Source organism: Nocardiopsis yanglingensis, from assembly GCF_045809185.1.
Classification (GTDB): Bacteria; Pseudomonadota; Gammaproteobacteria; order Xanthomonadales; family Xanthomonadaceae; genus Stenotrophomonas; species Stenotrophomonas yanglingensis.
Genome location: NZ_JBJNRH010000001.1, coordinates 544,747 through 597,799, shown reverse-complemented (window position 1 = coordinate 597,799; position 53,053 = coordinate 544,747). Strand labels below are relative to the sequence as shown.

57 protein-coding genes and 6 tRNA genes (1 of these 63 cut by a window edge) are annotated in these 53,053 nt (G+C 66.3%); 38 read left to right on the top strand and 25 right to left on the bottom strand.

All coding sequences use genetic code 11. The features are described 5' to 3' along the window. The 11 genes from nuoN to ACJ7C5_RS02790 all read left to right on the top strand — a co-directional run. Positions 1 to 1,328, top strand: partial view of an NADH-quinone oxidoreductase subunit NuoN gene (gene nuoN, locus ACJ7C5_RS02840; protein WP_032128648.1) — the 3' portion only. Its footprint begins 133 nt before the window's first position; the window shows 1,328 of its 1,461 coding nt (coding positions 134–1,461); its start codon lies off the left edge, out of view; the stop codon is at positions 1,326 to 1,328. A gap of 127 nt (positions 1,329 to 1,455) precedes the next feature. Beyond that, positions 1,456 to 1,532 (top strand) — tRNA-Met (locus ACJ7C5_RS02835). An 84-nt stretch (positions 1,533 to 1,616) separates the two neighbouring features. Then, a tRNA-Met gene (locus ACJ7C5_RS02830) sits at positions 1,617 to 1,693 on the top strand. A gap of 356 nt (positions 1,694 to 2,049) precedes the next feature. Further along, entirely contained in the window at positions 2,050 to 2,640 is a 591-nt protein-coding gene (rimP, locus tag ACJ7C5_RS02825; RefSeq protein WP_032128649.1) for a ribosome maturation factor RimP, read from the top strand. Between the two features lie 4 nt (positions 2,641 to 2,644). Further along, entirely contained in the window at positions 2,645 to 4,156 is a 1,512-nt protein-coding gene (gene nusA / locus ACJ7C5_RS02820; protein WP_005410449.1) for a transcription termination factor NusA, read from the top strand. 92 nt (positions 4,157 to 4,248) lie between these two features. Then, entirely contained in the window at positions 4,249 to 6,894 is a 2,646-nt protein-coding gene (infB, locus tag ACJ7C5_RS02815; RefSeq protein WP_093999839.1) for a translation initiation factor IF-2, read from the top strand. A gap of 132 nt (positions 6,895 to 7,026) precedes the next feature. Next, positions 7,027 to 7,410: a 30S ribosome-binding factor RbfA gene (gene rbfA, locus ACJ7C5_RS02810; RefSeq protein WP_005410447.1), complete on the top strand. Its 384-nt coding sequence runs from the start codon at positions 7,027 to 7,029 to the stop codon at positions 7,408 to 7,410. Between the two features lie 66 nt (positions 7,411 to 7,476). Continuing rightward, a complete protein-coding gene (truB, locus tag ACJ7C5_RS02805; protein WP_412702998.1) occupies positions 7,477 to 8,385 on the top strand; it encodes a tRNA pseudouridine(55) synthase TruB in 909 nt (302 codons plus the stop codon). A 173-nt stretch (positions 8,386 to 8,558) separates the two neighbouring features. Further along, positions 8,559 to 8,819 carry a 30S ribosomal protein S15 gene (rpsO, locus tag ACJ7C5_RS02800; protein WP_005410445.1) on the top strand — a complete coding sequence of 87 codons (261 nt, stop codon included), beginning with the start codon at positions 8,559 to 8,561 and terminating at the stop codon, positions 8,817 to 8,819. Between the two features lie 151 nt (positions 8,820 to 8,970). Further along, entirely contained in the window at positions 8,971 to 11,079 is a 2,109-nt protein-coding gene (gene pnp / locus ACJ7C5_RS02795; RefSeq protein WP_412702997.1) for a polyribonucleotide nucleotidyltransferase, read from the top strand. Positions 11,080 to 11,213: 134 nt separating this feature from the next. Then, positions 11,214 to 12,782, top strand: a complete 1,569-nt coding sequence (locus ACJ7C5_RS02790) for a winged helix-turn-helix domain-containing protein (RefSeq protein WP_412702996.1) — start codon at positions 11,214 to 11,216, stop codon at positions 12,780 to 12,782. Here the strand turns inward: ACJ7C5_RS02790 and ACJ7C5_RS02785 are convergent. Both ACJ7C5_RS02785 and ACJ7C5_RS02780 read right to left on the bottom strand, forming a co-directional pair. Next, a complete protein-coding gene (locus ACJ7C5_RS02785) occupies positions 12,751 to 13,815 on the bottom strand; it encodes a serine hydrolase domain-containing protein (protein WP_412702995.1) in 1,065 nt (354 codons plus the stop codon). The genes ACJ7C5_RS02790 and ACJ7C5_RS02785 overlap by 32 nt on opposite strands. A 176-nt stretch (positions 13,816 to 13,991) precedes the next feature. Continuing rightward, entirely contained in the window at positions 13,992 to 14,978 is a 987-nt protein-coding gene (locus tag ACJ7C5_RS02780; RefSeq protein WP_412702994.1) for a tetratricopeptide repeat protein, read from the bottom strand. A gap of 215 nt (positions 14,979 to 15,193) precedes the next feature. Here ACJ7C5_RS02780 and ACJ7C5_RS02775 point away from each other — a divergent pair, with 215 nt between their 5' ends. Both ACJ7C5_RS02775 and ACJ7C5_RS02770 read left to right on the top strand, forming a co-directional pair. Then, complete coding sequence (locus ACJ7C5_RS02775; protein ID WP_412702993.1) at positions 15,194 to 16,384, top strand: glycoside hydrolase family 18 protein; 1,191 nt, start codon at positions 15,194 to 15,196, stop codon at positions 16,382 to 16,384. Between the two features lie 90 nt (positions 16,385 to 16,474). After that, complete coding sequence (locus ACJ7C5_RS02770) at positions 16,475 to 16,876, top strand: VOC family protein (protein ID WP_097048976.1); 402 nt, start codon at positions 16,475 to 16,477, stop codon at positions 16,874 to 16,876. A gap of 24 nt (positions 16,877 to 16,900) precedes the next feature. Here the strand turns inward: ACJ7C5_RS02770 and ACJ7C5_RS02765 are convergent, their stop codons facing one another. The 3 genes from ACJ7C5_RS02765 to ACJ7C5_RS02755 are packed head-to-tail and all read right to left on the bottom strand — an operon-like array spanning position 16,901 to position 19,030. Beyond that, a complete protein-coding gene (locus ACJ7C5_RS02765) occupies positions 16,901 to 18,460 on the bottom strand; it encodes a PepSY-associated TM helix domain-containing protein (RefSeq protein ID WP_412702992.1) in 1,560 nt (519 codons plus the stop codon). Positions 18,461 to 18,470: 10 nt separating this feature from the next. Continuing rightward, entirely contained in the window at positions 18,471 to 18,734 is a 264-nt protein-coding gene (locus ACJ7C5_RS02760; RefSeq protein WP_046983965.1) for a hypothetical protein, read from the bottom strand. Continuing rightward, entirely contained in the window at positions 18,734 to 19,030 is a 297-nt protein-coding gene (locus tag ACJ7C5_RS02755; RefSeq protein WP_005410439.1) for a hypothetical protein, read from the bottom strand. The genes ACJ7C5_RS02760 and ACJ7C5_RS02755 overlap by 1 nt, the downstream gene beginning before the upstream one ends. 427 nt (positions 19,031 to 19,457) lie before the next feature. On the opposite strand from ACJ7C5_RS02755, the gene thrS reads away from it, so the two are divergent. The 11 genes from thrS (at position 19,458) to ACJ7C5_RS02700 (ending at position 27,904) form a co-directional block, all read left to right on the top strand. Then, positions 19,458 to 21,359 (top strand): threonine--tRNA ligase, encoded by a 1,902-nt coding sequence (thrS, locus tag ACJ7C5_RS02750; RefSeq protein ID WP_093999847.1) that lies wholly within the window; start codon positions 19,458 to 19,460, stop codon positions 21,357 to 21,359. Between the two features lie 48 nt (positions 21,360 to 21,407). Then, complete coding sequence (gene infC, locus ACJ7C5_RS02745) at positions 21,408 to 21,950, top strand: translation initiation factor IF-3 (RefSeq protein ID WP_005410437.1); 543 nt, start codon at positions 21,408 to 21,410, stop codon at positions 21,948 to 21,950. Positions 21,951 to 22,216: 266 nt separating this feature from the next. Next, on the top strand, positions 22,217 to 22,414 hold the full coding sequence (rpmI, locus tag ACJ7C5_RS02740) for a 50S ribosomal protein L35 (protein ID WP_005410436.1): 198 nt from the start codon (positions 22,217 to 22,219) through the stop codon (positions 22,412 to 22,414). An 11-nt stretch (positions 22,415 to 22,425) separates the two neighbouring features. Next, on the top strand, positions 22,426 to 22,785 hold the full coding sequence (gene rplT / locus ACJ7C5_RS02735) for a 50S ribosomal protein L20 (RefSeq protein ID WP_006380762.1): 360 nt from the start codon (positions 22,426 to 22,428) through the stop codon (positions 22,783 to 22,785). Between the two features lie 193 nt (positions 22,786 to 22,978). Then, the gene (locus tag ACJ7C5_RS02730) at positions 22,979 to 23,974 is read left to right on the top strand and encodes a phenylalanine--tRNA ligase subunit alpha (RefSeq protein WP_014037935.1); all 996 of its coding nucleotides are present in this window, start codon (positions 22,979 to 22,981) and stop codon (positions 23,972 to 23,974) included. An 83-nt stretch (positions 23,975 to 24,057) separates the two neighbouring features. After that, complete coding sequence (pheT, locus tag ACJ7C5_RS02725; protein WP_412702991.1) at positions 24,058 to 26,439, top strand: phenylalanine--tRNA ligase subunit beta; 2,382 nt, start codon at positions 24,058 to 24,060, stop codon at positions 26,437 to 26,439. 27 nt (positions 26,440 to 26,466) lie between these two features. Beyond that, a complete protein-coding gene (locus ACJ7C5_RS02720) occupies positions 26,467 to 26,766 on the top strand; it encodes an integration host factor subunit alpha (RefSeq protein WP_005410432.1) in 300 nt (99 codons plus the stop codon). Further along, a complete protein-coding gene (locus ACJ7C5_RS02715; protein WP_005410431.1) occupies positions 26,747 to 27,103 on the top strand; it encodes a MerR family transcriptional regulator in 357 nt (118 codons plus the stop codon). The genes ACJ7C5_RS02720 and ACJ7C5_RS02715 overlap by 20 nt, the downstream gene beginning before the upstream one ends. A gap of 68 nt (positions 27,104 to 27,171) precedes the next feature. Continuing rightward, positions 27,172 to 27,248: transfer RNA gene (locus ACJ7C5_RS02710), tRNA-Pro, on the top strand. A 117-nt stretch (positions 27,249 to 27,365) separates the two neighbouring features. Continuing rightward, positions 27,366 to 27,566 carry a hypothetical protein gene (locus tag ACJ7C5_RS02705; protein ID WP_093999848.1) on the top strand — a complete coding sequence of 67 codons (201 nt, stop codon included), beginning with the start codon at positions 27,366 to 27,368 and terminating at the stop codon, positions 27,564 to 27,566. Continuing rightward, positions 27,563 to 27,904: a low molecular weight protein tyrosine phosphatase family protein gene (locus ACJ7C5_RS02700; RefSeq protein ID WP_412702990.1), complete on the top strand. Its 342-nt coding sequence runs from the start codon at positions 27,563 to 27,565 to the stop codon at positions 27,902 to 27,904. The genes ACJ7C5_RS02705 and ACJ7C5_RS02700 overlap by 4 nt, the downstream gene beginning before the upstream one ends. On the opposite strand, the gene ACJ7C5_RS02695 is transcribed toward ACJ7C5_RS02700, so the two are convergent. Together ACJ7C5_RS02695 and ACJ7C5_RS02690 are read right to left on the bottom strand one after the other, a co-directional pair. Continuing rightward, a complete protein-coding gene (locus tag ACJ7C5_RS02695) occupies positions 27,883 to 28,320 on the bottom strand; it encodes a GNAT family N-acetyltransferase (protein WP_412702989.1) in 438 nt (145 codons plus the stop codon). The genes ACJ7C5_RS02700 and ACJ7C5_RS02695 overlap by 22 nt on opposite strands. A gap of 85 nt (positions 28,321 to 28,405) precedes the next feature. After that, entirely contained in the window at positions 28,406 to 28,948 is a 543-nt protein-coding gene (locus tag ACJ7C5_RS02690) for a DUF3011 domain-containing protein (RefSeq protein WP_412702988.1), read from the bottom strand. A 274-nt stretch (positions 28,949 to 29,222) separates the two neighbouring features. Here ACJ7C5_RS02690 and ACJ7C5_RS02685 point away from each other — a divergent pair, with 274 nt between their 5' ends. After that, positions 29,223 to 29,585, top strand: a complete 363-nt coding sequence (locus ACJ7C5_RS02685) for a hypothetical protein (protein ID WP_412702987.1) — start codon at positions 29,223 to 29,225, stop codon at positions 29,583 to 29,585. 24 nt (positions 29,586 to 29,609) lie between these two features. Here ACJ7C5_RS02685 and ACJ7C5_RS02680 read toward each other — a convergent pair whose 3' ends face one another. Next, the gene (locus ACJ7C5_RS02680; RefSeq protein WP_412702986.1) at positions 29,610 to 30,302 is read right to left on the bottom strand and encodes an aspartate/glutamate racemase family protein; all 693 of its coding nucleotides are present in this window, start codon (positions 30,300 to 30,302) and stop codon (positions 29,610 to 29,612) included. Between the two features lie 85 nt (positions 30,303 to 30,387). Here ACJ7C5_RS02680 and ACJ7C5_RS02675 point away from each other — a divergent pair, with 85 nt between their 5' ends. From ACJ7C5_RS02675 to ACJ7C5_RS02655, 5 genes are all read left to right on the top strand, one after another. After that, positions 30,388 to 30,699, top strand: a complete 312-nt coding sequence (locus tag ACJ7C5_RS02675; protein WP_412702985.1) for an ArsR/SmtB family transcription factor — start codon at positions 30,388 to 30,390, stop codon at positions 30,697 to 30,699. After that, positions 30,699 to 31,049: an SRPBCC family protein gene (locus ACJ7C5_RS02670; protein ID WP_014037927.1), complete on the top strand. Its 351-nt coding sequence runs from the start codon at positions 30,699 to 30,701 to the stop codon at positions 31,047 to 31,049. The genes ACJ7C5_RS02675 and ACJ7C5_RS02670 overlap by 1 nt, the downstream gene beginning before the upstream one ends. 37 nt (positions 31,050 to 31,086) lie before the next feature. Next, positions 31,087 to 31,695, top strand: coding sequence for an ATP-dependent Clp protease proteolytic subunit (locus ACJ7C5_RS02665; protein WP_097048983.1), 609 nt, complete (start codon positions 31,087 to 31,089; stop codon positions 31,693 to 31,695). A 98-nt stretch (positions 31,696 to 31,793) separates the two neighbouring features. After that, positions 31,794 to 32,435, top strand: coding sequence for a LysE family translocator (locus ACJ7C5_RS02660; protein ID WP_088480183.1), 642 nt, complete (start codon positions 31,794 to 31,796; stop codon positions 32,433 to 32,435). 94 nt (positions 32,436 to 32,529) lie between these two features. Beyond that, on the top strand, positions 32,530 to 32,703 hold the full coding sequence (locus tag ACJ7C5_RS02655) for a DUF1328 domain-containing protein (protein WP_006380555.1): 174 nt from the start codon (positions 32,530 to 32,532) through the stop codon (positions 32,701 to 32,703). A gap of 22 nt (positions 32,704 to 32,725) precedes the next feature. Here ACJ7C5_RS02655 and ACJ7C5_RS02650 read toward each other — a convergent pair whose 3' ends face one another. From ACJ7C5_RS02650 to ACJ7C5_RS02635, 4 genes are all read right to left on the bottom strand, one after another. Next, a complete protein-coding gene (locus tag ACJ7C5_RS02650) occupies positions 32,726 to 33,058 on the bottom strand; it encodes an SMR family transporter (RefSeq protein ID WP_088026627.1) in 333 nt (110 codons plus the stop codon). A 13-nt stretch (positions 33,059 to 33,071) separates the two neighbouring features. Further along, the gene (locus tag ACJ7C5_RS02645; RefSeq protein WP_412702984.1) at positions 33,072 to 33,644 is read right to left on the bottom strand and encodes a TetR/AcrR family transcriptional regulator; all 573 of its coding nucleotides are present in this window, start codon (positions 33,642 to 33,644) and stop codon (positions 33,072 to 33,074) included. Between the two features lie 86 nt (positions 33,645 to 33,730). Beyond that, a complete protein-coding gene (locus tag ACJ7C5_RS02640) occupies positions 33,731 to 33,964 on the bottom strand; it encodes a DUF1653 domain-containing protein (RefSeq protein WP_093999858.1) in 234 nt (77 codons plus the stop codon). Positions 33,965 to 33,976: 12 nt separating this feature from the next. Continuing rightward, positions 33,977 to 34,261 (bottom strand): hypothetical protein, encoded by a 285-nt coding sequence (locus ACJ7C5_RS02635; protein ID WP_412702983.1) that lies wholly within the window; start codon positions 34,259 to 34,261, stop codon positions 33,977 to 33,979. Between the two features lie 403 nt (positions 34,262 to 34,664). Here ACJ7C5_RS02635 and ACJ7C5_RS02630 point away from each other — a divergent pair, with 403 nt between their 5' ends. The 3 genes from ACJ7C5_RS02630 to ACJ7C5_RS02620 all read left to right on the top strand — a co-directional run bounded on the left by ACJ7C5_RS02630 (position 34,665) and on the right by ACJ7C5_RS02620 (position 35,939). Continuing rightward, complete coding sequence (locus ACJ7C5_RS02630) at positions 34,665 to 34,871, top strand: hypothetical protein (protein WP_057502001.1); 207 nt, start codon at positions 34,665 to 34,667, stop codon at positions 34,869 to 34,871. Positions 34,872 to 35,002: 131 nt separating this feature from the next. After that, entirely contained in the window at positions 35,003 to 35,566 is a 564-nt protein-coding gene (locus tag ACJ7C5_RS02625) for a DUF3011 domain-containing protein (protein WP_093999860.1), read from the top strand. Positions 35,567 to 35,735: 169 nt separating this feature from the next. Further along, complete coding sequence (locus tag ACJ7C5_RS02620; RefSeq protein ID WP_005417823.1) at positions 35,736 to 35,939, top strand: hypothetical protein; 204 nt, start codon at positions 35,736 to 35,738, stop codon at positions 35,937 to 35,939. Between the two features lie 153 nt (positions 35,940 to 36,092). Here the strand turns inward: ACJ7C5_RS02620 and dxs are convergent, their stop codons facing one another. From dxs to ACJ7C5_RS02585, 7 genes are all read right to left on the bottom strand, one after another. Continuing rightward, positions 36,093 to 38,003: a 1-deoxy-D-xylulose-5-phosphate synthase gene (gene dxs / locus ACJ7C5_RS02615; RefSeq protein WP_412702982.1), complete on the bottom strand. Its 1,911-nt coding sequence runs from the start codon at positions 38,001 to 38,003 to the stop codon at positions 36,093 to 36,095. Between the two features lie 102 nt (positions 38,004 to 38,105). After that, on the bottom strand, positions 38,106 to 38,771 hold the full coding sequence (locus tag ACJ7C5_RS02610; RefSeq protein WP_006457729.1) for an HNH endonuclease: 666 nt from the start codon (positions 38,769 to 38,771) through the stop codon (positions 38,106 to 38,108). A 419-nt stretch (positions 38,772 to 39,190) separates the two neighbouring features. Next, the gene (locus tag ACJ7C5_RS02605) at positions 39,191 to 40,981 is read right to left on the bottom strand and encodes an acyl-CoA dehydrogenase C-terminal domain-containing protein (protein ID WP_412702981.1); all 1,791 of its coding nucleotides are present in this window, start codon (positions 40,979 to 40,981) and stop codon (positions 39,191 to 39,193) included. Positions 40,982 to 41,046: 65 nt separating this feature from the next. Then, on the bottom strand, positions 41,047 to 41,523 hold the full coding sequence (locus ACJ7C5_RS02600) for an LEA/WHy family protein (RefSeq protein ID WP_412702980.1): 477 nt from the start codon (positions 41,521 to 41,523) through the stop codon (positions 41,047 to 41,049). 163 nt (positions 41,524 to 41,686) lie between these two features. Next, positions 41,687 to 42,238: a lipocalin family protein gene (locus ACJ7C5_RS02595; protein ID WP_412702979.1), complete on the bottom strand. Its 552-nt coding sequence runs from the start codon at positions 42,236 to 42,238 to the stop codon at positions 41,687 to 41,689. Between the two features lie 140 nt (positions 42,239 to 42,378). Further along, positions 42,379 to 42,454, bottom strand: a tRNA-Phe gene (locus ACJ7C5_RS02590). Positions 42,455 to 42,527: 73 nt separating this feature from the next. After that, positions 42,528 to 42,603 (bottom strand) — tRNA-Phe (locus ACJ7C5_RS02585). Between the two features lie 334 nt (positions 42,604 to 42,937). Here ACJ7C5_RS02585 and ACJ7C5_RS02580 point away from each other — a divergent pair. Then, on the top strand, positions 42,938 to 43,963 hold the full coding sequence (locus ACJ7C5_RS02580; protein WP_412702978.1) for an NADP-dependent oxidoreductase: 1,026 nt from the start codon (positions 42,938 to 42,940) through the stop codon (positions 43,961 to 43,963). A 73-nt stretch (positions 43,964 to 44,036) separates the two neighbouring features. Here the strand turns inward: ACJ7C5_RS02580 and ACJ7C5_RS02575 are convergent, their stop codons facing one another. Next, the gene (locus tag ACJ7C5_RS02575) at positions 44,037 to 44,879 is read right to left on the bottom strand and encodes a bifunctional transcriptional activator/DNA repair enzyme AdaA (protein WP_412702977.1); all 843 of its coding nucleotides are present in this window, start codon (positions 44,877 to 44,879) and stop codon (positions 44,037 to 44,039) included. 132 nt (positions 44,880 to 45,011) lie between these two features. On the opposite strand from ACJ7C5_RS02575, the gene ACJ7C5_RS02570 reads away from it, so the two are divergent. Then, positions 45,012 to 45,773 carry an SDR family oxidoreductase gene (locus tag ACJ7C5_RS02570; protein WP_412702976.1) on the top strand — a complete coding sequence of 254 codons (762 nt, stop codon included), beginning with the start codon at positions 45,012 to 45,014 and terminating at the stop codon, positions 45,771 to 45,773. A 6-nt stretch (positions 45,774 to 45,779) separates the two neighbouring features. Here ACJ7C5_RS02570 and ACJ7C5_RS02565 read toward each other — a convergent pair whose 3' ends face one another. Then, on the bottom strand, positions 45,780 to 46,265 hold the full coding sequence (locus ACJ7C5_RS02565; RefSeq protein ID WP_412702975.1) for a hypothetical protein: 486 nt from the start codon (positions 46,263 to 46,265) through the stop codon (positions 45,780 to 45,782). Between the two features lie 160 nt (positions 46,266 to 46,425). Between ACJ7C5_RS02565 and ACJ7C5_RS02560 the strand changes: the two genes are divergently transcribed. Further along, positions 46,426 to 46,596 carry a hypothetical protein gene (locus ACJ7C5_RS02560; RefSeq protein ID WP_176510669.1) on the top strand — a complete coding sequence of 57 codons (171 nt, stop codon included), beginning with the start codon at positions 46,426 to 46,428 and terminating at the stop codon, positions 46,594 to 46,596. A gap of 61 nt (positions 46,597 to 46,657) precedes the next feature. On the opposite strand, the gene ACJ7C5_RS02555 is transcribed toward ACJ7C5_RS02560, so the two are convergent. From ACJ7C5_RS02555 to ACJ7C5_RS02540, 4 genes are all read right to left on the bottom strand, one after another. Then, positions 46,658 to 46,733 (bottom strand) — tRNA-Ala (locus ACJ7C5_RS02555). A 94-nt stretch (positions 46,734 to 46,827) separates the two neighbouring features. Continuing rightward, a complete protein-coding gene (locus ACJ7C5_RS02550; RefSeq protein ID WP_093999866.1) occupies positions 46,828 to 47,754 on the bottom strand; it encodes an alpha/beta hydrolase in 927 nt (308 codons plus the stop codon). Then, complete coding sequence (locus ACJ7C5_RS02545) at positions 47,744 to 48,637, bottom strand: alpha/beta fold hydrolase (RefSeq protein WP_412702974.1); 894 nt, start codon at positions 48,635 to 48,637, stop codon at positions 47,744 to 47,746. The genes ACJ7C5_RS02550 and ACJ7C5_RS02545 overlap by 11 nt, the downstream gene beginning before the upstream one ends. Positions 48,638 to 48,658: 21 nt before the next feature. Beyond that, positions 48,659 to 49,714, bottom strand: a complete 1,056-nt coding sequence (locus tag ACJ7C5_RS02540; RefSeq protein WP_412702973.1) for a sugar phosphate isomerase/epimerase family protein — start codon at positions 49,712 to 49,714, stop codon at positions 48,659 to 48,661. A 101-nt stretch (positions 49,715 to 49,815) separates the two neighbouring features. Between ACJ7C5_RS02540 and ACJ7C5_RS02535 the strand changes: the two genes are divergently transcribed. After that, the gene (locus ACJ7C5_RS02535) at positions 49,816 to 50,418 is read left to right on the top strand and encodes a TetR/AcrR family transcriptional regulator (protein ID WP_412702972.1); all 603 of its coding nucleotides are present in this window, start codon (positions 49,816 to 49,818) and stop codon (positions 50,416 to 50,418) included. A gap of 235 nt (positions 50,419 to 50,653) precedes the next feature. Beyond that, positions 50,654 to 52,948, top strand: a complete 2,295-nt coding sequence (locus tag ACJ7C5_RS02530; protein ID WP_412702971.1) for a TonB-dependent receptor — start codon at positions 50,654 to 50,656, stop codon at positions 52,946 to 52,948. Positions 52,949 to 53,053 lie beyond the last annotated feature (105 nt).

Sequence of the window (53,053 nt, the reverse complement as noted above, 5' to 3'; positions counted from 1 at the left end):
CCCACCTGTTCTCGCTCGCTGCGCTGGCCGTGGTGCTGTTCATGCTGGCCACCGGCGTGGGCGGGCAGGGGGAGGTCTTCCATGGCATGTTCGTGCGCGATACCGCCGCGGACGTGATGAAGACCGGGATCGTGCTGCTCAGCGGCCTGACCCTGGTCTACGGCTGGCGTTACCTGCGTGACCGCAACCTGTTCCAGGGCGAGATCCCGGTGCTGATCCTGTTCGGCACCGCCGGCATGATGATCCTGGTCTCGGCCGGCAGCCTGCTGATGGTCTACCTGGGCCTGGAACTGCTGGCGCTGTGCTCCTACGCGCTGGTTGCCAGCAACCGTGAGAACGGCCTGGCCTCCGAAGCGGCGATGAAGTACATCGTGCTGGGTTCGCTGGCCTCGGGCCTGCTGCTGTACGGCATGTCGCTGATCTACGGCGCCACCGGCAGCCTGCACCTGGACGTGATCCGTGAAGCCATCCCGCACTCGGAAGAGCGCGTGCTGCTGATCACCGGTGCGGTGTTCATGATCGCCGGCGTCGCCTTCAAGCTGGGTGCCGCGCCGTTCCACATGTGGCTGCCGGACGTGTACCAGGGTGCCCCGGCACCGATCGCACTGTTCATCAGCTCGGCGCCGAAGCTGGCCGCGTTCGGCATGGCCTACCGCCTGCTGGAAATGGGCGTGGGCCCGCTGTCGACCGAACTGCAGCTGCTGATTGCCGGCCTGGCCGCGGTCTCGCTGGTCATCGGCAACCTGATGGCCATCGCGCAGAGCAACCTCAAGCGCATGCTGGCGTTCTCCACCGTCTCGCACATCGGCTTCCTGCTGATGGGTATTGCCGGTGGCGGTTCGCAGGGCTATGCCGCCGCGCTGTTCTACGCACTGGCCTACGCCATCATGTCCACCGCCGCCTTCGGCGCGATCATCGCGCTGTCGCGTGCCGGTTTCGAAGCCGAGAACATCGAAGACTTCAAGGGCCTGAATGCCCGCAACCCGTGGATGGCCGGCCTGGTGCTGTGCATCATGGCGTCGCTGGCCGGCATCCCGCCGTTCCTGGGCTTCTGGACCAAGCTGGCGGTGCTGGGCGCGGCCGTCAACGGTGGCCTGCTGTGGCTGGCCATCCTCGGCGTGCTGTGTGCCGTGGTCGGCTGCTTCTACTACCTGCGCGTCATCAAGGTCATGTACTTCGATGAGCCGGTGGGCGAGGCCATGCCGCGCAGCAACGACCGCGTGCTGGGCCTGGTGCTGGGCGTGAACGCGCTGGCACTGCTGGCGCTGGGCCTGGCCTGGAACCCGATCATGGTCTGGTGCCAGCAGGCATTTGCGCATCTTGCATAAAAGTTGACACAAAGCTGCGTGATTCGTGTAATATGCGCAGCCTGAGTTGTCACTGCAGCGGTTCAGCCAGAACATCGTTGCGGTAGCCCTCCTCGAAAGAGCAGGGCAGCAGTTCAAACACTTCCGGTGCGGGGTGGAGCAGTCTGGCAGCTCGTCGGGCTCATAACCCGAAGGTCGCAGGTTCAAATCCTGCCCCCGCTACCAACACATCGAATCGGCGCCAACCAGTTCGATGAATGAGGAAAAGCTTGCAGGTTTTGAAGTTATGCCTCAGAATTCCGCTTCTGATGCGGGGTGGAGCAGTCTGGCAGCTCGTCGGGCTCATAACCCGAAGGTCGCAGGTTCAAATCCTGCCCCCGCTACCAAGTAAAGAGATCGCCTTCGAAGTCCTGCTTCGAGGGCGTTTTTCTTTGGGGCTCTGGTTGATCCGCCGGGCATGGCGCGGCGAGCGAGGCGGCCGGTTTCAGGCGGGTCCAAGCCTTGCACCAGCGCGGTGCAGTCGCTATCATCAGCGGCCTAGCAATACCCCTGAAGGCGGCCTCCCAGCGGGAGTCCGGACCCGGAAGGAGGGCCGCAACCGGCAGACACTGCAGGTTGCAACCGGAATCCAGTCACCGGAGTCTTTCCGGAAAAGGGGCCCAGCGGGCCCTTTGTCGTTTCCGGGGCGTCATGTTTCCATGCCGGCCAAGGCCGGCACCCAACCAAGAGATCAAGGCAGGCTGTGAGCGACAAGGCAACCGACATCGCGAATCTGCTCGCCCCGACCGTTGTGTCGCTGGGCCTGGAGCTGCTGGGCGTTGAGTATCTGCCGGCCCCCGGCGGTGCGACCCTGCGCCTTTACATCGACGTGCCGCTGGCTGAACAGCCCGAGCGCATCATCAATGTCGACGACTGCGAGCGGGTCAGCCGCGAAGTGTCGGCACAGATGGACGTCGAAGACCCGATCAGCGGCAACTACACGCTGGAAGTGTCTTCGCCGGGCGTCGATCGCCCGCTGTTCAACCTGGAGCAGTTCGGCCGTCACCTCGGCGAAATGGCCAAGGTCACGCTGAAGCTGCCGCAGGACAACCGTCGCCGCCTGCAGGGCCGCATCGAAGCCATCGACGAGACCGCAGGTGCCATCACCTTCATCGTCGACAAGGCTGAAGTGGTCGTGTCGGCCGACAACATCGACAAGGCACGGATCATGCCCGACTGGGTGGCGCTGGGGCTGGCCCCGAGCAAGCCGACCGGTCCGGCACCGAAGCGTCCGAAGCCGAACACGAATTCTTCTTCCAACGAGCCGGCGGCAAAAAAGCCGCGCGCGGAGTGAGCCAATGAGCAAGGAACTGTTGCTGGTAGTCGACGCGGTCGCCAACGAGAAGGGCGTGCCGCGTGAAGTGATCTTCGATGCCATCGAGGCCGCCCTGGCCTCGGCAGCGAAGAAGCGCTATCCCGACGAGGAAGTGCTGACCCGCGTGGTCATCGACCACAAGGATGGCAGCTACGAAACCTTCCGCCGCTGGGAAGTGGTGGCCGATGACGTGGTCATGGAATCGCCGGATCGCCAGATCCGCCTGATGGATGCCGTCGATGAAGCCGAAGGCGTGGACGTCGGCGACTACATCGAAGAGCAGATCGAAAACCCGGATTTCGGCCGTATTGCCGCCCAGGCTGCCAAGCAGGTCATCGTCCAGCGCGTGCGCGAAGCCGAGCGCCAGCAGGTCGTGGATGCGTGGAAGGATCGCGTCGGCGAGCTGATCACCGGTGTGGTCAAGCGCGCCGAGCGCGGCAACATCTATGTCGACCTCGGTGGCAACGCCGAAGGCTTCATTCCGAAGGACAAGGGCATTCCGCGCGACGTGCTGCGCGCCGGTGACCGCGTGCGCGGCTACCTGGCCGAAGTCCGTTCGGAACCGCGTGGCCCGCAGCTGTTCATCAGCCGCGCCGCCCCGGAATTCATGATCGAGCTGTTCAAGCTGGAAGTGCCGGAAGTCGGCCAGGGCCTGGTGGAAATCAAGGCCTGTGCCCGCGATCCGGGCGACCGCGCCAAGATCGCCGTGCTGGCCCACGACCAGCGCACCGATCCGATCGGTGCCTGCATCGGCATGCGCGGTTCGCGCGTGCAGGCCGTTTCCAATGAGCTCAATGGCGAGCGCGTGGACATCGTGCTGTGGAACGACAACCCGGCCAACTTCGTCATCAACGCGATGGCGCCGGCCGAAGTGCAGTCGATCATCGTCGATGAAGACAAGCACTCGATGGACCTGGCCGTTGCAGAAGACCGCCTGGCCCAGGCGATTGGCAAGGGCGGCCAGAACGTGCGCCTGGCCAGCCGCCTGACCGGCTGGCAGCTCAACGTGATGACCCAGGACCAGGTCACCGCCAAGTCGGAGGCCGAGCAGGCTTCGGCCCGCCAGCTGTTCATGGACAAGCTGGAAGTGGACGAGGAAATCGCCGGCATCCTGGTCAGCGAAGGCTTCGGCACCGTCGAGGAAATCGCATATGTCCCGGTCGGCGAACTGCTGGCCGTGGAAGGTTTCGACGAAGACATCGTCGAAGAGCTGCGCGCTCGTGCCCGCGATGCGCTGCTCAATGAGGCCCTGGCAGTCGAGGAAGGCCTTGAAGACGGCCAGCCGGCGCAGGACCTGCTGTCCCTGAAGGGCATGGACGAAGCCACCGCATATGCGCTGGCCGGCCACGGCGTGCGCACCAGTGAGGACCTGTCCGATCTGGCCGCCGACGAGGTCATGGACTTCGGCATCGAAGGGCTGGATCAGGCGCGCGCCGCTGCGCTGATCCTGGCCGCACGTGCCGAAGAGATCGCCCGACTGGAACGCGGCGAATGAGCCGGCAATGAACAGGGCCCTGAGCCGCTCAGGGCGTAGAATCCGCGCCACCTCCAGATGCGGGGGGGCGCCCACAAGATCATAGGATCCGAATGTCGCAGCAAACCACCATCCGCAAGCTTGCCGAACTGGTCAACACACCGGTCGAAAAACTGCTGGAACAGCTGGCCGGTGCCGGCATGAAGTTCAGCGGTCCCGACCAGGTCGTGACCAGCACCGAGAAGGTGAAGCTCCTGGGCTTCCTTCGTCGTTCGCACGGCAAGCCCGAGCAGGCCCCGGAAGAAACTGATCAGTCTGCAAAGAAGATCACGCTCAACCGGCGGAAACAGCAGGAAGTGACGGTCAGTTCCGGTCGCAGCAAGACGACCGTGAATGTCGAGGTGCGCCAGAAGCGTACCTACGTCAAGGATGGTGCTCGCGCCATGACCCCGGACGAAGAACGCGCCGACATCCTGCGCAAGCTGGAAGAGTCGCGCGCGCGCAACCTCGCCGAACAGCAGGCACTGGCCGAGAAGGATCGTCTGCGCGACGAAGCCATCGTCCGTGCCCGTGAGGAAGAGGTTGCCGCCAAGGAGCGTGCCGAAGCCGAGAAGAAGGCGGCCGAGGAAGCTGCGGCTGCCGCCAAGGCGGCCGAGGCGCTGGCTGCCAGCAAGCCCAAGCGTGCTCCGATCGACGAAACCGCGCCGCGCCCGCCGCGCGCCCCGGCCGCAGCCCCGGCTGCGCCGCGTGGTGCACCGCCGCCGCCGCGCAGCGATGACCGCAACAACCGCAGCGCGCCGCGCAACGAGCGTGGCCCGGGTGATCGCTTTGCCGGCCAGATGCATCTGTCGGCGGCTGATCGTGCGCGTCGTGGCAACAGCAACAACAGCAACACCCGGGGTCGTCCGGGTGGCCGCAACCAGAGCGGTGGTCGTCGCGACATGTCGCGCGGTGGCAACAACGCCGGTCCGCACGCCTTCGAGCGTCCGACCGCGCCGGTGGTGCGTGAAGTGGCGATCGGCGACACCATCACCGTGGCCGACCTGGCGCAGAAGCTCGCGCTGAAGGGCGGCGAGGTGGTGAAGGCGCTGTTCAAGATGGGCGTGATGGCCACCATCACCCAGTCCATCGACCATGACACTGCCGCGCTGGTGACCGAGGAACTCGGCCACAAGGCGATCCGTGCCAACGACAACGACGCCGAAGACGCACTGCTGGCCTCGACCGGTGAAAACCAGGGCGAAGCCACCCAGCGTCCGCCGGTGGTCACCATCATGGGTCACGTCGACCACGGCAAGACCTCGCTGCTGGATTACATCCGCCGCACCAAGGTCGCCACCGGTGAAGCCGGCGGCATCACCCAGCACATCGGTGCCTACCACGTGGATACGCCGAAGGGCGTGATCAGCTTCCTGGATACCCCGGGCCACGCGGCATTCACCTCGATGCGTGCGCGCGGCGCCAAGCTGACCGACATCGTGGTGCTGGTCGTGGCCGCCGATGACGGCGTCATGCCGCAGACCAAGGAAGCGATCCAGCACGCGCGTTCGGCGGGTGTGCCGCTGATCGTGGCGATCAACAAGATCGACAAGTCCGATGCCGACCCGATGCGGGTCAAGAACGAACTGCTGTCCGAGCAGGTCGTGGCCGAAGACTTCGGTGGTGACACCCAGATGGTGGAGATCTCGGCCAAGACCGGCCTGGGCATCGACGACCTGCTGGACGCCATCTCGATCCAGGCCGAACTGCTGGAACTGAAGGCGGTCGACGAAGGCCGCGCCGCGGGCGTGGTGATCGAATCGTCGCTGGACAAGGGCCGTGGCCCGGTCGCCACCGTGCTGGTGCAGCAGGGCCGCCTGAAGAAGGGCGACTACCTGGTGTGCGGCATCCAGTACGGCCGCGTGCGTGCGCTGTTCGACGAAACCGGCAAGCAGCCGGAGTTCGCCGGCCCGTCCATCCCGGTGCAGGTCCTGGGCCTGTCCGGCGTGCCGGAAGCCGGTGACGACTTCGTGGTGGTCGAGGACGAGCGTCTGGCCAAGGACGTTGCCCAGCAGCGTGAGACCAAGCGCCGTGAATCGCGCCTGGTCGCCACCGCCGGCAGCCGCATGGAAGACATCATGGCGACCCTGGGCAAGGGCGAGGGCCAGCAGGTCCTCAACCTGGTCATCAAGGCCGACGTGCAGGGTTCGGTGCAGGCCCTGAGCCAGGCGCTGGTCGCGCTGTCCAACGAAGACATCCGCATCAACGTGATCCACTCCGGCGTGGGCGGCATCACCGAATCGGACGCCAACTCGGCGGCCGCTTCGAAGGCCACCGTCATCGGCTTCAACGTGCGTGCGGATGCTTCGGCCCGTCGCATCATTGAATCCAACGGCGTGGACCTGCGTTACTTCTCGATCATCTATGACGTGATCGATCAGGTGAAGCAGGTGGCTTCCGGTCTGCTGGGCGTGGAGATCCGCGAAGAGATCATCGGTATCGCCGAGGTCCGCGACGTCTTCCGCAGCTCCAAGCTGGGCGCCGTGGCCGGCTCGATGGTCATCGAGGGCGTGGTCAAGCGCAACAAGCCGATCCGCGTGCTGCGCGACAGCGTGGTGATCTTCGAGGGCGAGCTGGAATCGCTGCGTCGCTTCAAGGAGAACGTCGAGGAAGTCCGCAACGGTACCGAATGCGGTATCGCGGTGAAGGCCTACAACGACGTCAAGCCGGGTGACCAGATCGAGTGCTTCGAGCGTATCGAAGTGCCGCGCACCCTGTAATGCTGCAAGGTGGCCCGACCAACGGTCGGGCCCCACCACGCACATGTAGCGCCCGACCGTTGGTCGGGCGACAATCGAATCAAAGGTAGCGCCCGACCGTTGGTCGGGCGACAACTGAACCAAGAGCTCCTCGTGCCCAAGACTTTCCATCGAACCGACCGTGTCTCCGCCCAGCTGCGCCGTGAACTCGGCACCCTGGTGCACAACGCCGTGCGCGAGCACGGGTTGCCCTCGGTGAGCGTGTCCGACGTGGAAATCACCCGCGACATGGCCCATGCCAAGGTGTTCGTCACTGCGCTGATGCCGGAACGTTCGGCTGAAGCCGTGGCCGGCCTGAAGGAACTGGGCTATCGCCTGCGCATGGACCTGGCCCGCGCGATGAAGCTGCGCCACGTGCCGGAGCTGCACTTCCACTACGACGACTCGGTCGACCGTGGTGAGCACATCGACAACATCCTGCGCGACCTGCCCGATACGCTGGCCGCGGAGAAGCGTCGCGAGAGCGACGAAGAATAAACCGCGCATTGCGCGCACGCCGGGCATGGCCCGGCGCTACCGGCGGCATCCGCCGACATCAACGTCATGACCCGAATTCAGTTCCGCCGCCTGGATGGCATCCTGCTGCTCGACAAGTCGACCGGCATGAGCTCCAACGCCGCCCTGCAGGTGGCCCGTCGCCTGTTCCGTGCCGAAAAGGGCGGCCATACCGGCAGCCTCGACCCGCTCGCCACCGGCCTGTTGCCGCTGTGCTTCGGCGAGGCGACCAAGATTGCCGGTCTGCTGCTCGGCTCGGCCAAGGCGTACGACGCCGAGATCATGCTGGGCCAGACCACCGACACCGACGATTCCGAAGGCCAGGTGCTGCTGCAGCGCCCGGTGCCTTCGATCAGTGCCGAGGCCCTGCAGGCGGCGCTGGTGCCGCTGACCGGCAGCATCCGCCAGCGCGCCCCGATCTATTCGGCGCTGAAGCAGGGTGGGGAGCCGCTGTATGTGAAGGCCCGCCGTGGTGACGTCATCGAAGCGCCGGAGCGCGAGGTGCAGGTTCACGCCATCGAGGTACTGGAGCAGCAGCCGGAACGGCTGCGGCTGCGCGTGACCTGTGGCTCCGGCACCTACATCCGCAGCCTGGCCCGCGACCTCGGCGAAAGCCTGGGTTGTGGCGCCCACATCAGCGCGCTGCGCCGGCTGTGGGTCGAGCCGTTCCGCGAGCCTGCCATGGTCACGCTGGATCAACTGCGGGCGATGGTCGAGGCGGGCGACGAGGCGGGCATGGACGCACTGCTGCTGCCGCTGGCGGCCGGCCTGGCTGAATACCCGCGGGTCGACCTCGATGCCGACCAGACCCACCGCTTCTGCGTTGGCCAGCGCCAGCGCGATCTGTCCTGGCCCCGTGGTCTGGTGGCCGTGTTTGGCCCGGACGATGCTGTCCAGGGGTTGGGCCAGGTCGATGACAGTGGCCTGCTGGCGCCGCAGCGTCGTTTCAACCTCTGACCGGGGCCGGGCGGTTCAGCCCCGGTCCTTGTCCCGGAAGCCCCCGACCGTTACAATTTCGCGGCCGTTTTCCGGCAGCCTGCCTCGCGCAGGTTTCATCCTCGTAGTCCACGGCGAGCCTGGCGGTGCGCGAAGCGCGTTCCTGCCGGCCACGCATCACAGAGAAAAAAGAAATGTCGATCGACACCCAGAAGGTCATTGAAGACAACAAGCGCAGCTCGGCTGACACCGGCTCCCCGGAAGTCCAGGTTGCACTGCTGACCGCCCGCATCGAACTGCTGACCGGCCACTTCAAGACCCACAAGAAGGACCACCACAGCCGCCGCGGCCTGCTGCAGATGGTCAACCGCCGTCGCAGCCTGCTCGACTACCTGAAGAAGAAGGACGTCGAGCGTTACAAGGCCCTGATCGAGAAGCTTGGCCTGCGTCGCTAAGCAACGAATCCCCCGCGGCGCAGCGATGCGCCGCGGTTTTGTTTTGTAGCACCGCAATCCCCGATTCAGGCCGGAACGATCCGGCCACCCGCTGGCGGCAAGGGTCGCCGACGGTCCAAATTCGCAGACAGCATCCCCAAGGACACCCTCCGTGGCAAAAATCACCAAAACCTTCCAGTACGGCAAGCACACCGTCACGCTCGAGACCGGCGAAGTCGCCCGTCAGGCCAGCGGTGCCGTCATCGTCAAGATGGACGACACCGTACTGCTGGTCACCGCCGTCGCCGCCAAGAGCGCGCGCGAAGGCCAGGACTTCTTCCCGCTGACCGTCGATTATCAGGAAAAGTTCTACGCCGGCGGCCGTATCCCGGGTGGTTTCTTCAAGCGTGAAGGCCGTGCGACCGAGAAGGAAACCCTGATCTCGCGTCTGATCGACCGTCCGATCCGTCCGCTGTTCCCGGAAGACTACAAGAACGAAGTGCAGATCATCGCCACGGTCATGTCGCTGAACCCGGACGTGGACGGCGACATTGCTGCCCTGATCGGCGCCTCGGCGGCCCTGTCCCTGGCCGGCACCCCGTTCATGGGCCCGATCGGCGCTGCCAAGGTCGGTTACAAGAACGGCGAGTACATCCTGAACCCGACCGTCAGCGAACTGGCTGACTCGCAGCTGGAACTGGTTGTCGCCGGTACCTCCAACGCCGTGCTGATGGTCGAATCCGAAGCCGCGCTGCTGTCCGAAGAAGTGATGCTGGGCGCCGTGACCTTCGGTCACCGCGAAATGCAGAAGGTCATCAACGCGATCAACGAGCTGACCGTCGAAGCCGGCACCAAGCCGTCGACCTGGGAAGCCCCGGCCAAGAACGACGTGCTGATCTCCGCTCTGAAGGAAGCCATCGGCCCGCGCCTGGGCGAAGCCTTCCAGGTGCGTGACAAGCTGCAGCGCCGTGACGCCATCTCGGCGATCAAGAAGGACGTGGTCGAAACCCTGGCTGGCCGCGTGGCCGCTGAAGGCTGGAACCCGGCCGAGCTGTCGAAGGAATTCGGCGAGCTGGAATACCGCACCATGCGTGACTCGGTGCTGGACACCAAGGTCCGTATCGACGGCCGTGCGCTGGACACCGTCCGCCCGATCGCCGTGAAGACCGGCGTGCTGCCGCGTACCCACGGTTCCTCGCTGTTCACCCGCGGCGAAACCCAGGCCATCGTGACCATCACCCTGGGCACCGCCCGTGATGGCCAGGTCATCGATGCCGTTGCCGGTGAGTACAAGGAAAACTTCCTGTTCCACTACAACTTCCCTCCGTTCTCGGTGGGTGAGTGCGGCCGCATGATGGGCCCGAAGCGCCGCGAAATCGGCCACGGCCGCCTGGCCAAGCGCGGTGTGCTGGCTGTCATGCCGTCGCTGGAATCCTTCCCGTACACCATCCGCGTCGTCTCGGAAATCACCGAGTCGAATGGTTCCTCGTCGATGGCCTCGGTCTGCGGCTCGTCGCTGGCCCTGATGGACGCCGGCGTGCCGGTGAAGGCGCCGGTGGCCGGTATCGCCATGGGCCTGGTCAAGGAAGGCGAGCGCTTCGTCGTCCTGTCCGACATCCTGGGTGACGAAGATCACCTGGGCGACATGGACTTCAAGGTGGCCGGTACCGCTGAGGGCATCTCCGCCCTGCAGATGGACATCAAGATCGAAGGCATCACCGAAGAGATCATGAAGCAGGCTCTGCAGCAGGCCAAGGCTGGCCGTCTGCACATCCTGGGCGAAATGGCCCACGGCCTGACCGCTCCGCGTGAAGAGCTGTCGGACTACGCGCCGCGCCTGCTGACCATCAAGATCCACCCGGACAAGATCCGCGAAGTGATCGGCAAGGGTGGTTCGACCATCCAGGCCATCACCAAGGAGACCGGCACCCAGATCGACATCCAGGACGACGGCACCATCGTCATCGCTTCGGTCAACGCCATCGCTGCCCAGGCCGCCAAGGCCCGCATCGAGCAGATCACCTCGGACGTCGAGCCGGGCCGCATCTACGAAGGCAAGGTCGCCAAGATCATGGACTTCGGTGCGTTCGTCACGATCCTGCCGGGCAAGGACGGTCTGGTCCACGTGTCGCAGATCTCCAGCGATCGCGTCGAGAAGGTCGGCGACGTGCTGAAGGAAGGCGATGTGGTCAAGGTCAAGGTGCTGGAAGTCGACAAGCAGGGCCGTATCCGCCTGTCGATGAAGGCCGTGGAAGAAGGCGACGCCGCCAGCGCCGAGTAATCGACCTCCGGTCGATTACGGTAGGTGTCACCCTTGGTTGACACGCTTCTGGAATCGCTGAAATGAGAAAGCGGGCTTCGGCCCGCTTTTTCTTTGCCTGTCATCCCGTGCGCTCCAGCCGCTATGCTTCGGCCATGGACACCCTGCGCCTGCTCGACCTGGACATCGATCGCCCGGCGCAGCGCGTCAGTCGCAACGGTGAGGCATTGCCGGTCAGCGGCCTCAGCTGGACCCTGCTGGATGTGCTTGTTGCGCACGGCACCGACGTTGTGGATTTCGACACGCTGGCCGCACGGGTCTGGGCCCCTGCGGTGGTCGGCGAAGATGCGGTCAGCCAGCGGGTGAAGCTGCTGCGCCAGGCCCTCGGCGATGACGGTCGGCGTCCGCGCTACATCCGCTCGGTACGTGGTCGCGGCTACCAGCTGTGCGCGCCGCCACAGCCGGCCAGCGCGTCGCCCACGCGATCATCGCGCGCCCGCAGGCTCGGTTGGGGTGTGGTGGCTGTCGCGGTGTTGGGCATGGCCGCCACACTGTTGCTGTTGCCGCGGTCGACGCCGCAGGTCGCAGAGCAGTCGCTGTTGCAGCGCGCCGATTACTACGCTGGCATCGGCCAGGCCAACAACAACAGCGTGGCCATCACCCTGTACCGGCAGGCCCTGCAGGCTGATCCGGAATCCGTGCCGGCCCGGCGTGGCCTGTCCCGAGCACTGGCTGCACAGGGCTGTCTGTTCAACGGCACGCCCGAGCAGTTGCGCGAAGCACTGGCATTGGCCGAGCAGGAGCGCCAGCGCGCGCCTCGTGATGCTGCTGCGCACGCCCTGTGGGGGTATGCGCAGGACTGCCTGGGCGAGATGCGGCAGGCGATCACCGGCTACAGCCGTGCCATCGAACTCGAGCCCGGCGACGAGCGCAGTCGCGCATCGCTGGCCTACCTGCAGCAGGAGCGCGGCCAGCTCGCCATCGCGCTGCAGGCCAACCTGTCCTTGAAGGCCCCCGAGCGCATCCGCTTCCGTGATGTGCAGGTCGCGCGCGAGCTGGAACTGCTGGGCTTCACCCAGGCCGCTGCGGTTCGCCACGCGCGCAATTTCCAGCTGTTCCCGGACAACGTCTTTTCCAACATCGCCTGGCCGCGCAGCCTGTACCTGGCCGGCGCGCCGCAGCAGGCCAGGCAGGCGCTGGACGAGGCGCTGGCGCGTGGCACGCCGCATCCGCAACTGCTGCGCCTGCAGGGCGAACTGGCGTTGCTGGCCGGCGACGCCGCAGGTGCCGCCGACGCGTTCGAGCGTGGTCGCCAGCTGCGGCCACAGCAGTCGCTGGGCCAGGCCCTGGCGATGTTGCACGGCGCGCGGGCGGCAGACGGCGCGTGGATCGACCAACGCCTGCAGCAGCTCGCTGCCAACGCGGGCGCCGACGACGGCTGGCCTGATGCGGCGCTGGAACGGGCGCTGCTGTTGCAGGCCCGGGGCCATGCAGGCGACGCTGTGGCTGCACTGCAGCAGGCGGTCGATGACGGGTTCCGCGACGTAGCGTGGCTGCGCACCACGCCTCTGTTCGTCTCCCTGCGCAGCGCGCCCGGCTGGCCGGCCCTGCTGCAGCGGCTGGACGCCGACATCGCCCGGCAACGTGCGCAGGTGCTGGCCGCCAGCTGGCGGCCGGACGAGCTGGCCGCGCTCAGTGCAGCGCCGGCAGCAGGAACTCGGTGAGGATCCGTCGCGACTGTGGATGGGCGAAGCTGCGGTTGAACGCCTGGCTGGTGACCACCACGACCACGCGTTGCTCCGGCACCACGAACACATAGTTGCCGCCATTGCCGGACATCGCCCACACCGTGCGCGGTGAACCCTTCACGCCCAGCTTCAGGCCCCACCACTGGTAGCCGTAGTCGCTGCCATCGGAAGTGGTTGCCTGCGCCCGCACCATCGCTTCGATGTAGTCCTTGGGGACCAGCTGGCGGCCCTGCCATCGGCCACCATCAAGCACGAGCTGGCCGAAGCGGGCCAGATCACGGGTGCGGTAGCGGGTGCCGCCGCCGCCCATGCCGATACCCTCCGGCGAACGGTTCCACTGGCTGTGGATGATGCCCAGCGGCCGCTCCAGCACCCGTGCAGCGTAATCGGCCAACGGTTGCCCACTGGCCTGCTCAAGCACCGCGCCCAGTACGAACGGGTTGGCGGTGCAGTAAGCGAACGCGCGCCCGTGCGGGCTGTCCTGCGGCTGTTGCATCCACGGCGCGAAACCCTTCACCGGCAAGCTCAGTGCAAAGTCCAGCCACTTCTCGGTCACGTACATGCGTTCCTCGTGGCCGGCCGAGAACGGGTTCTCGTCATCGCATTCCCACAGGCTGCTCATGGTCAGCAGGTCCTGCACGGTGGTGGCGCGCAGGCGGGGGTCGACCGCGTGCCGGGCGGTGAAGGTTGGAAAGTAGTCGTATACCCGGGCCTGCACGCCGGGCAGGGTGCCATCGCCAATGGCGGCACCGACCAGCAGCGCGGTCACGCCCTTGCTGGCCGATCGCACGTCGTGCAGGGTCTGCGCGTCGGCGCCGTTGAAGTAGCCCTCGTAGACCACCTTGCCATCGACCTGCAGCAGCACGCTGCGGATCTGTTTCAGTTCATCGCTGGCGATGGCCTGCTGCAGGGCCTGCAGACGGGCCGGATCGAGGGGTGTGGCGCGGGCCGCGAAGGGCAGGGTGCAGACCGCGCAGAGCAGGGTGAGGACAGACAGGATCGAACGCATCGTCGGACTCCATCGAAAGGGAACCCGATTGAGCCTGCGTTGCGTCTGAAGTGCTGGAAAGCCGCCTGAAGAATTCTGAAGGCCTTGTGCGGCAGCGCTCTGCGCTTTGCGCCGGTAGGTGTCAACCTTGGTTGACATGCTCTCGAAGGCATCGCTGCAGTCGAGCACGCTCGGCGCTACGAGGCTTCTTCGTCCTCCCCCAGCCACCAGACCTGGCCTGGCTCCGGGCCGCTCACAGGATGCTCGCGCTGTTCGATGGCCTCCAGCACCCGGCCGGGGGCTGCAGCGACCCACACCGCCATGAGCTTTTCCACCGCAGCCCGGCCTTGTGCGGCCACGCCGAGGTCACGTTCGCGTCTCCATTGGTCTTCATCTGGCGCCTCATCACCATGCTGGTGCGGCGTGCCGTAGCTGCAGCGGCGGCACAGCCGGCGCACCGTGGCCGTCCAGTCCTCGACCATGCCGATGCCGGGCAGGGTGATGGCCTCCAGGGCAGTAATGTCATCGGCCGAATCGCACTGCACGAACACGGTGAAGGTTGCCATGTCCGATGGCTGCAGGCGCTGCATTGCATTGAACACCGGCACCTCGTGTTCGCCGTACGTACGGCGGCCGGTCGATGCACCGTCATGCAGCACGATATCGCCGAAGCGGAAGCCGCTTTCGGGCAGCGGTACGTTGTCGATGCGTGCACGCACCGGATCAATGCGGCTCATGTACACCACCTCGGCGTCGGACCATGGCGCCAGGCGCACGCAGGCCACGCCGAAGTGGCCCTCGATCGGGCCCTCGCCTTCGGGCAGGGTGATGCCACAGCGGGTCCACTGGCGTCGTGCTTCGGCCCAGTCCGCCATGCCGGTGGCGGCGATGCCGGCATTCCAGGCAGTGGCGACATCGAATTCCCCACGCAGCTGTTCCGATCGCAGGTTGTCCTGCAGCGAGGCCGGCCAGTCACGCAGGTACTTGTGCGCCAGGCCGCGCATGTAGTGCAGGTAGGGCACCTCCGGAGCGAGTGCGATCAGTTCGCCGAACAGCGTCACCGCCTGCTGCAGGTCGCCCTCGCGGAAGAGGGCGTAGGCGCGTGCCTCCAGTGCCTGGCGTTCGTCGAGGATTTCGTTGTCCAGCAGGTCGCCGTCGTCGAGTGTGTCGTGGTCGGTGCTCATGTCCATGTGCGGTTGAAGATCCGCGGCTACCTTAGCCGATGCATGAGGGCCGGCGTCGGTGCGTGTCCTGCTGCCGTGCATGAGGGTCGTTGCATGACTGCCGTGTTGTCGTCACCCGGCAGGGTGTGCCTGTCCACAGGACGACATGCCGCGACAACCGTCCCACAGCCCCATCGGTTTGCTAACGTGGCTGCGCCTTCGAACCGGGAGTTCCCATGTTCCGCCAGACCCTGGCCGTTCTTGCCGTGCTGATTGCCGGTGCCTTGCCCATTGCCGCGCATGCGGCGCCCGCGCAGCCGCCGATCTTCGGTGCCTACTACCCCGGCGGTTCGGCCGAGCGCTACCCGGTGTCGAGCATTCCCGCCGAGCGCCTCACCCACCTGTTCTACGCGTTCTCCACCATCGAGGACGGCCGCTGCACGGTCGGTGCCGAAGCGCCGAAGAACTTCGCTGCACTGGCTGAACTCAAGAAGGCGCACCCGCACCTGCGCACGCTGATCTCAATTGGCGGGTGGGGCGCAGGTGGTTTCTCCGATGCAGCGCTGACCGAGGCCAGCCGCAAGCACCTGGTGGACTCGTGCATGGCGCTGTTCTTCGATCGTCATGCCGGCAGCTTCGATGGCGTGGATATCGACTGGGAATTCCCGGTCAGCGGTGGGCCGAAGGCGCTGGCGCACCGCCCGCAGGATCGCGCCAACCTGACCAAGCTCGCGCAGGCGTTCCGCGTGGCACTCGACGCGCGCGGCCGCAAGGCGGGGCAGCCGATGCTGCTGACCGCCGCGCTGGCCGCCGGTCGCCTGCAGACCGATGGCCCCTACGATCCAGCGGCGAGCTATGACCTGCCGGCGCTGGCCAAGGTGTTCGATTTCATCAACCTGATGAGCTACGACATGGGCACCGGCTTCTCGGCGGTGTCGACCTTCAACGCCCCGTTGCATGAAGTACCGGCCGATCCGCTGGCACCGGAACTGCGGCGCTGGAACAACGTGGCTGGCGCGGTGCAGTACTACCGCGAGCACGGTGTGCCGGCCGACAAGCTGGTGCTGGGCGTACCGTTCTACGGGCGCGGCTTCAAGGTCACCGGCGATGCACCGGACGGTCTGTATCAGGCCTACAGCGCACCGGCCGATGCCGGCGATTGGCGGGTGATCAAGGCGCGTTATCTCGACCAGCCGGGTTGGACGAAACACTGGCAGCCGCAAGCGCAGAGCCCGTGGCTGTACAACGCCGGGCAGAAGATCTTCATCAGCTATGAAGACCCGCGCTCGATCGGGCTGCGTGCGCAGTTCGCCCGTGAGCAGGGCCTGGCCGGGGTGTTCATGTGGGAGCTGACCGGCGACGACGAACAGGCCAGCCTGCTCAACGCCATGCTGGGCCCCTGGCAGAAGGCGCGCATCGGCGATTGAGCTGCATCAGGCAATGTCCGGCGCAATGCCGCAACGCCAGCGACCCAACCCCGCACAGCATGTCCATGCCCGCAGCGTTACGCTGCGGGCATGATCCATCTCGAACGCCTGGACCATCTGGTCCTCACCGTCGCCGACATCGACCGCAGCTGTGACTTCTACCAGCGCGTGCTCGGCATGCAGGTCGTGCGCTTCGGCGCCGGCCGTACCGCGCTGCAGTTCGGCCAGCAGAAGATCAATCTGCATCCGGCCAGTGCCCCGCTGCAGCCGCATGCGTTGCGACCCACGCCGGGCAGTGCCGATCTGTGTCTGGTCACGCGTACGGCGTCAGTCGATGTGCTGGCCCACCTGCAGGCGCAGTCCGTTTCGGTGGAGGAGGGGCCGGTTGCACGCACCGGAGCGCTGGGACCGATCGAATCGGTGTACTTCCGCGACCCGGATGGCAACCTGATCGAAGTGAGTCGGTACCCGGACCCGGCGGACTTTCGATAGCGCCGGGCCATGCCCGGCGTCGGCTCAATCGGCCCAGACGCTGTTGGGATCGCCGTTGCGGGCGCGGCGTTGGCTGGCCACGGCCAGGCGGGCGAAGCCGAAGGCCATGGCCAGCGCGATGGCATCGACCCAGAACAGCGGCCAGTGGCCACGCGCCGCAGCACGCCACAGCCAGTCGCCATTGAGTGCGCCGTGCAGGATCGGCACCAGCGCGGTGCTGATCGCCGCCGCCCACAGCAGTTCGCGTGCCGCCTGCGCCGGACGTCGCAGCGCGGCCCACAGCGCACAGGCCGCCCAGCTGCCGAAGCAGGCCCAGCGGATGCCGTGGTCGACTGCCGACGGTGCCAGCCGCTCCAGCACCAGCGCGGTGACGAAGGCGACCGAGATCGCCACGCACAGGCCGATGCACACGCCAACCGTGGCCCGCGCCATGTTCACCCCGGCACGCGGCTGCTGCGGCTGGCGGCGCTTGCGCCGCGACTCGATCCACAACAGGTTGCCGGAGTAGAACAGGAAGGCACCGCCGAGGCCGAGCAGGAAGTACAGCCAGACCACCACGCCGTTGCCGAACTCGCCGAAGTGCAGGGCATAGGCCGCGCTGAGCGTGGCGTGGTTGGCGTCGCGCTGGCCGGGCAGCTGCGAGGCCAGGACGTTGCCGGTGGCCACGTCCAGTGCCACCGCGCCGAGCGGGCCGAGCGTTCCGGTGGATTCGCCGGTGATCTCGATGGTGGCGTTGGCATCGCCGGCGTTGGCCAGCTTCAGGTAGGCCGGTTCGAAATTGGCCACGCCCTGTGCGCGGGCCACTTCAAGCGCGCGTGCATGCAGCACGCGCAGGCTGCCCGGCGGTGCCGGGATGCCGCTGGCGTCGCGCACAGGCGCGGTGTCCATTGCGGTCGGTACCGCCTGCAGGGCCTTGCCGTCGTAGATCAGCGGGTTGAGCAGGGCCATCTGCACGAACACCAGGCAGAGCAGGGCGCCAGTGACCGCGAACATCAGGTGGAAGGGCAGGCTGAGCACGCCGATCACGTTGTGCGCGTCCTGCCACAGTTGTTTCAGGTTGCGGCCCGGACGCAGTGCGAACAGATCACCGAACAGCTTCGGCAGGTGGATCACCAGCCCGCTCAGCAGCGCCATGCCATACAGCAGGCTGACGATGCCCATCACGTAGATGCCGGCCACCGGCAGGCCGAGGCTGTAGTGCAGTTCGTTGACCAGTTCAGCCAGCCCGGTCTGTGGCGGTGTGGGGCTGCCGTCGATCTGTCCCGGCCAGGCATAGCGCCAGCTGCCATCATCGGCCTGCCAGTACGCAAGTGGCTGCGGATGTTCGGCGCCGGGGAAGGTCATGCCGACGTGGCGGCGGGCTTCCGGGTGTGTCGCCAGTACGTCTTCCAGCAGGTACTGCGCGTCGTCCAGCCCGGCCGGCAGCGCGGTGGCCGCGCCCGGGGTCTGCCACAGCGGCAGGTCATGGTGGAACAGGGTCAGCGCACCTGCGTAGAAGGCCACGAACAGGCCGAAGCCGGCGACCAGGCCGACCCAGGTGTGCAGGGTGGTGAATGTGCGCAGCGTCTGTGAGCTGAACTTCATGGGGTGGGTCTCATTGCACCGCGCCGGTGAGGCGCAGCAGCCCGAGCGCGGCAAAGCCGACGGCGGCACTGCCGGCCAGCACCAGCCAGGCGCGCAGCGCGCTGCGGAAGCTGAATGCCCACAGGGCGGCCAGCATCCATAGCGGGATGAAAGCGATCAGGGTGGGGACCAGGGCACGCTGCCAGGGGCCGGGCGGCAGCCACGCCAGCAGGCCGGTTACAGCAGCTGCCAGGAAGAAGCCGGCAACAATGCCGGCGAAGGCGCGCGGCCACATCAGGGCGACTCCGTGCCGGGGCGGTGCCAGGCGGCCAGCGCCGGCAGCAGCATCGCCGCCAGCATCCAGGTGCACAGCATGGCCACCAGGCCGGCGGCAAAGCCGAGCTCGGCCATCCACAGCCACAGCGCGGCAGCCGCGGCGACCAGTCCAATCTGGCGACCGAGGCGGCCGGCGCGGCGCAGGCGTGGCCAGCGGCAGTGCGGCGAGGCGGCATAGAAGGCCAGCGCCGAGAACATCGCTGCCAGCATGCCCAGGCTGCAGAAGCCGAGCGTGGAAAGGCCGACGGTGATCATCGCGGGCGGCCAGCGTAGCAGCGGGCCGGCGAACGCGGGACACGGGCGGGGCCGGCGGGAGCCGGTCGGAGCGGGTGGCGCATCACGGGGTCCTGGGGGAAGCGGGCAGGCTGGCACGAGGCGCCTGCGCCGACATGGTAATCATTGCGATTTCACGCCGCCAGCGAGACCCATTCAGGGGACCGTACGGTGGGCCTTGGGCTTTCCCGTGCACTGGTTTAAGATCATCGCAGAACCCTGACTGGAACAAGGTGGCCCGCGCCCAGCGCCGGCCGAGCGTGCGACATGAGCACTACCACCGCCTACTGTTGACCTGCCCCCGAAGGCCCTGTGTTCCAGGCGCCCTCGCGGCGCTTTTTTATTGCCCGGGCGCCGCCCCGGGAACGCTTTCCAGCCCGCCCCGCGGGCCCCGCACGAAGCCACTGCGATGATCAACATTACTCTTCCCGACGGCAGCCGCCGCGAATTCGAAAACCCCGTCAGCGTCATGGACGTTGCCCAGTCGATCGGCGCCGGCCTGGCCAAGGCCACCATCGCCGGTTCGGTCGATGGCGTGCTGGTCGATGCCAGCGACGTCATCGACCACGATGCCAGCCTGCGCATCATCACCGCCAAGGACGAGGAGGGTGTGGAGATCATCCGCCACTCCTGCGCCCACCTGGTCGGCCACGCCGTCAAGCAGCTGTACCCGGACGTGAAGATGGTGATCGGCCCGGTGATCGCCGAGGGCTTCTATTACGACATCTACTCCGAGCGCCCGTTCACCCCGGACGACATGGCGGCGATCGAGAAGCGCATGGGTGAACTGATCGCCCAGGACTACGACGTCATCAAGAAGGTGACGCCGCGCGCTGAAGTGATCGAGATCTTCAAGGCCCGTGGCGAGGACTACAAGCTGCGCCTGATCGAGGACATGTCCGACGACATCCAGGCGATGGGCATGTATTACCACCAGGAATACGTGGACATGTGCCGCGGCCCGCACGTGCCGAACACGCGCTTCCTGAAGGCCTTCAAGCTGACCCGCATCTCCGGCGCCTACTGGCGCGGCGACGCGCAGAACGAGCAGCTGCAGCGCATCTACGGCACCGCCTGGGCCGACAAGAAGCAGCTCGAGGCGTACATCAAGCGCATCGAAGAAGCCGAGATGCGCGACCACCGCCGCATCGGCAAGCAGCAGGACCTGTTCCACCTGCAGGAAGAAGCGCCGGGCCTGGTGTTCTGGCACCCCAAGGGCTGGGCGCTGTGGCAGGTGGTCGAGCAGTACATGCGCAAGGTGTACCGCAAGACCGGCTACGGCGAAGTGCGCTGCCCGCAGATCCTGGACGTGAGCCTGTGGCAGAAATCCGGCCACTGGGACAACTACCAGGACGCGATGTTCTTCACCGAATCGGAGAAGCGCACCTACGCGCTCAAGCCGATGAACTGCCCGGGCCACGTGCAGGTGTTCAACCAGGGCCTGCACAGCTACCGCGACCTGCCGATCCGCTATGGTGAGTTCGGTGCCTGCCATCGCAACGAGCCGTCCGGCGCGCTGCACGGCATCCTGCGCGTGCGTGGTTTCACCCAGGACGACGGCCACGTGTTCTGCACGGAAAACCAGGTCGAGGCGGAAGTGACCGCGTTCCACCAGCAGGCGCTGGCGGTCTACCAGCACTTCGGCTTCGATGAGATCCAGGTCAAGATCGCCCTGCGTCCGGAATCGCGCCTGGGCGATGACGCCACCTGGGACAAGGCCGAGGGCGCGCTGCGCTCGGCACTGTCCAGCAATGGGGTGGAGTGGCAGGAGCTGCCGGGTGAGGGCGCCTTCTACGGCCCGAAGATCGAGTACCACCTGAAGGACGCGATCGGCCGTACCTGGCAGCTGGGCACCATGCAGGTCGACTTCATGATGCCGGGCCGTCTGGGCGCCGAGTACGTGGATGAGAACAGCCAGAAGAAGCACCCGGTCATGCTGCATCGCGCCATCGTGGGCTCGATGGAGCGCTTCCTGGGCATCCTGATCGAGCACCATGCCGGCCAGTTCCCGACCTGGCTGGCGCCGACCCAGGTGGTGGTGGCCAACATCACCGACGCCCAGGCCGAGTACGTCTCGGGCGTGACCAAAACCCTTGCGGAGCAAGGCTTCCGCGTCAGCTCGGATTTGCGTAACGAGAAGATCGGCTATAAAATCCGCGAGCATACGTTGCAGCGCGTGCCCTACCTGCTGGTCATTGGTGACCGCGAGAAGGAAAATGGGGCTGTGGCGGTGCGTACGCGTTCTGGCGAAGACCTGGGCAGCATGAGCCTGCAGGCCTTCATCGAGCGGCTCCAGGCCGAGGGCGCGTAAGCAAAGGTCCGGTCCGGGGGCACAGGCACCCGGACCGGTTCGATACCCTTGGGAGAACGTAATATCAGCACCCCTGACAACAAACAGAACCGCAAGAATCAGGAAATCCGTGTGCCGCGCGTCCGCGTGATCGGCAGTGACGGAGAAATGATCGGCGTGTTGTCGCGCGACGAAGCGCTGTCCATGGCCGAAGATGAAGGCCTGGACCTGGTCGAAATCCAGCCGCAGGCCGATCCGCCGGTCTGCAAGATCATGGACTTCGGCAAGTTCAAGTTCGAAGCGCAGAAGAAGGCCAGCGAGGCCAAGAAGAAGACCAAGCAGGTCGAGATCAAGGAAGTGAAGTTCCGTCCGGTCACGGACGAGGGCGACTACCAGATCAAGCTGCGCAAGATGCGCGGGTTCCTCGAGGATGGTGACAAGATCAAGGTCAACATCCGTTTCCGTGGCCGTGAAATGAGCCACCAGGAACTGGGCCGCGAAATGGCCAACCGGATCGAGACCGATCTGGGCGAGGACATCGTCATTGAATCCCGTCCGCGCCTGGAAGGGCGTCAGATGGTCATGATGATCGCGCCGAAGAAGAAGACCTGAGGCCTGACGGGCCGCCTTCCGGGGCGCCTGGCTGAATGGTTCAGGGTAGAGGGACGCCATTGGCGTCCCTTTGCTTTTTCAGGAAGCCGGTGAATTGCCGGCGAAAGGGTTGCAGGGGCTGGTGGCAGGGCGGTTTTGCCTGTATCATGCCCGGCTCGACCCACCCAGGACGGGTCGTACGCCGATCATGGCAGGACGGAAAGAGCGGCTCAGGCCGCCGCCAGATCAGTCAGAAACCAGGGTCATATCCCATCAAGGACATTGCAATGCCCAAGATCAAGACCAACCGGGCAGCGGCCAAGCGTTTCCGCAAGACCGCCTCGGGCAAGTACAAGTGCGGCCACGCCAACCGTAGCCACATCCTCACGAAGAAAGCGACCAAGCGTAAGCGTAATCTGCGTCAGACGGGCCATGTCCGTGCAGAAGACGCAGGCCGTCTGGACCGCATGCTCCCTTACCTCTGAGGAACTGAAAAATGGCACGAGTTAAGCGTGGCGTACAGGCGCGTCGCCGCCACAAGAAGATTCTGGATCTCGCCAAGGGCTATTACAACGCCCGTCGCAAGGTCTTCCGCGTCGCCAAGCAGGCGGTCATCAAGGCACAGCAGTACGCCTACATCGGCCGTAAGCAGAAGAAGCGCAACTTCCGTTCGCTGTGGATCACCCGTATCAATGCGGCTGCCCGCATCAACGGCCTGAGCTACAGCCGCTTCATGAACGGTCTGCTGAAGGCCGGCATCACCCTGGATCGCAAGGTCCTGGCTGACATCGCCGTGCACGACGCAGCCGGCTTTACCGCGCTGGCCGAAAAGGCCAAGGGCGCGCTGGCGGCATAAGTCCTTCCCGATGCCGTAACCGTTCACTCGGAACGGTGTCAGGTCAAGGCAATGCATGGGGAAGGGCGCAAGTCCTTCCCCATTCTTTTTTGGGTCCCGGCGAGGCCATGACGGCAGCGCGGGGACGGCGGTGGCGACAGGGGTCGGCCCTTCGCGCATCGCGATGGCAGATCGACTGGAGTTCCGGCCCCCCATGAGCGACATCCAATCCCTCACCACCCAGGCGCTGGCCGATGTGGCCGCCGCACAGAGCCCCGACGTGCTGGAACAGCTGCGCGTGGCCCTGCTTGGCAAGAGTGGCAGCATCACCTCGCAGCTCAAGCAGCTCGGCGCCCTGCCGGCCGACGAGCGCAAGGCCGCCGGTGAAGCGATCAACCAGGCCCGCGACGCGCTGACCCGCGCACTGGGCGAGCGCAAGGCGCTGCTGGAAGACGCGGCACTGGATGCGCGCCTGGCCGCCGAAACCATCGACATCACCCTGCCGGGCCGCAACGGCGATCGTGCCGGCCTGCATCCGATCACCCGCACCCTGGAGCGCATCACCGGCATCTTCGGCCGGCTGGGCTACGAGCTGTCGGAAGGTCCGGAGATCGAGGACGACTGGCACAACTTCGAGGCGCTGAACTTCCCGCCGCACCACCCGGCGCGCGCCATGCACGACACCTTCTACTTCGGCGACGGCCGCCTGCTGCGCACGCATACCTCGGGTGTGCAGGTGCGCTACATGGGCGACCACGCGCCGCCGCTGCGCATGATCGCCGCCGGCAAGGTGTACCGCAGCGACAGCGACCAGACCCATTCGCCGATGTTCCATCAGGTGGAAGGCCTGCTGGTGGACGAGCATTCGACCTTCGCCGACCTGAAGGGCACGCTGGCCGAGTTCGTGCGTGCGTTCTTCGAGCGCGACTTCGAGATGCGTTTCCGTCCCAGCTACTTCCCGTTCGTTGAACCGGGTGCGGAAGTGGACATCGCCTGGCAGCAGCCCGATGGCAGCACCCGCTGGCTGGAAGTGCTCGGCTGCGGCATGGTTCATCCGAACGTGCTGCGCAACGTCGGCATCGATCCGGAGCGCTACACCGGCTTTGCCTTCGGCATGGGCGTGGAGCGCTTCGCGATGCTGCGTTACGGCGTCAACGATCTGCGCGCGTTCTTCGAGAACGATGTGCGCTTCCTGAAGCAGTTCGCGTAACGCACTAGGTAGCGCCGGGCCATGCCCGGCGGACTCAACAACGCAGGCCCAGGCGCATGCGCCGGGCCCACCAGGGTGACACCATGAAATTCTCCGAAAACTGGCTGCGCAGCCACGTCCCGACCTCCGCCTCGCGCGATGAACTGAGCGCGGTGCTGACCGCCATCGGCCTGGAAGTGGAAGAAGTGACCGCGCTGGGCGAAGGCCTCGATCACGTGGTCGTGGCACGCATCGTCGACGCCGTACGCCATCCGGAAGCCGACCGCCTGCAGGTGTGCAAGGTCGATGCCGGGCAGGGCGAGCTGCTGCAGATCGTCTGTGGCGCGCCGAACGCGCGCCCAGGCCTGGTCGCGCCGCTGGCGATGGTCGGTGCGCAGATCGGCGAGCTGAAGATCAAGCCGGCCAAGCTGCGCGGCGTCGAGTCCAACGGCATGTTGTGCTCGGCCAAGGAGCTGGGCCTGGACAACGATGCTTCCGGCCTGCTGGAACTGCCGGACGACGCACCGGTCGGCCAGTCCCTGGTCGAGTATCTGGGGCTGCCGGACGCCAGCATCGAGATCAAGCTGACCCCGAACCGCGCCGACTGCTTCAGCCTGCGCGGCATCGCTTACGACGTCGCCGCCGCCACCCGCAGCGAAGTGCTGGACTTCGCCGCCGACGCCATTGTGGCGGTCGGCAGCCGTGAGCTGAGCATCCAGCTCGACGCCGGCGCCGAAGCGCCGCGTTACCTGGGCCGCGTCATCGAAGGCGTCAACGCCGCTGCCAAGACCCCGCTGTGGATGGCCGAGCGCCTGCGCCGCAGTGGCGTGCGCCCGGTCTCGCTGCTGGTCGACATCACCCAGTACGTGATGCTGGAACTGGGCCAGCCGATGCACGCCTACGACCTCGGCACCCTGCAGGGCAGCATCGCTGTGCGCCGTTCGCGCGCTGGCGAGAGCCTGAAGCTGCTGGACGGCCGCGATGCTGCGCTGGACGACAGCTTCCTGGTGGTCACCGACGCTGACCGTGCGGTCGGCCTGGCCGGCCTGATGGGCGGCTTCGATACCCGCGTCACCGACGCCACCACCGCCGTGTTCCTGGAAGCCGCGCACTTCGCGCCGGCCGCGATCATGGGCCGTGGCCGCAAGCTGGGCCTGCACACCGATGCCGGCCACCGCTTTGAGCGCGGCGTTGATCCGGCGCTGCCGCGTACCGCAATCGAGTACGCCACCCGCCTGGTGCTGGACCTGGCTGGGGGTACCCCGGCGCCGGTCACCGAGGCCGTGCGTGAAGCCGATCTGCCGCAGCCGGCAACCATCATGCTGCGCCGCGCCCGCATCACACGCGTGCTCGGCATCACCATCGAGGATGCAGAAGTCGAGCGCATCCTGCGCGCGCTGGGCATGGACGTGGTCGCCACCGCCGACGGCTGGCAGGTGGTCGCGCCGAGCCGCCGCTTCGACATCGCCATTGAAGAAGACCTGATCGAGGAGCTGGCCCGCATCCACGGTTACGAGCAGATCCCGACCACGCTGCCGGGTGGTGCCTCGCGAGTGGCGATGCCGAGCGAGACCCAGCTGGACGCGCTGAGCGTGCGCCGCCAGCTGATCGCCCGCGACCAGCAGGAAACCGTGAATTTCGCCTTCGTCGACGACGCGCTGCTGACCCAGTGGCAGCTGCGCGACGGCCTGGTGCCGCTGGCCAACCCGCTGTCGGCCGAACTGGCAGTGATGCGCCCGTCGCTGCTGCCGGGCCTGGTGGCCACGTTGGGCCGCAACGCTGCCCGCCAGATCAGCCGCGTGCGCCTGTTCGAGCTGGGCCGCGTGTTCGCCCAGCAGGCCGGAGACGGCCAACCGGCGCCGCTGGAGACCCCGCGCGTGGCCGCTGCGGTCTGTGGTGACGCGCAGGCGGTGCAGTGGGGCCTGCCGACCCGCAAGGTCGATTTCCATGACCTGAAGGGCGACTTGGAATCGCTGGCGGCCGCCAGTGGCGCGCAGCTGGAGTTCCGCCCGTCGGCCCGTGCCTACGGCCACCCGGCGCGCTCGGCCGAGGTGTTCCGCGATGGCGTGGCGATCGGCTGGATCGGCCAGATCCACCCGCGCCTGGCCAAGGCGATGGAGATCGAAGCCGACGTCTATGCCTTCGAGCTGGACCTGGAGCCGCTGACCGCCCGTCGCCTGCCGCGTGCCGGCGAGCTGTCGCGCTTCCCGGCGGTGCGTCGCGACCTGGCATTCCTGGTGCCTGAACAGGTGGCCTGGGCCGACCTCGCGGCCACCGTCCGCCAGGCCGCCGGCCCGCTGCTGCGCGACCTGAACCTGTTCGACCGTTACGTCGGCCAGGGCGTCGAGCCGGGATTCAAGAGTCTCGCTATGGGCTTGATTTTGCAGGACAAGTCGCGCACTCTGACGGACCGCGACGTGGATGCGGTGGTGGCTGAGGCGGTCACTGCCATCGAGCGTGAACATCACGCCCGGATCCGCGGCTGAGCGGGCAGCACTCGGGGGTAGCAGGCAATGGCATTGACCAAGGCGGAGATGGCGGAAAAGCTGTTCGACGAAGTCGGTCTGAACAAGCGGGAAGCCAAGGAATTCGTCGACGCGTTTTTCGATGTGCTGCGTGAAGCATTGGAACAGGGACGTCAGGTGAAGCTGTCGGGCTTCGGTAATTTCGATCTGCGGCGCAAGAACCAGCGCCCGGGTCGCAACCCCAAGACCGGCGAGGAAATTCCGATTTCCGCCCGTACGGTGGTCACCTTCCGTCCGGGCCAGAAGCTCAAGGAGAGGGTGGAAGCTTATGCTGGATCCGGGCAGTAACCGCGAACTACCGCCGATCCCGGCCAAGCGCTACTTCACCATTGGTGAGGTAAGCGAGCTGTGCGACGTCAAGCCGCACGTCCTGCGCTACTGGGAAACCGAGTTTCCCAGCCTTGAGCCGGCCAAGCGCCGAGGCAACCGCCGCTATTACCAGCGCCATGACGTGCTGATGGTGCGGCAGATCCGCAGCCTGCTGTACGAACAGGGCTACACCATCGGTGGTGCACGCCTGCGTCTGGACGGCCCCGATGCCCGCGAGGAATCGGCGCTGAGCAACCAGATCATCAAGCAGGTGCGCATGGAGCTGGAGGAAGTGCTGCAGTTGTTGCGCCGCTGATCCCATTTCCATCGTAATCCGCTATACTTCACGGCCCGCCGCACTGGCGGGCACATCGCAGCATCAGTCGGGGCGTAGCGCAGCCTGGTAGCGCATCTGCCTGGGGGGCAGAGGGTCGTCGGTTCGAATCCGGCCGTCCCGACCACTGTGATGAATCAAGAAGCCTGCGCAGCAATGCGTGGGCTTTTTTGTACGTGCGGTGTATGCTGCGCGCCACTCGTATTACCGCGGCTGCTGAACCCGGTACTCACGAGAACACATCATGGAATCTGCAAGAAACCGTGCCTGGCGTCGCAGCCAGGCACGCAACCGTGGTGGCGACCGCGCCACGACCGCCTACAGCTACAAGCCCGAGAAGAACTGGAAGCTGCTGTATACGCGCGATGCCAAGCTCGCGCGCGCACGCCAGCTGGGCTTCACCTATCCGGTCCTCAGCCCTCGCCAACTGCAGGAACAGGAATGATCAACCTGCTGTTCGTCTGCAGCCGCAACCAGCTGCGCAGCCCGACCGCCGAAGCCATGTGGCGGCGGCGGTCCGGCTTCAACGCGCTGTCGGCCGGCACCAGCCCGAATGCACGACGCCCCATCGGCCCGGCGGACATCCGCTGGGCCGATGCCATCTTCGTGATGGAGGCCAAGCACCAGCATCGCCTGCAGGCCGCGTACGCGCGCCTGCTGGAACACAAGCGCCTGCATTGCCTCGATATTCCCGACGACTATCGCTGCATGGATCCCGTGCTGATGGATCTGCTGGAAACCAAGGTGACAGCGTATCTCGATCAGCTGCCGGCAAAGCGGTAGATCAGCTCCGGGTCACCGTCATCCAGTCCATGCACGATGCCGCTGTCGATGAAGCCCGATGCAACGAGCAGGCGCTGCATGGCGATGTTGGAGACATTGGTCGAGGTGAACAGCTTGCGTTGTCCACGTTGTGCGATCGCGTGCCGCAGCAGTGCGGCGCCGACGCCCTTGCTGCGTTGCTCGCGCGCGACCATCAGCATTTCGACGAAGACTTCGCCGAAGAAGTGCTCATGGAGGGTCATGTAGCCGACGATCTCGCGCTCCTGTTCGGCAACATGCACGTTGCCCTGCGCCAACCACTCGCCGATCTGTTCCGCCCGTCGAGGGTCGCTTGCCGCCACGCTGTCGAGTGCGATCAGCGCAGAGGCATCGGTTGGCGTCGCGTCGCGGACGCGCAGCGCGGTCGCAGCGGGCATGATCGGGCTCCTGACAGTAGGGCCCAGTCTATCGGCTCTGCCGCAGGCGCAGTCGCACCCGCCGCAGCCAGCGCGTGCTCGGCAGTCAATACACCCGGAACTCGGCACGGCAGCCGTCGCTGACCCAGATCCCGCGTCGGTCCCAGCCCCAGTTCTGGTCCTCGATGCAGGCCGTCACCGATTTCTGCTTGACCAGGCGCACCTCGTGGCGCACACGGATACGGCATTCCTTGTCCCTCTTTTCGTAGGACTCGCAGACCAGGCGCTCGCCATCATCGTCACGGTCCCTGCCGCGGCCCGGCCAGCGTCCGCGCCCATAGCCGTCGGCGACGAACTCGGCGCGGCAGCCGTCGGTCACCCACAACGTGCGGCGGCTCTGGCCCCAGTTCTGGTTCTCCACGCAGCGGGTGACCGACAGTTGCCTGGCCAGGCGCATCGGGCCCTCGATGGGGCATTGCTCGGTCTTGTTGAACTGGGATTCGCAGCGCAGCGCTGGAATGTGATCAGTGTCGTAGTCCTGGGCGGCCACGGCGGTGGCGGCCAGCAGCAGGGCAAGGGCGGCAGCGGTGATCGGCAGCAGCAGGGCAAGGGCGGCAGCGGTGATCGGCAGCAGCGGGCGAAGGGTCATGGGGGCCTCGGGCGGGGATTCGGGCGGCAAGAATGACCCAGCACGGGGCCGTCGGAACGCATCGTTCCGGAAGTGGCTCAGTAGGGATTTAGTAGTGCGCACGGGCCCATGCAGAGGCTTACATCCCGTATCATCGCTGCACATCCGATCGCATCGGTTTACACCTTCTTACATGTCTTCCACGCCTGTCAGCGCAGCCTGTGGCTGCCGTCACTGGTGTGCGGGCGGCCTGTGGGGGAGGATGCGCGGACCACGACGACCACAGGGGGTTGCGTTGATCAGCAGTACCGTCATTCATCGCTCGGCCGACGCAGGCGGCGCCGAGGTGCGGGTCCTGGACACCACGTTCAAGGGCAAGCATGTGTTCATTGCCTGGGGCCTGCGCGGGCCGGAACTGACCCGTAGCGCGGACCCGGCTGCGACCGTGGCCGCCCGCAAGGCGCTGCACGCGGTTGCCGGCCACAGCGAAGGGCCGCGCAGCCCGGAAGTGTTCATCGCCAACCAGTCGGCGGTGGCGATCACGGTCTACCGGCTGCTTACCGAAGCGCGCTCCGGCGATGCCATCTTCTTCCTGTGTGATTCGCAGGCGGTGGTCGAGTGGCTGATCACCGCGCTGGAACTGCAGGGCGCGGACTGATTCCGCGCTGCATCGAAGGCAGGATCAGGCCAGTGCTGCGTCTACCGCAGCCTGCGCATGCAGGGCAGTGGTATCGAACAGCGGCACTGCACTGTCCTCCGGGCGTACCAGCAGCATGATCTCGGTGCAGCCAAGAATGATCGCTTCGGCACCGCGCGCCACCAGTCGCGCGATCACGCCGGCATAGACCTGCCGTGAGTGCTCGCTGACCACGCCGGCAATCAGCTCCTGGTAGATGATGTCGTGCACGCTGCGCTGGTCATCGGCATCGGGCACCAGCACCTCGAGGCCGAAGCGATCCTGAAGCCGGCCGCGGTAGAAGTCCTGCTCCATGGTGAAGGCGGTGCCGAGCAGGCCCACCTTGCGTGCGCCTGCCTGCACGATGGCCTGGGCGGTGGGGTCGGCGATATGCAGCAGCGGCAGTGGGCAGGCCGCCTCGATGCGGTCAGCCAGCTTGTGCATGGTGTTGGTGCAGACCAGCAGCAGATCGGCGCCACCGGCCTGCAGGCGCCGTGCGGCGTCAACCATGTGGTCGCCCAGCGCATCCCAGTCGCCGTCATGCTGCAGCTGCTTGATCGGGGCGAAGTCCACCGACCACAGCAGCAGCTGCGCCGAATGTGCACCACCGAGGCGCTGCCGCACGTCCTCGTTGATGAGCCGGTAGTACTGGGCCGAGCTTTCCCAGCTCATGCCGCCGATCAGGCCAAGGGTCTTCATGCACAGCTCCATGCCAGGAGCCCTCATTGCAGCACAGCCGATGCGGGAGTTGCACTACACATTAGTGATTGCTAATGTGTTGGTCATGATCGAGAACGCCCTCTTCAAAGCGCTGGCCGACCCTACCCGCCGCCACATCTTCGAAAAGCTGGCCGAGGGCGGGCAGCATGCCAGCGCGCTGCGCAAGGGCATGGCGATCAGCCAGTCTGCGATGTCCCAGCACCTGGCGGTGCTGCGCGATGCCGGGCTGGTGAGCGAACAGCGCCAAGGCCGTTTCGTCCACTACGAGGTCGATCCGCGCGGGCTGGCGCACATCGGCAACTGGCTGCAGCGCTACCGGGCCTACTGGCCCGCGCGGATGGATGCCTTGCAGGATCTGCTGAAGGAGATGGACTGATGGACGATGTTCTGAACGAAGCGGCTCCCGCGTTGGTGATGGAGCAGTTGCTGCCAGCGCCACCGGAACGGGTCTGGCGCGCACTGTTCGATCCGGCGCTGCGTGAGCGCTGGTTGCCTGCGGCCGATCTTGCCGATCCGCAGCCTTGCCTGTGCGAGGAGGGGCGGGAGCTGGAGTTCCGCCTGCGCGATGCGCAGCCCCCGCATCTGCACAGCCTGGTGTGTTTCCGACTGCGCGCGGATGACGGTGGGGGGACGGTGCTGACCATCGTGCATCGCCTCACCGACCTGCGCGCGCTGCGGCCGTTGGCCGCCAACGACGATCATCGCACCATGATGCGCGCGGCCTGAGGCGGCGCCTGGATCGAACGCTACAGGGAGCAGGCACATGCGTGACAGAATGCAGCTGGTACCGATGGTGGTGGAACGCAGCGAGCGCGGCGAGCGCTCCTATGACATCTACTCGCGGCTCCTGCGCGAGCGCATCATCTTTCTCAACGGTGAAGTCGATGACACTGTGTCGGCGCTGGTCTGCGCGCAACTGCTGTTCCTGGAATCGGAAAACCCGGAGAAGCCGATCCATCTGTACATCAACTCGCCGGGTGGGGTGATCTCCAGCGGCCTGGCGATGTACGACACGATGCAATACATCTCGGCCCCGGTGCATACGCTGTGCATGGGCACCGCGCGGTCGATGGGTTCGTTCCTACTAATGGCCGGCGAACCTGGTCACCGCGCGGCGCTGGCCAATGCCAGCCTGCACGTGCACCAGCCGCTGGGCGGGGTGCAGGGCCAGGCGTCGGACATCTTCATCCATGCCGAGGAAATGCAGCGCACCAAGCAGCGCATCACCCGGCTGTATGCGCAGCATTGCGGACGCAGTGTCGAGGAGGTCGAGCAGACCCTGGACCGCGATCGTTTCATGAGTGCCGAGCAGGCATGCCAATGGGGCCTGATCGACCGGGTACTGGTACGGCGCGACGCACTCGCGGCCTGAGCCTGCTTCTGTAACCACCGCATGCATGGTGCGCTGTGTGTGCCGCGCCAGGCCGGCGCACTCTATGCTGGTGGGATCTTCTGAAGTGGATGTCCGATATGGCCCTGCATACCTGGTGGTGGTTTCTCGCCACGGTGTTCGTTCTGTGTGGCACGCCGGGGCCGAACATGCTGCATATCCTCGGTCGCAGCGTCGGGCTCGGCTTCCGCGGTAGCGTGCCGGCGATGGCTGGCTGCCTGCTGGCGATGCTGCTGGTGCTGGCGGCCTCCGCGGCAGGACTGAGTGCGCTGCTGCATTCCTCGCCGATGCTCTTTGAGGTGCTGCGCTATCTGGGCGTGGCCTATCTGGCCTGGCTGGGCCTGAAGGCATGGCGTGACAGTTGCCGGCCGGCACCACCGGTGACAGTCGATGCCGCGCTGCCGGTTGCGGCGTCGCTGGGCGCGTGGAAGGTGTTCCGTGGTGGCCTTCTGGTGGGCCTGAGCAATCCCAAGCTGCTGCTGTTCGCGGCAGCGTTCCTGCCGCAGTTCGTCGATCCGTCACGTGGCCAGGCACTGCAGTACAGCGTGCTGGTGACCACCTTCGCCGCCTGCGAACTGTTCTGGTATGTGATGTATGCAGCCGGTGGCCATGGCCTGCGCCGCTGGCTGGCCAAGCCGTTTGCACGGCGTTGGTTCGAGCGGCTGGTGGGCAGCGTGTTCCTGGCGTTTGCAGTTGCCCTGCTGCGCTTTCGCCCACGCTGATTCACGCCGCGCACGCGGCCTGTTCACGACTGCCGCATCGGCTACGGCCTAGCCTGATCATCCAGTACGCAGTCCCCACGGGGAAAGGTTTGACATGATCAAGTGGGCCATCATCTTCGCCATCATCGGCGTCATTGCGGGCGTGCTCGGCTTCGGCGGCATTGCCGGTGCCGCGGTCGGCATCGCCAAGTTCCTGTTCTGGGCCGGCATCATCATCGCGGTGGTGCTGTTCCTGCTCGGCATGACCGTAGCGAAGAAGGTCAGCTAGCGTTGATCGCGCAGCAGCGTACTCAGTGTGCGCTGCTGCGCGAGAACAGATTGATCACCAGTACGCCGGCGCAGATCAGGCCGATGCCGATCAACGCCGGTGCATCCAGGCGCTGCTTGAACACCACCAGTCCGATCAGCGAGATCAGCACGATGCCGACGCCGGACCAGATCGCGTAGGCGATGCCGGTCGGGATTGACTTCATGGTTACCGACAGCAGGTAGAAGCACAGTCCGTAGCCGACCAGCGCGCCCAGTGTCGGCGCCAGTCGACTCATACCGTCGGAGGCCTTCAGCAGCGATGTGGCGATCACTTCCAGCACGATCGCGGCGGCGAGATAGACGTAGGGATTCATCGCGGGCTCCGGCTCACAGCGGGTCGCACAGTTTCAGGGCCTGTTCGGCCATGGCCAGTGCGTTGATGCGTTCTTCCTCGTCCAGCGGCCGGCCATAGGCCGTGGCCCAGTAGCCATCGGCAGCGCAGCGCGCCGCATACAGTCGCGGATCGTTGGCTTCGTCGGCGAATTCGGCCAGCATCGCACGCTTCCAGGTGCGCCAATGCGCGAGCAGGGCCGGTTCCATCAGGTTGCCCAGGGTCAGGCCGATGTCGTTGTCCTGTTCCTGCTGCAGCAGATGCTCGAAATTGGCCTGCACATAGGCGCGGCTGAAACGGCCATGGCCTTCGGGGTTTTCCTGCAGCAGGGCACGTACCCGCGCTTCGAACTCACCGATGAGCGCTCCGATGGCTTCATCCACCAGTGCCTGCTTGCTGCTGAAATGATGGAACAACGCCCCCTTGCTGACACCGGCGACCTGCGCGACGTCCTGCACGGTCAGCGCGGCCAGGCCATTACGACCGATCACTTCAATGGTGGCCTGCAGCAGTGACTGGCGCACGCTGTCGGGCGCCTTGCGGCGCGAACGGGAGGGGGATGCGGACATGGCGGGAAGAAACCGACTGGACGGTACGATTGTAGCGCAGGCCCGCTGCGTTACCGCGCTGCCGGCCAGGGCCGGCAGCGGAACCGTCATGCGTCGATGCGGGCGAAACGCGGTTGCGGCCCGTGCTCGCCGGGCACTTGCTCGACGAACATGGCGTACGGGCGTACCCACAGGCCACCTTCGCCATACAACGCGCGGTACAGCACCATTGGCTGCAGGGACTCGCTGCTGCGGACGATCTCGAGCACTTCGTACTCGCCGCCCTTGAAGTGGCGGTAGCGGCCCGGGGCCAGCGTTGGTAGCGGACTCAGCTCAGCCATGGCGCACGCGACTCACTTGCGCGCCGGGGTGGCCGGCTTTGCGCAGTAGGCGTCGATGGCTTCGGCGGTGTTCGCCAGGCCTTGCGCCTGCGCCAGTTCCCACGGGCGTTCGCAACGCTGGCTGTGTTCGCACCACTGGTAGCCGGCCGAACCGATGCAACCGTGGGCATCGCGATCACCTCCGACCTTCGGCGTGGCAGGCGACGTGGCCGCCGCGTCGGCAACTGCGGCGGCCTGATGCTGGTTGGCACAGGCGGACAGTACCAGCAGGGCTGGAATCAGAAGAAGCGCTTTCATTGAGCGGGCTCCGTGCCTAAAGCGACAGTGTCTGTCGCAAATAGCCCTGCAGCAAGCGCTCAGTGCATGGCGGCGCGGATCAGTTCCTCAATCAGCACGACGTAGCTGGCGACGAAGTAGAACTTCAGCAGCGTCCAACGCTGCTGGGAGAAGAAGGTGCGCATGTGGAAGGGGCCCCTGTTGGTGACGATAGTGTGAAGCCCTGCTGACTCCGTGACAAGGATCACGGAAAGAACAGGCTAAACGGGCTCAGGGATGTGAGGGCAGGCAAGGGCTGACCGGAGGGCACGGCATTTTCGTACAAATCTGATGGGCCATCCCTGAGGTGATCGCTAGCCTGATGGTGTACCGGCACGTGGCCCGTCCGCCTGCCGTCGCATCCTTCCAACCGCAGGAACTCTTCATGGTCATTACCGTTCAATGCAACGCCCGGCACTGGTCCGTGCTGGATCCGCAGGCGCATGACGCAACCCGTTATGCGCGGGGCGCCGAGGCTTTCGATGTCGCTGCGGCGCGGGCCCTCGAGCACCACCGTCGCACCGGCCAGCGCAGCACGGTGCGGGTCGAGGCGCTCGGCAGCACGGTGGATGCCCTGCACGTCGGAGACTGACGCCGACCGCGGTGGTGCAGTCAGCTACGCTTGCGTTGTTTGAATGGGGAAAAACCGCCGTCACGCGCCCCCCTGTGCGCCGTGCCGCGAATCCCGGATGCTTGCGCCATCGTATTCATCTGGAGATCTCGATGGGCAAGGCACTCACCTGGCGCACCCTGGCCTGCACCCTGCTGCCAATGCTGGCGGCGGCGGGTGGCGCCCAGGCGCAGAGCTATGGCTACGGCTATGACGATGACCGTTACGGCGGCCGCGAAGGCAGCGGCATCGTGCGCTGCGAATCGATCAAGAACCGCAGCAATGAGTGCCGTCTTGAAGGCCGGGCGCGGATGATCCGCCAGTTGTCCGGTTCACCCTGCGTGGAAGGTGAGACGTGGGGCCAGTCGCGCTACGGTGTCTGGGTGACCCAGGGCTGTCGTGCCGAGTTTGTTGGCGAGTACCGCCGCGGCGGTGGCTGGGGTGGTGGCCATGGCAACGGTTGGGGCAATGGTGGCAATGGCTGGGGTGGGGGTGAGGTGATCACCTGCCATTCCAACGGCCACCGCCAGGAGTACTGCGATGCGCGCATCCGCCGTGGCGTGCGCCTGGTCCGCCAGGATTCACGCAGCGCCTGCATCGAGGGCCAGACCTGGGGCTGGGACCGCCGTGGCATCTGGGTCAGCGACGGCTGCCGCGCCCAGTTCCAGGTGAATTGAGCTTGCCCCTCGAAAATCAGAATAATCTGATAGAGCTCACATTTTGAACGTCGTATCTTCTGCGATCAGGGGCACCTCTGTGTGCGCCTGACTCGTCGCGCCAATGCCTGCCGCAAACGGCGCATATGTACCGCCCACCGTCGATACGCTGCCTCAAGGAGTGAGCTGCATGTTGATCCGCCTGCAATGCGAGCAACGCCAATGGCGCGTGCTGCACCCGGACCGGCCGGAACCGATCGAGTTCCGCGATGGTGCCAGGGCCTACGATTTCGCTGAAACCCTTGCTCGCCTCCACTTCGTCGACACCGGGCAGCGTGCCGCGGTGCGGGTGGAAGCCAGCGGCGCGTTCGTGGAAGCGGTCAGCTACGGCTGAGGGTTGGGGCTCCCGGCCAGATCCTGTTTCCGGAGCCCGCTATCCACGCATGGCGTGGATCTACATTGCATCTGCTTCCGCGCATGGCGTGGATCGACCCCTGTTCCGCAGCGGATCCACGCCATGCGTGGATCCACTGGGTAGTGATCGGCCTCAGCCTGCCGCGCTGAGCGGCGGGGTCCCGGCAGCCAGCTGCGGCCAGCGCTTGAGTACCGCCGCGCGGATGCCTGCGGCGTCGATGCCGGCTTCGGCCAGCAGGTCCTCGCGGCTGGCGTGGTGCTGGTAGCTGTCGGGCAGGCCCAGATGCAGGATCGGGCGCAGCACGCCTTCGGCATTGAGCAGCTCACCGACGCCGGAGCCGGCGCCACCGGCCACCACGTTGTCTTCGATCGTCACCAGCCCCTCGTGCTGGGTGGCGACAGCCAGCACCAGCTCGCGGTCCAGCGGCTTGATGAAACGCATGTTGACCACGCTCAGGCCCAGTTCGCGTCCGACCTGTTCGGCGGCGGCCACAGTGCTGCCGAAGGCGAGCAGGGCGATACGACTGCCCTGCAGGCGCAACTCGCCCTTGCCGATCGGCAGGGTGGACAGGTCGGTGCCGGCTGCCACGCCGGTGCCGGTGCCGCGCGGATAGCGCACGGCGGCCGGGCCCGGGTGCTGCAGGCCGGTGCTGAGCATCTGCCGGCACTCGGCTTCATTGGATGGCGCCATCACCACCATGTTCGGCACGCAGCGCAGGAAGCTCAGGTCGAGGTTGCCGGCGTGGGTCGCACCGTCCGGGCCGACCACGCCGGCGCGGTCGATCGCGAACAGTACATCCAGGTCCTGGATGGCCACGTCGTGCACCAGTTGGTCGTACGCGCGCTGCAGGAAGGTCGAATAGATCGCCACCACCGGCTTGCCACCCTGGGTAGCCATGCCGGCGGCGAGGGTGACCGCGTGCTGCTCGGCGATCGCCACGTCGAAGTAGCGCTGCGGGTATTCCTTGCTGAAGCGCACCAGGCCGGAACCTTCGCGCATCGCCGGGGTGATGCCGTACAGGCGCGGCTCGGCGGCGGCGGCATCGCACAACCAGTCGCTGAACACATCGGTGTAGGTCGGCTTCTTGGCACCGGCCTTGGCCACCAGGCCCTTGTCCGGATCGAACGGACCCACCGCGTGGTAGCCGATCTGATCGCCTTCGGCCGGCTCGTAGCCCTTGCCCTTGGTGGTCATCACGTGCAGCAGCTTCGGGCCCTTGGAGGCGCGCAGCGTCTTCAGTGTGGACAGCAGGGCGGGCATGTCGTGGCCGTCGATCGGGCCGGTGTAGTGGAAGCCCATTTCCTCGAACATGGTGGAGGGCACGAACATGCCCTTCCAGTGTTCTTCCCAGCGCTTCACGAAGCGCGCGGGGTTGTTCTTCTTGTCGCCGAGGATCTTCTTGCCGCCTTCGCGCAGTGCATTGAGCGTGCGGCTGCCGGTGGCACGGCCGAGCATCTTGGTCAGGCCGCCGACCGCCTCGGAGATCGACATGTTGTTGTCGTTGAGGATCACCAGCAGGTTCGGCTCGGGCTCCATGCCGCCGGCGTGCATCAGCGCTTCGAAGGCCATGCCGGCGGTCATCGCACCATCACCGATCACCGCAACGACCTGACGGTTGTCGCCTTCGGACTGACGGGCGATGGCCATGCCGAGTGCGGCCGAGATCGAGGTCGACGAATGGCCGACGCCGAAGGTGTCGTACTCGCTCTCTTCGCGCTTCGGGAATGGCGCCACGCCGTCCTTCTGCTTGACGGTGTGGATCTCGTCGCGGCGGCCGGTCAGGATCTTGTGCGGGTAGGTCTGGTGACCGACGTCCCAGACCAGCTGGTCCTGCGGGGTCTGGTACAGGTAGTGCAGGGCCACGGTGAGTTCGATCACGCCCAGGCCGGCGGCGAAGTGGCCGCCGCTCTTGCCCACCGATTCGATGAGGTAGGCGCGCAGTTCGTCGGCGACCGCCCTCAATTCGGATTCGTCGAACGTGCGCAGGTCATCCGGTGTCTGGATGCGCGCGAGGCGGGGATAGCGGGCAGAGTCGATCATCATGTTCGCACTTGTTCTGAACGCCCATTTTCGCCCTCAAACGGGGGTGGGGCAAGCAAACGCCGTCGCCCGTGACAGGACGGTGAGGGTTGCATTTTCAGCGATTCAGGTGCTCAGTTTTGAACGCTTCGGCAATTGCGCCTTCAGGAAGGCCATCTGGTCGGCCAGGATGTTGCGGTTGGACAGGATCAGGTGTTCGATCCAGCTGGGCCGGTAAGGCACCGCCAGCAACGGCATTCCGGCCTGCTGCGGGGTGCGGTCGCTCTTGCGCGAGTTGCAGTGGAAGCAGGCGGTGACCACGTTTTCCCAGCAGTCCAGGCCGCCCTTGGACAGTGGCATGACATGGTCGCGGGTGAGCGTGGGGCGGTTGAACTGCTGGCCGCAGTACATGCACAGATGGGCGTCGCGGGCGAACAGGGCCGGGTTGGTCAGGTTCGGCGTCGGGTCGATCGCGCGGGAGCGGGCGTGGCCGCGGGCGGCGATGATCGGGTGCAGGTCCATGCCGCTCTGCAGGCCGCTGAAGCGGTTGGTGCCGCCGTGGATGTGCAGGCAGGGATCGCCGAGCGTCCAGGCCACCGCTTCACGCGCGTAAAGGCACGCCGCGTCCTGCCAGGTGATCCAGTCCAGTACGCGTCCGTGGGCATCCAGCGAGAGCAGCCGGACCGAACCGGGGCGATGCAGCGGGGTGACGTTGGGCGATGCCTCGGCGCCCGGAGCAGAAATCGGAGCTCCGGCTTCGATCAGACCCAAGCGTGTAGTGTCTGTCTCCATCGGGAGAACAGCTTATACCTGAATGTTGACGATTTGTGTATCGCCTGTCGGCGATACACAAATCGTCAACATTCAGGTCCACGCATTCCTCCTATCCCCCGCGCCGTTGGCGCGCCCCCCTTAACAAAGGGGGGCTCTTCTCCAGAGAGATCCCGGTGGTTTCCATCCACGCGTGGCGTGGATCTACCGTGTCGACCCAGGTCGACACCTGCCAACAGCCGAGTGAACCTGTCAGAGGCGGGGCGGTGTGGGTTGGCAGGACCGTTGGCGCCATGGATGGCGCCATCGAGCCCCCAAGGATGGGTTTACGGCGTGTCCTGCCAGCCCATACCGTCCCGCCATCCACCGGGATGCAGCTGTTGCTGTTGCGGTTGCCGGCCAGCGGCCGGCACTACCGCGGGTGCCGGGCGAAGCCCGGCTCAGGCGCCGAAGCGCTCGTCGTCCATGGCCATCAGCGGGGCGGCACCGGCCTGGATCGCGGCGGCGTGGCTGAGCGTGCGCGGCAGCACGCGGGCGAAGTAGAACCGCGCGGTCTCGCGCTTGCCCTGGGCGAAGGCGGCGCCGTGCGCGCTGGCATCGGCGGCGGCCACGCTGCGGGTCCACCAGTAGGCCAGTACCACGTAGCCCGAATAGAACAGGTAGTCGTAGCTGGCTGCGCCCAGTTCGTCCGGGTTGGTGGCCGCGCGCTGCAGCACGTCCAGGGTCAGCTTGCCCCATTCGGCGGCCTTGGCGCGCAGCGGGCCGATGAACTCGGCCAGCGCTTCGTTGCCCTCGTTGGCCTTGGCGAACGCCTCGATCTCGGCCAGCATCAGCTTCAGGCCGGCGCCCTGGCTGGACGCGGTCTTGCGGCCGATCAGGTCCAGCGCCTGGATGCCGGTGGTGCCTTCATACAGCGTGGTGATGCGTGCATCGCGGGCCAGCTGTTCCATGCCGTGTTCGCGGATGTAGCCGTGGCCACCGAAGCACTGCAGGGCGTTGTAGGTGTTCTCGATGCCCCATTCGGTCTGGCAGGCCTTGGAGATCGGGGTCAGGAAACTCACCAGGGTGTCGGCGCGCTCGCGCTCGGCGGCATCCTCGGCGTGGTGGGCGACGTCGATCAGGGTGGCGGCGTGCAGCGCCAGCAGGCGGCTGCCTTCGACCAGCGACTTCACCGTCAGCAGCATGCGGCGCACATCCGGGTGGACCAGGATCGGGTCGGCCGGCTTGTCCGGGAACTTGGCGCCGCTCAGGGCGCGCGACTGCAGGCGTTCACGGCTGTATTTCAGCGCGTTCTGGTAGGCGCGCTCGGACAGGCCGATGCCCTGCAGGCCCACACCCAGGCGCGCGGTGTTCATCATGGTGAACATGGCCTGCAGGCCCTTGTGCGGCTGGCCGACCAGGTAACCCTGCGCACCATCGAAGTTCATCACGCAGGTGACCGACCCCTTGATGCCCATCTTGTGCTCGATCGAGCCACAGCGCAGTGCATTGCGCTCGCCGACGTTGCCATCGCGGTCGACCTTGAACTTGGGGGTGACGAACAGCGAGATGCCCTTGGCACCCGGAGGGGCATCGGGCAGCTTGGCCAGCACCAGATGCACGATGTTTTCGGTCAGGTCGTGCTCGCCGGCAGTGATGAAGATCTTGGTGCCGGTGATCGAGTAGCTGCCATCGGCGTTCGGCTCGGCCTTGGTCTTGAGCAGGCCCAGGTCGGTGCCGCAGTGCGGTTCGGTCAGGCACATCGTGCCGGTCCAGCGGCCTTCGATCAGCGGCTTGAGGAAGGCCTCGTGCTGCCAGGCCTCGCCGTGCTGCTTCAGTGCTTCGATGGCGCCGTGCGAAAGCAGCGGGAAGTTGCCCCACGCCAGGTTGGCGGCGTTGATCATTTCGTTGAGCGGCACGCCCAGGGTGTGCGGCAGGCCCTGGCCGCCCAGCTCCGGCGAGGCGGTCAGGCCGGTCCAGCCGCCATCGACGAACTGGTCGTAGGCCTGCTTGAAGCCGGGCGGGGTGGTCACTTCACCGGTGGCCTGGTCGAGCACGCAGCCGATCTCGTCGCCGACGCTGTTGAGCGGGGCCAGCACGGTGGCGCTGAAGCGGCCGGCTTCTTCCAGTACGGCATCGACCACGTCGGCGGTGGCGTCGGTGAAGCCCAGGCGGGCGAACAGGGGTTCGACCTTGAGCACGTCGTGCAGGGCGAAACGGAGGTCGGAAAGCGGGGCGGTGTAGCTGCTCATCGGTACGTCTCGATTTGATCAGGGCAGGGGGGAGCGGCGCCAGGCGCCGCGACGAAAGTCGGGAGTCAGCGCAGCACGCCGGGTAGGCCAGGGGCCTGGTTGAGGGTGCTGCGGCTGCTGATGTCGAAGCTGCGCTGCTTCTTTTCCTGCGGCGTGGCCGCCACCGTTCCCTTCAGGCCATAGGCCAGGGTGCGGTTGCCGGCCAGCGCGTCGGCCACTACCAGGCGTGCGGCCGAGCTGGGCACGAGGTCGACATTGATGACATCGGCGGAAGTGCCGCCGATGGAGATACCCGGCTTGGCCTGTAGCGTGCCGGCGTCGCTGTCGCCGACGGTCAGCGCCAGAGCGACGTCATCGAAGGTCATGGGCATGGAGCTGTAGTTCTGCAGGCGCAGGGCCACGGTCCAGTTGCCGTCGGCGCGCACGGTCAGCTGCTGCAGGCTGGCCGCCGGTTCCGAAACACGCTTGACGATGCCGTTGTTGCAGGCAACAACGGCGAGGGTGCACAGGACGATCAAGGCGATACGGAAGCGGTGGAGCATGGGCGCAGGTCCTCTGGAGGGGTGCGTTGGATAAGCATACTACGGCGTATGGTCGTTTGGATCGCCTGTGGCGACCCGTCGCAGAGGGTAGCGCGTGAAGATGGCGGCCGGGCGTGCGCGGCGCCGGATCGGGCACGCGTGATGCGCCGGATTGCGGCGTGGTTCAATCGGCGGGGGTATCGCGCAACGGTGTCATCAGGCGCAGTGGGCCAAGGTCGTAGCCCATGGCTTCGGCTTTTTCTTTCAGCTGTTCGAACCGGGCGCGATCCATTTCCGGCAGGCGCGAGAGAATCCACAGGTACTTGCGGTCGGGTTCACCGACCAGCGCCCATTGGTAGTCCGGGTCCAGTGCCAGCACCCAGTAGTCGGCCCAGACCAGTGGCACCCAGCTCAGCCAGTCCGGCACGAAGCGCACCTGCAACTGGCCGGGATGGCCGGCAACCGGGCGTGCCACGCCTTCAGCAACCACGCGTTCGCCATCGCCGTTGCGGCAGGCATTGGTGACACTGATGCGCCCATCGCGGCGCAGCCCGTAGTTGGCGGTGATCTCGCCAACGCACTGCTTCTGGAACGACACCGGCAGGTGCGCGATTTCGTGCCACTGACCTGCGTAGCGGTCGATGTCCAGCGTGTCGACCGCGCGCACCGGCTCGGCGGCGATCACCGGCAGGGCGGCCAGCAGCAGGCAGGCGAGCAGGGCGGGGCGCAGAGGCATCGGCAGCTCCAGGCAGGAGTCTGGAGCGTAGGTGCCGCGGCGCGTGCCGGTGTAAATGTTTCGTCAACCGGGCGGCGGTGGCCGCCGCTTGCGCGGAGCGCGAATAAAAAAAGACCTGCATTTCTGCAGGTCTCGAAAGATGGTGGCCGAAGACGGAATCGAACCGCCGACACGGGGATTTTCAATCCCCTGCTCTACCAACTGAGCTACTCGGCCAAATTGTGCGGCAACCGTGATCAAACCCGGTTTCCGGAAAAAAAAGACCCGCATTTCTGCAGGCCTTCGAAAGTGGTGGCCGAAGACGGAATCGAACCGCCGACACGGGGATTTTCAATCCCCTGCTCTACCAACTGAGCTACTCGGCCACATGTTTCGTTGCAGCGAGGTCGCTGCCAAGGACGCGTATATTACGGAGGTCGGCTGCCTTCGGCAAGCGTTTTGCCAAGATTTCTTCACATTGCCGTCTGCGCGCTCGCAAGTGCTTGATCCTCCGTTGTGGGGCGGGGCGTAGCCAATCGATCATGGTCTGCGGTGGAAATCAGCAGGTCGCCGCAATCGCCAAAGCTGCAAGGGCAAGGGTTGCGCGCGGGCAGCGCCGCACCGTTCCATGGAACGCTGTTTTCGTGGCCGCCATCGGGGATGGCTGCGGCGTAGTGTCGGCAGTCCTTTCCTGATGCTGGCAACAGCAGAGACCTGGCCATGTCCGATCCCTCCACCATCTCCCGCATCGTGCTTGCGTCGCGTCCACAGGGGGCGCCAAGTGCAGCCAACTTCCGCCTGGAACAGACAGCGTTGCCGGCACTGGCCGATGGCGAGGTGCTGCTGCGCAACCGCTACCTGTCGCTGGACCCGTACATGCGGGGACGCATGGACGAAGGCCCGTCGTACGCCGCACCGGTGGCGGTGGGCGCGGTGATGGAAGGGCAGACCGTGGCCGAAGTGCTGCAATCCAACGCTGAGGGTGTGGCGGTGGGAGAACTGGTGCTGGCGCCGGGTGGCTGGCAGACCCATGCGGTGCTGCCGGCCAGGGCACTGGGGCGCCGGCTGGATCCGGCCGGGCTGCCGCTGAGTATCGCGCTGGGGGTATATGGCATGCCCGGCTTCACTGCCTATTCCAGCCTGCATGAAATCGCCCGTTTGAAGCCGGGCGAGACCCTGGTGGTGGCCGCAGCGAGCGGGCCGGTCGGCGCGACCGTGGCGCAGCTGGCCAAGCTGCAGGGCGCGCGCGTGGTCGCCATCGCCGGTGGCGAGACCAAGCGCGCCTATCTGCAGACGCTGGGGGTGGACGTGGCGCTGGATCATCGCGTGGCTGATTTTGCGGACCGGCTGCGCGCGGCAGTGCCCGCGGGCATCGACGTGTACTTCGAGAATGTCGGTGGCCATGTGCTGGATGCAGTGCTGCCGCTGCTCAACGACTTCGCCCGCATTCCGGTGTGCGGCACCATCGCCACCTACAACGAGCGCGGCGTCGAGCAGCCCGGCCCGGACCGGTTGCCCGCACTGTTCAGCCAGATCCTGCGCCAGCGCCTGACCGTGCGTGGTTTCATCGTGCACGACTTCAATCACCTGTGGCCGGACTTCGAACGCGAGATGCCGCAATGGCTGCGCGATGGCCGCATCCAGTACCGCGAGGATGTGGTGGAAGGGCTGGAGAATGCGCCGGAGGCGTTCTTCGGGCTGCTGAAGGGGCACAACTTCGGCAAGCTGGTGGTGAAGCTGGATTGAGGGCTTGGCGGTGTGCCGACCAAGGTCGGCACCTACCGGAAGCTGGGCGTGCCGACCAAGGTCGGCACCCACTTCAGGCAGTCGAGGCCTTCTCCCGGCGCAGCAGCTCGCGCTTGCGCGCTACGCCCCACGCATAGCCGGACAGGTCGCCATCGCGGCGTACCACGCGGTGGCAGGGCACGGCCACCGCCAGCGGGTTGCTTGCACAGGCACGTGCTACGGCACGGCTGGAGCGGGGCGCACCGATACGCGCGGCAATATCCGCATACGAGGCGGTCTGTCCACGCGGAATCTGCTGCAGTGCCTGCCACACCCGTTGCTGGAACGCGGTGCCACGGATATCCAGCGGCAGCGTGGCGCCGCGTGTGGGATCCTCGACCAGGCCTACGACCTGTGCCACCAGTTGCTCATAGCCGTGGTCGGCGCCGACCAGTTCGGCCTGGCGGAAGCGTTGCTGCAGCGACTGCAACAGCGTCTCCGGATCATCGCCGAGCAGGATCGCGACCACACCGGTCCCGCTGCTGGCCACCAGCACGCTACCCAGTGAACTTTCGGCGATGGCGAAGTGGATGACTTCGCCGCGGCCACCTGCGCGCCATTGCTTTGGCGTCATGCCCAGCAACTTCGGTGCGTTCTCGTAGAAGCGCCCGCTGGAACCGAAGCCAGCATCGTGGAAGGCGTCGGTGATGCGTTCCTGGTGCTCCAGACCGGTGCGCAGGCGGTCAGCGCGCAGCGCAGCGGCGTACTGCTTGGGGGTCAGCCCGGTGGCCTGCTTGAACAGGCGATGCAGGCGCGTCGGGCTGCAGCCAGCGATGTCGGCCAGCTCCTGCAACGAGGGCTCGTCGAGGCTGGCTTGAAGGTGGCGGCAGACCCGTTCGACGCGGGCATCGAGGGCGGTGGTGGCGGTACTGTCCATGGCCGGATTCTGGCACGTGCCGGTGCTGCGGAAACTCCGTTTCCTGCACGCATCTGTGAGGCCCGGAAACGGAGTGTGGGCGGGCCGAAGGCGCGGCATCGTGGCGGCCACTTCACAACCGGTACCACGACCATGCGCCTGAACAACAAGATCGCTCTCATCACCGGTGCCAGCGCTGGCATTGGCCGCGCCAGCGCCCTGCGCTTTGCTGCCGAAGGGGCAAAGCTGGTGCTCAACGCACGGCGGCCGGAGCCGCTGCAGGCGCTGGCCGAGCAGATTCGCGCCGCCGGTGGCGAAGCCGTGGTGCATGCCGCCGACGTGGCCGACCCGGGCACGGCACAGGCGCTGGTCGATCTGGCCCAGCGGTCCTTCGGCGGCCTGGACATCGCCCTCAACAATGCCGGCATGCTCGGCCCGGGCGTGCCGGCGGCGGAGTTTCCGGCGGAAGCCTGGCGCGAGGTGATGGCGACCAATCTGGATGCGGCCTTCCATGCAGCACGCGCGCAGTTGCCGGCACTGCTGGCGCGCGGCGGCGGCTCGCTGGTGTTCGTCGGCACCTTCGTCGGCCACACCGTGGGATTCCCGGGCATGGCGGCCTATGCGTCGAGCAAGGCCGGGTTGATCGGCCTGAGCCAGGTGATCGCTGCCGAATACGGTGCGCGTGGCGTGCGCAGCAACGTGCTGTTGCCCGGTGGCACCGATACCGAGATGGGCCGGCAGGCGGCACCGACCGGCGATGCCCGCGACTTCGTGCGCTCGCTGCACGCACTGAAGCGCTTGGCCGAGCCGGAGGAGATCGCCAACGCGGCGCTGTTCCTGGCCAGCGACGAAAGCAGTTTCGTTACCGGTACCGCGATGCGCGTGGAGGGTGGAGTGTCGATCAGCCGTACCTGAGCGGGGTCACGAGCGTGGCGCGTAGCGGATGCCGCTGCTGGCCATGAAGCCTTTCGGATCGAAACGCGCCCAGGCTTCGCCCCAGTCGAAGCGGGCGTGGCCGCCGGTCAGTTTGCGCCCCAGTGCCGTGGCCAAGGTGCGGCGCATGAAAGCGACTTCGGCATCGATCGCTGACTGGGTCGGCCAGCCGTCTTCCAGTGCCGCACCAGGCAGACTGACACCCATTGTCACCATGTCGAGCTGTTGCCCGTGGAAGCACAGGCTGATGCCAGCGGGCGCACCGCCCAGGCTGAGCTGGTGCAGGCTGAGCCAGTGATAGCCGGTGCCGACATCGCGCTGCCCTCGCACCAGCGTGGCGAAGGCGACACTCGCTTCATCCCGTGACAGGGTGGGGCCGATCAGCGTCGGCAGGCTGCCGAGCTGGATGCTGCCGTCGGTCGCATCGAGGAGCATCGGCAACGTGTGCGCTGCGTGCTGGGTAGGAGAGGGCATGGCGTACCGGTGAGCGTGGTGCCTCGGATTCTGGCCGCGCGGGGGCTGCGGCGGCAAGCCAGTGCCTGCACATGACGTTGGCACGGGACTGACCTGCGGCTTACCCGGCAACCTCTAGCGTGGTGGGCAACGTGGGCCCGCCGCCGGCGTGGAGATTTCGATGAACGAGCGAAGCAAGGATCAGGACCCGAAGCAGGGTATCCAGGAAAGTCGCCAGGACAGGAAGCAGGACGATGTGGCCAAGCAGCGGCCGGGGCAGCGCGATCAACAGGTGCGCGATACGCACTCGCGCAGTCCACATCGCAAGGACGGCGGCGAGGAGCCGGCCTGAGCCGCGGGCGCTAAAAGAAAAAACCCGCAGATCACGGAGATCTGCGGGTTCTTCTGAATAGTGGTGGAGCCAAGGAGGATCGAACTCCTGACCTCGTCATTGCGAACGACGCGCTCTCCCAGCTGAGCTATGGCCCCACGGCAGGCTTTCAGTGTAGCGCTGCCTGCCGGGCTTGCCAAGCGCCGGGCCGGGACGGCGGCAGGCGTGGATCTGCCGCCGCCCCCAGCCTGTTCAGACCAGGGCCTGGTGCAGCAGATGGCCCGCGCGCTGTACCGCCACGCCAGTGGAAACAGCCAAGCCCTGCAGGTGGATGCAGGCGTGGATCATCCCCGGCAGCCGCTCCAGCGTGCAGTCGACGCCCGCAGCCTGCAGGCGGTGCGCGTACTGCTCGGCCTCATCGCGCAGCGGATCGTGCTCGCAGCTGAGCACGGAGGCTGGCGCCAGCCGCTGCAGGTTGCTTGCGTGGGCGGGCGAGGCCAGTGACGGCGGCTGATCCAGATCCCCCAGATAACTCTGCCAGCAGCGCTGCATCAGTTCGGCGCTGAGGTAATAGCCAGTGGCGTAGTCGCGGTAGGAATCGCTGCCCATGCCGGCATCCAGCGCCGGGTACAGCAGCAGCTGGTGGCGCGGCTGCGGCAGGCCTGTCTCGCGCAGCAGCAGGCAGCAGGCGGCGGCGAGGTTGCCACCGGCGCTGTCGCCACCGATCGCCAGCCGCCGTGGGTCCAGGCCGAGGCGCTCTGCGTTGTCCTGCACCCACTGCCAGGCGTCGGCGACGTCATGCAGTGGAACCGGGAACGGGTGCTCCGGCGCCAGCCGGTAACCCACGGCGACAATCACGCAGCCGCTGGCATTGGCCAGGGCGCGGCAGGGACCGTCGTAGACCGCCAGCGAGCACTGGAACCAGCCGCCACCGTGGGCGAACAGCAGGGCCGGCGCAGGTCCGTCGGGCAATCCTTCCGGTGTGTAGAGGCGGACGTCCAGCGCATGCCCGTCGCGTGCGATCACCGTGTGTTCGATCACATGCGCAACCGGCTGTGGCGCACCCTGCAACTGTGGCAGCGCGCTCTCGCTGATCGCCCGCAGTTCGCGCAGGTCCTCCGGCAGCGGATGGGCGGCGACGGCGTCGACCAACTGCTGCAGTGCCGGTTCAAGCTGCATGGCGTGCCTCCTGCAGGAACGGCAGCAGCTGTGCAAGGAATGCCTGCGGCGCTTCTTCCATGATGAAGTGGCCGCAGCCCGGCACGATGCTGCCGCGCACATCATCGGCATGCGGCTGCAGGGTCAGCATCGGCGCGTCGCCGGTGGCGTGTTCGGCGCCGATCGCGAGCACCGGCATCGGCAGCCGGCGCTGCGCGCGCAGCCTGTTCTGGCGGATCGTTTCCGGAATCGCCCGGTACCACGCGAAGCCTGCGCGCAATGCGCCCGGACGGCTGTAGGCGGCAATGTAGGTATCGGCGGCCACCGCATCGCGCCGGTACGACCAGCGATCGAACATGAATTCCAGGTAGGCGCGCTCGCGACCGGTGATGAGCGCCTCGGGCAGGTCGGCCACCTGGTTGAACATGAAGTGCCAGAGGAAGATGTTGTCGGCCGGTGCAGCAAAGATGCCCGGTTCCGGGGCCAGGCCGGGAATCACCGCTTCGGTGACGGCCAGCTGGCGCACCGCCTGCGGCTGGTCGCTGGCCAGTGCATAGGCGATCCACATGCCGATGTCATGCCCGACTACCTGGTAACGGTCATGGCCCAGCGCCTGCATGGTCCGGTGCAGTACGGAGGCGGCGCTGCCGGTGTCGTAGCCGTGGGTGGGGCGATCGGATTCGCCGATGCCCGGCGGATCCACGGCAATCGCTTCGAAGCCGGCTTCGGCCAGCGCGTGCAGCACGTGGCGCCAGGCGTACCAGGTCTGCGGCCAGCCGGGAATCAGCAGCACCGGTTCACCGTGGCCAGCGGATACGCAATGCACGCGCTGGCCATCGATGCGCAGGTAATGGTGGCGCAGGGGTGCGTCGCCGGCAGCGCCAGCGGAAAGGGAAGACGTCATGGGGGAATGCTCCGTTGGGGCTCAGGCGATGCCGAGCATGTGCTGCATCTGTGCGGTGCTGATCGGTGCACCGGCGAAGTCGTCGAAGATCTTGTCGGTGACCGGAATGATGTGGTCGCGGATGAACGCGGCGCCTTCGCGCGCGCCGGCTTCCTGGTCCTTCAGGCAGCACTCCCATTCCAGCGTCGCCCAGCCTTGGTAGTCGTACTGGGCCAGCTTGGAGAAGATCGACTTGAAGTCGACCTGGCCGTCGCCCAGCGAGCGGAAGCGGCCGGCGCGCTCGGTCCAGTCGGCATACCCGCCATAGATGCCCTGGCGCCCGCTCGGACGGAACTCCGCATCCTTGACGTGGAACATGCGGATCAGCGGGTGGTAGATGTCCAGGTACTCCAGGTAGTCCAGCTGCTGCAGCACGAAGTGGCTGGGATCGAACAGGATGCGGCATCGATCGTGCTGGCCGACACGCTCGAAGAAGCGCTCGAAGCTGGTGCCATCGTGCAGGTCTTCGCTGGGATGGATCTCGTAGCAGAGGTTGATGCCGTTGTCCTCGCAGGTATCGAGGATCGGCCGCCAGCGACGTGCCAGTTCATCGAAGGCGGCATCGATCAGGCCCGGCGGACGCTGCGGGAACGGGAACAGGTAGGGCCAGGCGAACGAGCCGGAGAAGGTGCCCATGTCCTGCAGGCCGAGACGGCGTGACGCGCGGGCGGCCAGGTGCAGCTGCTGCTGCGCCCATTCGCTGCGGGCCTTCGGATTGCCGCGCAGCGGCTCCGGAGCGAAACCATCGCAGAGTTCGTCGTAGGCCGGATGCACGGCCACCAGCTGACCGAGGATGTGGGTAGTCAGTTCGCTGACCTGCAGGCCGTGCTCGGCCAGTGTGCCGCGCAGGTCATCGCAGTAGTCCTGGCTGTCGGCGGCGGTGGCCAGGTCGAACAGGCGTGCATCCCAGGCGGGAATCTGCAGCGCCTTGAAACCGTGGCCGGCGGCCCATCCGGCGATGCCGGCAAGTGAGTTGAACGGGGCCTGGTCGCCAGCGAACTGCGCCAGGTGCAGGCTGGGGCCCTTGAGGGTCTGCATGTGTTGCTCCAATTGTTTGTCGATTGACAAAGAATAGGTGCGGTCCTCGCGGTGGTCAACACCCGCGTTACACTGCGCGCCTCACTGGAGCAGGCAGGCAGATGGCAGGGCGACCGCGCGAATTCGACAGGGACCAGGCGTTGCGCAAGGCGATGCTGCTGTTCTGGCAGCACGGCTATGAAGGCACGTCGATGTCGGCACTGGTCGAGGCACTGGGCATCGCCTCTGCACGCATCTATGCCGCGTTCGGCAGCAAGGAGCAGTTGTTCCGCGAAGCCGTTGCGCTGTACGAGGAAGGCGAAGGCGGCTTCGCGCCGCGCGCGCTGGAGCAGAGCACGCTGCGTGAGGCGATCGGGTCGATGCTGCGTGACGCGGTGCTGACCTACACCCGGCGCGGGCGCCCGCACGGTTGCCTGGTGGTGTCCTCGGCCAGCAGCGTGTCGCCCGACGGCGAGGGCGTCCGGGACTGGCTGGCCAGCCATCGTCGCCAGCGCACGGCGGCGATCATCGCGCGCCTGCAGCAGGCGCAGGCCGAAGGGCAGCTGGCCGACGATGTGGCGGTGCAGGCGCTGGGCGATCACTTCGCCACGCTGCTGCACGGCATTTCAGTGCAGGCCCGTGACGGGATCAGCCGCGAGCGGCTGTTGGCGATGGTCGATGTGGCCTTGATGAATCTCGGTTCGGGGTCAGATCCGTTTTCCTGAGGAAAACGGATCTGACCCCAGGTAATGCGCTGGGCCCGCGAAGTGCCGGGTGACTGTGCCGAAACCGCTGGTTTCGCCGGGCGTGGGGGTTGCGCAACGAAATCGTAACAATTTGGGGGATAATGGCGGCTTGCGCAGTTATTTTCCTTTTTGCCGCCCGGCTCGCGCAGGCCGCACGGACGCCTCCTCAGAGCATTTCATGCCCTCCCATTCCGATTCCCGCCGCCTGTCGGGTATGTCGTCTTCCTTCGTTTCCTTCCGCCGCCACCCGCTGGCCCTGGCCTGTGCCTGCCTGGCCCTGGCGGCCAGCTTCGGTGCCGCCGCGCAGGACAGCGCGCCGACCCCGACCGGCCTGGACACGATCACCGTGACCGCCGAACACCGCGAGCAGAACCTGCAGGAAGTGCCGGTCTCGGTGGGCGTGGTGCAGGGCGAGCGCATGCGCGACTTCACCGCCGGCGGCGACGATACCCTGCTGGCGCTGTCCGGCCGCGTGCCGAGCCTGTATGCGGAAACCACCACCGGCCGTATCTTCCCGCGCTTCTACATCCGTGGTCTGGGCAACATCGACTTCTACCTGGGTGCCTCGCAGCCGGTGTCGATCATCCAGGACGACGTGGTGCTGGAACACGTGGTGCTGAAGTCCAACCCGGTCTATGACGTGGACCAGGTGGAAGTGCTGCGCGGCCCGCAGGGCTCGCTGTTCGGCCGCAACACCACCGCCGGCATCATCAAGTTCGACACCCTGAAGCCGACCCAGGACTACACCGGCCGCGTCAGCGCCAGCTACGCGACCTATAACAGCGTGTCGATCGACGGCGGCTTCGGCGGCCCGATCAACGACATCGCCTCGTTCCGCGTGTCGGCCCTGTACCAGCACCGCGACGACTACGTCGACAACACCTACAAGGGCCCGAGCGCCGACGGCACCGTCAGCCCGAAGAAGAACGCCATGGGCGGCTTCGATGACCGCAACGTGCGCGCGCAGCTGCTGCTGACCCCGAGCGACCAGTTCTCGATCCTGGCCTCGGCCCACGCCCGTGACTACGAAGGCACCTCCACCCTGTTCCTGCGCGGTGCGCTGACCAAGGGCTCGAACAAGACCGACGTGCCGCGTGACAAGGTCGCCTACGACGAAGCCGACAACAACCCGCAGGCCTACAAGACCTACGGTGGCTCGGTGAAGGCGCGTTACGACTTCGGCGCGATCGACTTCACCTCGATCACCGCCTACGAAACCACCTCCGGCTACAGCCGCGGCGACACCGACGGCGGCGCCGCGGTGAACTTCCCGGTGAACGGCGTGCCTAACGGCTACGGCCAGTCGATGGGCCGCATCCGCGACCTGGACCAGTGGACCCAGGAGTTCCGCCTGGCCAGCCATGACGACAACGCCCTGCAGTGGCAGGCCGGTGCGTTCTACTTCAACGGCAGCGACACCACCGACTTCTACCAGCGCGCGTGGTTCCTGCAGGGCGCGGCACGCAACCCGAACAACTGGGTGCGCCTGCGCAACAAGAACACCTCGTGGGCCGGTTTCGGCCAGCTGAGCTACGCCTTCACCGACAAGTTCACCGTCACCGCCGGCCTGCGCCAGACCAAGGACGAGAAGCACACCCGTCTGCTGAAGACCGCTGACACTGCTGCTGGCGTGGTCACCTACAAGGGCCGCACCGACGTCAAGATGTCCGACACCACCCCGAGCTGGGATCTGAGCGCGATGTACCAGATCACGCCGGACGTGAGCGTCTACGCCAAGGTCGCACGCGGCTTCCGCGGCCCGACCATCCAGGGCCGTTCGGCGGTGTTCAATGCCGATTTCACCACCGCCGATTCCGAGACCATCCTGTCCTGGGAAGCGGGCGTGAAGAGCAGCCTGTGGGACAACCGCCTGCGCCTGAACGCTACCGCGTTCACCTACACCGTCAACGACATCCAGCTCAACGGCAACGATTCGGACGGCAACGGCGTGCTGTTCAACGCCGACAAGGCCAAGGCCTACGGCTTCGAAGCCGACATGGAGTTGCGCCCGATCCCGAACCTGACCCTGAGCGCCGGCCTGAGCCTGCTGCACAGCGAGATCAAGGACAAGCGCGTCTACGCGCAGGTCTGCGGCCTCAACGGCCAGGTGGTCTGCACCGTCGGCGACCCGACCATCAAGGTCGGTGCCAACACCTTCGCCCAGATCGACGGCAATCCGCTGCCGAACGCGCCGAAGTACAACGTCAACCTGGCCGCCCGCTACGATTTCCCGGTCAGCGACGCCGGCACCATGTTCGTGTCCACCGACTGGAACAAGCAGGGTTACACCAGCTTCGTGCTGTACGACAGCAAGGAGTTCAACTCCAAGGGTGACTTCGAGGGCGGCCTGAAGATCGGCTACTCGGGCAACTACGGTGCCTACGAAGTGGCGCTGTTCGCGCGCAACATCACCAACGAGAAGAACCTCAAGGGTGTGATCGAGAACTACATGGCCGCGGTCTACAACGAGCCGCGCACTGTCGGCGTCTCGCTGAACATGAACTGGTAATGCACTGTTGCGATGGCGGGCCATCCCGCCATCGCACCGCTGGAATGAAGAGGGGGGGGCCGGGGGGCCGGCCCGCCCCGGGGCTGGGTTGGGACCCGGGGGGGG

Excerpts from the sequence above, each read along its gene's own strand:
- ACJ7C5_RS02580 (WP_412702978.1), top strand. The coding sequence starts at position 42,938 with ATGTCCGATCCCTCCACCATCTCCCGCATCGTGCTTGCGTCGCGTCCA.
- ACJ7C5_RS02765 (WP_412702992.1), bottom strand. The coding sequence starts at position 18,460 with ATGAAGTTCAGCTCACAGACGCTGCGCACATTCACCACCCTGCACACC.
- ACJ7C5_RS02630 (WP_057502001.1), top strand. The coding sequence starts at position 34,665 with ATGGTCATTACCGTTCAATGCAACGCCCGGCACTGGTCCGTGCTGGAT.
- ACJ7C5_RS02675 (WP_412702985.1), top strand. The coding sequence starts at position 30,388 with ATGATCGAGAACGCCCTCTTCAAAGCGCTGGCCGACCCTACCCGCCGC.
- ACJ7C5_RS02600 (WP_412702980.1), bottom strand. The coding sequence starts at position 41,523 with ATGCTCCACCGCTTCCGTATCGCCTTGATCGTCCTGTGCACCCTCGCC.
- ACJ7C5_RS02550 (WP_093999866.1), bottom strand. The coding sequence starts at position 47,754 with ATGCAGCTTGAACCGGCACTGCAGCAGTTGGTCGACGCCGTCGCCGCC.
- ACJ7C5_RS02770 (WP_097048976.1), top strand. The coding sequence starts at position 16,475 with ATGATCCATCTCGAACGCCTGGACCATCTGGTCCTCACCGTCGCCGAC.
- ACJ7C5_RS02670 (WP_014037927.1), top strand. The coding sequence starts at position 30,699 with ATGGACGATGTTCTGAACGAAGCGGCTCCCGCGTTGGTGATGGAGCAG.
- ACJ7C5_RS02540 (WP_412702973.1), bottom strand. The coding sequence starts at position 49,714 with ATGCAGACCCTCAAGGGCCCCAGCCTGCACCTGGCGCAGTTCGCTGGC.
- ACJ7C5_RS02650 (WP_088026627.1), bottom strand. The coding sequence starts at position 33,058 with ATGAATCCCTACGTCTATCTCGCCGCCGCGATCGTGCTGGAAGTGATC.
- ACJ7C5_RS02620 (WP_005417823.1), top strand. The coding sequence starts at position 35,736 with ATGTTGATCCGCCTGCAATGCGAGCAACGCCAATGGCGCGTGCTGCAC.
- dxs (WP_412702982.1), bottom strand. The coding sequence starts at position 38,003 with ATGATGATCGACTCTGCCCGCTATCCCCGCCTCGCGCGCATCCAGACA.
- ACJ7C5_RS02530 (WP_412702971.1), top strand. The coding sequence starts at position 50,654 with ATGTCGTCTTCCTTCGTTTCCTTCCGCCGCCACCCGCTGGCCCTGGCC.
- ACJ7C5_RS02775 (WP_412702993.1), top strand. The coding sequence starts at position 15,194 with ATGTTCCGCCAGACCCTGGCCGTTCTTGCCGTGCTGATTGCCGGTGCC.
- thrS (WP_093999847.1), top strand. The coding sequence starts at position 19,458 with ATGATCAACATTACTCTTCCCGACGGCAGCCGCCGCGAATTCGAAAAC.
- ACJ7C5_RS02565 (WP_412702975.1), bottom strand. The coding sequence starts at position 46,265 with ATGCCCTCTCCTACCCAGCACGCAGCGCACACGTTGCCGATGCTCCTC.
- ACJ7C5_RS02535 (WP_412702972.1), top strand. The coding sequence starts at position 49,816 with ATGGCAGGGCGACCGCGCGAATTCGACAGGGACCAGGCGTTGCGCAAG.
- truB (WP_412702998.1), top strand. The coding sequence starts at position 7,477 with ATGACCCGAATTCAGTTCCGCCGCCTGGATGGCATCCTGCTGCTCGAC.
- nusA (WP_005410449.1), top strand. The coding sequence starts at position 2,645 with ATGAGCAAGGAACTGTTGCTGGTAGTCGACGCGGTCGCCAACGAGAAG.
- ACJ7C5_RS02720 (WP_005410432.1), top strand. The coding sequence starts at position 26,467 with ATGGCATTGACCAAGGCGGAGATGGCGGAAAAGCTGTTCGACGAAGTC.
- rplT (WP_006380762.1), top strand. The coding sequence starts at position 22,426 with ATGGCACGAGTTAAGCGTGGCGTACAGGCGCGTCGCCGCCACAAGAAG.
- ACJ7C5_RS02680 (WP_412702986.1), bottom strand. The coding sequence starts at position 30,302 with ATGAAGACCCTTGGCCTGATCGGCGGCATGAGCTGGGAAAGCTCGGCC.
- ACJ7C5_RS02635 (WP_412702983.1), bottom strand. The coding sequence starts at position 34,261 with ATGAAAGCGCTTCTTCTGATTCCAGCCCTGCTGGTACTGTCCGCCTGT.
- ACJ7C5_RS02785 (WP_412702995.1), bottom strand. The coding sequence starts at position 13,815 with ATGCGTTCGATCCTGTCTGTCCTCACCCTGCTCTGCGCGGTCTGCACC.
- ACJ7C5_RS02660 (WP_088480183.1), top strand. The coding sequence starts at position 31,794 with ATGGCCCTGCATACCTGGTGGTGGTTTCTCGCCACGGTGTTCGTTCTG.
- ACJ7C5_RS02625 (WP_093999860.1), top strand. The coding sequence starts at position 35,003 with ATGGGCAAGGCACTCACCTGGCGCACCCTGGCCTGCACCCTGCTGCCA.
- ACJ7C5_RS02545 (WP_412702974.1), bottom strand. The coding sequence starts at position 48,637 with ATGACGTCTTCCCTTTCCGCTGGCGCTGCCGGCGACGCACCCCTGCGC.
- ACJ7C5_RS02715 (WP_005410431.1), top strand. The coding sequence starts at position 26,747 with ATGCTGGATCCGGGCAGTAACCGCGAACTACCGCCGATCCCGGCCAAG.
- ACJ7C5_RS02700 (WP_412702990.1), top strand. The coding sequence starts at position 27,563 with ATGATCAACCTGCTGTTCGTCTGCAGCCGCAACCAGCTGCGCAGCCCG.
- ACJ7C5_RS02605 (WP_412702981.1), bottom strand. The coding sequence starts at position 40,981 with ATGAGCAGCTACACCGCCCCGCTTTCCGACCTCCGTTTCGCCCTGCAC.
- ACJ7C5_RS02570 (WP_412702976.1), top strand. The coding sequence starts at position 45,012 with ATGCGCCTGAACAACAAGATCGCTCTCATCACCGGTGCCAGCGCTGGC.
- ACJ7C5_RS02645 (WP_412702984.1), bottom strand. The coding sequence starts at position 33,644 with ATGTCCGCATCCCCCTCCCGTTCGCGCCGCAAGGCGCCCGACAGCGTG.
- ACJ7C5_RS02610 (WP_006457729.1), bottom strand. The coding sequence starts at position 38,771 with ATGGAGACAGACACTACACGCTTGGGTCTGATCGAAGCCGGAGCTCCG.
- ACJ7C5_RS02790 (WP_412702996.1), top strand. The coding sequence starts at position 11,214 with ATGGACACCCTGCGCCTGCTCGACCTGGACATCGATCGCCCGGCGCAG.
- ACJ7C5_RS02755 (WP_005410439.1), bottom strand. The coding sequence starts at position 19,030 with ATGATCACCGTCGGCCTTTCCACGCTCGGCTTCTGCAGCCTGGGCATG.
- ACJ7C5_RS02780 (WP_412702994.1), bottom strand. The coding sequence starts at position 14,978 with ATGAGCACCGACCACGACACACTCGACGACGGCGACCTGCTGGACAAC.
- ACJ7C5_RS02665 (WP_097048983.1), top strand. The coding sequence starts at position 31,087 with ATGCGTGACAGAATGCAGCTGGTACCGATGGTGGTGGAACGCAGCGAG.
- ACJ7C5_RS02760 (WP_046983965.1), bottom strand. The coding sequence starts at position 18,734 with ATGTGGCCGCGCGCCTTCGCCGGCATTGTTGCCGGCTTCTTCCTGGCA.
- ACJ7C5_RS02595 (WP_412702979.1), bottom strand. The coding sequence starts at position 42,238 with ATGCCTCTGCGCCCCGCCCTGCTCGCCTGCCTGCTGCTGGCCGCCCTG.
- infB (WP_093999839.1), top strand. The coding sequence starts at position 4,249 with ATGTCGCAGCAAACCACCATCCGCAAGCTTGCCGAACTGGTCAACACA.
- rpmI (WP_005410436.1), top strand. The coding sequence starts at position 22,217 with ATGCCCAAGATCAAGACCAACCGGGCAGCGGCCAAGCGTTTCCGCAAG.
- rpsO (WP_005410445.1), top strand. The coding sequence starts at position 8,559 with ATGTCGATCGACACCCAGAAGGTCATTGAAGACAACAAGCGCAGCTCG.
- ACJ7C5_RS02730 (WP_014037935.1), top strand. The coding sequence starts at position 22,979 with ATGAGCGACATCCAATCCCTCACCACCCAGGCGCTGGCCGATGTGGCC.
- ACJ7C5_RS02705 (WP_093999848.1), top strand. The coding sequence starts at position 27,366 with ATGGAATCTGCAAGAAACCGTGCCTGGCGTCGCAGCCAGGCACGCAAC.
- ACJ7C5_RS02640 (WP_093999858.1), bottom strand. The coding sequence starts at position 33,964 with ATGGCTGAGCTGAGTCCGCTACCAACGCTGGCCCCGGGCCGCTACCGC.
- pheT (WP_412702991.1), top strand. The coding sequence starts at position 24,058 with ATGAAATTCTCCGAAAACTGGCTGCGCAGCCACGTCCCGACCTCCGCC.
- ACJ7C5_RS02560 (WP_176510669.1), top strand. The coding sequence starts at position 46,426 with ATGAACGAGCGAAGCAAGGATCAGGACCCGAAGCAGGGTATCCAGGAA.
- ACJ7C5_RS02695 (WP_412702989.1), bottom strand. The coding sequence starts at position 28,320 with ATGCCCGCTGCGACCGCGCTGCGCGTCCGCGACGCGACGCCAACCGAT.
- ACJ7C5_RS02690 (WP_412702988.1), bottom strand. The coding sequence starts at position 28,948 with ATGACCCTTCGCCCGCTGCTGCCGATCACCGCTGCCGCCCTTGCCCTG.
- ACJ7C5_RS02575 (WP_412702977.1), bottom strand. The coding sequence starts at position 44,879 with ATGGACAGTACCGCCACCACCGCCCTCGATGCCCGCGTCGAACGGGTC.
- ACJ7C5_RS02655 (WP_006380555.1), top strand. The coding sequence starts at position 32,530 with ATGATCAAGTGGGCCATCATCTTCGCCATCATCGGCGTCATTGCGGGC.